Here is a 55,339-nt window from a genome sequence, read left to right as displayed (position 1 = left end):
TGGCCACCCGCCAAGCATTGGTGGCGAAGCGTTCGTCGGCGAACAAATCCTGCCTTTGCAGCACGACGGTGCAGAAGCGCTTCCATTCGTTGTTCTGCTGGATGGACACGACCACGCTGCCATCCCGACAGGCATAAGGTCGATATGGGTAGATCGAAGCGTGTGCCAGGCCATATCTCTGCGTCTCGCGGCCCGCATATTCGTAGTGCAGGAGGGGCACGGTCATCCAGTCGGCCATGGCGTCGAACATGGCAATTTCGACAATGCGACCGCGCCCGGTCTTCTCGCGCGCCAACAAGGCTTCGAGGATCCCTGCATGGGCATTCATTCCGGTGGCGATGTCGGCGGCGGAAACCCCGATTTTGCTCGGCGTGTCCGGCGTGCCAGTGACGGCGCAGATGCCGCTTTCCGCCTGCACCAGCATGTCGTAGGCGCGCATAGCTGCGTAAGGCGTGTCCTGTCCGTAGCCGACGATGTTGATGGCAATCAGCCGAGGGAATTTTTCCGCGATTGCATCGGCGGAGAGGCCGAGCCTGTCGATGGCGCCCGGCGCGAGATTCTGCACGAGAACATCCGCGCGCGCCACCATTCGGTGCAGGAGAGCGAGGTCGTGCTCGGCTTTCAGGTCGAGAACCGCGCTTTCCTTGCCGCGGTTGAGCCAGACGAAGTAAGCTGACATGCCTTCAACCGTGGAATCGTAATGACGCGCGGTTTCGCCTTCCGGGCGCTCGATCTTCACGACGCGCGCCCCGGCATCGGCGAGACGGACCGTGCAAAGCGGAGCGGCGACTGCCTGCTCGATCGAAACGACGAACAGACCCTCCAGCGGGCGGGCGCCGTCAGACATTGCGCTGTACCCCCGAGCGCGCCAGCACGCCTGGCTTTAGCCGCTCGTTCTTGCCGTAGTCCTCGGCGGCGTGGAAGAAAAGCCGCAGCGTGCCGTCGATGTCCTCGAGCCGCTTGCTATAGGCTTCCAGATAGGCCTTGCGGCCATCGTCGCCGACACGGCCCGGCATATAGGCGACGAAGGGCGGCAACACGTCGAAGCCTGAGTAGCGAAGCAGGCCATTGTGGATCGGCCACAGCACCGTGAGGATGTCGCCATCGATGCCATCGGGCGCATAGGTGTCGGCCGATGTGCCCGTGGTTGCGGCCACCATGGCAAGCTTTCCCTTGAACATGCCGGTGTCGTATTTGCGCCCCGGCAGATAGGCAAAACCGCGCGCGAACACGCGGTCGGCCCAGCCCTTGAGCATTGCGGGCATTCCGAACCACCAAACCGGGAACTGGAACAGCACGAAGTCCGCCCGTTTCAGCTTTTCGATCTCGGCCATGATGTCGGCCGAGAGCGCGTCGGCCTCGTACGCCGCGGTCTGCTCGCGCGGCAGGCTGAAAAAGTCCGGATCGCTGCGCTCGCCCGATATGTCGCCCGGCCCTGCGACAGGATTGAAACCCATCGCATAGAGGTCGCTGACGACCACATGGTGGCCCGCGCGGGTCAAAGTTTCCACGGCCATATCCTTCATGGCGCCGTTGAAGGATTTTGCTTCTGGGTGGGCGTAGACGATGAGGACGTTCACGGCGGCAACTCCTAGTAGGAACGCGGCAGTCCAAGCACGTGCTCGGAAAGGTATGACAGGATGAGGTTGGTCGAGATCGGCGCGACCTGATAGAGACGCGTCTCGCGGAATTTGCGCTCGACATCGTACTCTTCCGCGAAACCGAACCCGCCATGCGTCTGGATGCAGACATTGGCGGCTTCGTTAGAGGCGTCGGCCGCCAGCATCTTGGCCATGTTCGCTTCGGCACCGGGGTTCTTGCCGGCCTCGTAAAGGTTCAGCGCCTCGCGCACCATCAATTCGGCCGCGCGCATGTTAGCGTAGGCCCTTGCGATCGGGAACTGGACGCCCTGGTTCTGGCCGATCGCTCGGCCAAACACATGCCTTTCCTTCGCGTAGACGCTCGACTTTTCGATGAACCATTTCGCGTCGCCGACGCATTCGGCTGCAATCAGGATGCGCTCGGCGTTCATGCCCGAGAGGATGTAGCGGAATCCCTTTCCCTCTTCGCCGATCAGGTTTTCGGCCGGCACGCGCAGATCGTCGAAGAAGACTTCGGTGGTGGCATGGTTCATCATGGTGCGGATCGGCCGGATGGTGAGGCCGTTGCCAACGGCTTCGCGCATGTCGACGATGAGGACGGAGAGGCCGTCGGTCTTCTTCATGCCATCCTTGAGCGGTGTGGTCCGCGCCAGAAGCAGCATCAAATCCGAATGCTCGGCGCGGCTGGTCCAGATCTTCTGGCCCTTGACCACGAAATGATCGCCGTCGAGGCGAGCAGTGGTCTTGAGAGCGCCGGTGTCGGTGCCGCTGGTCGGTTCGGTGACGCCGAAGGCTTGCAGACGCAATTCTCCCGCGGCGACCTTCGGCAGGTATCGTTGCTTTTGGGCTTCCGAGCCGTGGCGAACAAGCGTGCCCATCGTGTACATCTGGGCATGGCAGGCGCCGCCATTGCAGCCGGCGCGCTGGATTTCCTCCAGCACGGCGGCGGCGGCCGAAAGCGGCAGGCCCGAGCCGCCATACGCCTCCGGGATCAGAATCGAGAGCCAACCAGCCTCCGTCAATGCTTCGACGAATTCGCGGGGATAGGCCATGTCCCTGTCGAGTGCGCGCCAGTATTCTCCGGGGAAGCGCGCGCACAACCTGGCGACGGCATCGCGAATGTCCTGATAATGTTCCATAAGGTTTGTCCGGCCTTCGTCTAACTGCGGGCCTCACTATCGCGCCTCCATGTCCTATCAGCAATGCAAGGCAGGCGTGACCAGATATAACGAAATTCAAATGCTTACGATGAAGGGCCAAGAAGCTGGCCAACCCAGACGGCGCGCCCGACAAGGTCCTTGGCGATGTCCTCTATCGCTTGTCCGGCAAACCGCGCCAACCGCGAGGCAGGACGGTCTGCCGGGTAGGCAAGGATGAGGCGACGGACGGGCACGGGATCGATAAGCGGCGCAGCCGTGAGCTGCCCCGCAACCACGTCGGCATGGATAGGGGCGAGCGGCAGGATCGTCCAGCCATGGCCGTTGCGCACCAGGTCCTTCAGCGCCGAGTACGAATCCGCTTCGATGCCGACGTCCAGCGTGATGCCGGCATCAGTGGCGCAGCGTTCGACGATGATGCGCAGCCCATGCTTGATGCTGGGCAGCAGCAGGCGCTTGCCGGCGAGCGAGGTGAACGACACGGCGCGCACGGTTGAAAATCCCGCGTCTGGCGGTCCAATCAAGAAGAGGTTCTCCAGAAGCAGCGGGCGCGAGCGCAACGAGCGAGCCATGCGAGGATCGTAGAGCACCGCGACGTCCACCTCGCCACGGTGCATCCAGTCCAGCAAATAGCCGGTGTAGGCGCTCACAAGTCTGAGTTTCGCATTGGGGTGGGCCTTGCCGAATGCGGCAGCCAGCGGCAGCGAAACAATGTCCGCCACGGTGGGTGGCAGGCCGATGGCCACTTCGCCGGTTAGCGGCGCGTCGGCGGGAGTGGCTGTGGCCCGGATCTCGTCGATCTCGGCCATGACGCGCATGGCGTGTGTCAGCACCTCCTTGCCCTGCTCGGATAGCACCATGCCGCGGCCGTGGCGCAGGAAAAGGGCAAAGCCCAATTCCTCCTCCAGCATGCGCACCTGCCGGCTGAGCGCTGGCTGCGCAATGTGTAGCCGGTCGGCAGCCTTGCTGAGGCTGCCGAGTTCGGCGACGTGGATCAGAGTCCGTAGCTGCGATAATTCCATGAGCTATCGAATATCATTATATCTGATCACAATAAAGGGACGAAGATTAGATCGGATAGCTGAGGTAATCTAATGCCAACTCAATTCTCGGAGGTCCAAGGTGACGGCGAGCGTACAAGCGAAACACCCCGAAACAGCTGCGGCTGCATCTGCCCCGGCGGCATCTGAAAGGCAGTGGCCAGACCAGGTCTATGATGTGCTCAAGGCTGCCGGCATCAGCCATATGTCCTATGTGCCCGATGCTGGCCATACCACATTGATCCGCCTCTTCGGTGCGGACCCTGAGGTCGTCACCAATGTCTTGACGACCGAAGAGGAGGGCATCGCCATTGCTGCAGGCGCTTGGCTCGGTGGCAAGCGGAGCGTCGTGCTCATGCAATCTTCCGGCGTTGGCAACTGTATCAATATGCTTTCGCTTCCCGTGCATGCGCGCTTTCCCCTGCTCGTTCTGGTGACGATGCGAGGCGAGTGGGCAGAGTTCAACCCGTGGCAGGTGCCGATGGGGCAGGCGACGGAGGCCTCGCTGAAGGCAATCGGCCTCAGGGTGCTGCGCGCCGAGACTGGTGACGACCTGGTGGAAACGGTCGCGCAAGCGGCCGCTATGGCTTTCGACGCCGACCAGCAGATCGCAGTGCTGATCGGGCAACGGCTGCTCGGCAAGAAGAAGTGGTGAACGACATGACGTTACCGACAATGGACCGCAGAGTCGCGGTGAAGAAGCTCCTTGACGCCCGCGACGGCGCACTGGTCGTGACCGGTCTCGGCTCGCCGAGCTACGACGTGCATGCCGCTGGCGACCGCAACGACAACTACTATCTCTGGGGCGCCATGGGCGGCGCGGCGCTGATCGGCCTCGGGCTTGCCCAAGCCCAGCCGCAGAAGCGGGTCATGGTGATTACCGGTGACGGCGAACAGCTCATGGCGTTCGGCTCTCTGGCGACGATCTCGGTGGCCCGGCCGAAAAATCTCGACTTGATCGTGCTCGACAACCAGCATTTCGGCGAGACGGGCATGCAGTCGAGCCATACCGGTCGAGGAATTGGTTTCGACAAGGTCGCGGCCGCTTGCGGTTTCTCGGAATCAGCCGAGTTGCGTTTGCTTGAGGAGGTCGACACACTCTGTGAAAAGCTGCGTCGACCGGCCGACGGCCCACGCCTTTTCGTCCTGAAAATCACCGCCGAGAACCTGCCGCGCTCGCTGCCACCGCGCGACGCGGTCGAGGTCAAGAACCGCTTTCGCGCCCATCTGGGCTTTGCCACTTGTTGAGGACCGATATGGCGCTGGTCAGATTCCAGAACACGGTCGGCGGTCGGCTGCAATCGACAGCCGATACATTTGAGAGCCATGATCCGTTCACCGGCAGGCCCTGGGCGCTGATCCCGCGCGGGGGAGTAGCCCAGGTGGACGCTGCCGTGGCGTCCGCCAAGGCGGCATTCCGGTCGAAGGAATGGGCCGGTATCACCGCCACTGCGCGTGGCAAGCTGCTCGTGCGGATGGCCGACCTGATCGCCGACAACGCGGAGCGCATTGCCGCGATCGAGACGCGCGACAATGGCAAGCTGCTAACCGAAATGACGGCGCAGTTGCGCTACATCCCCGAATGGTTCCGCTATTTCGGCGGTCTTGCGGACAAGATTGAAGGATCGGTGCTACCGATTGACAAGGCAGGCATGTTCGCCTTCACCCGCCACGAGCCGCTTGGTGTCATTGCAGCCATCGTGCCCTGGAATTCGCCGCTTTTGCTTCTGACCTGGAAGCTAGCGCCGCTGCTGGCGGCCGGCAACACGGTCGTCATCAAACCGTCGGAACACGCTTCGGCCTCGACGCTGGAGTTCGTGAAACTGTTTGCGCAGGCTGGGTTCCCGCCAGGCGTGGTCAACACAGTTACCGGCATGCCGCTCGATGTCGGCGTGCCGCTCGTTGCCCACCCCGACGTCGCCAAAATAGCCTTCACCGGCGGTGAGCCAGGCGGCATCGCAGTCTATCGAGCGGCTGCCGAACAGCTCAAGACCGTCACGCTGGAGCTTGGCGGCAAATCGGCCAACATCGTCTTTGACGACGCCGATATCGAGAGCGCGGTCAACGGCGCGATCTCAGGCATTTTCGCGGCCAGCGGCCAGACCTGCATCGCGGGTTCGCGCCTGCTGGTGCATCGCAAGATACACGACCGGTTCGTAGAAGGCGTCATAACGCTGGCGGCGAGTGCTCGATTGGGCAATCCGGCGCTGGCCGAGACGCAGGTGGGGCCGATCACCACGCAAGCCCAGCGCGAGAAGGTGCTTTCCTATCTCGGCATAGCACGCCGAGAGGGCGCGCTATGCGTGCTCGGTGGCGGCAAGCCGGCGTCCAGTGAACTGGCCGAGGGCTGGTTCGTTGAGCCGACCATCTTCACCGGCGTCAACAACACCATGCGGATCGCGCGTGAGGAGGTGTTCGGGCCGATCCTGTCCGTCATCCCCTTTGACGACGAGGACGAGGCCTTTGCCATTGCCAATGACAGCCCTTATGGGCTGGCGGCCGGGATATGGACCAGCGACATGGGTCGGGCGCTGCGCGGCGCGGCCGCAATGGAAGCGGGGATGGTCTGGATTAATTCATACCGTGCCGTCTCCTACATGGCGCCCTTCGGCGGCTACAAGAGGAGCGGTATCGGGCGTGAAAGTGGGCAGGAGGCCATCAATTGCTATCTGCAGACCAAGACGGTGTGGATAGACACCGGTGGCAAGACTGCTAATCCCTTCGTCATCCGCTAGGCTAGGCTTCGTTGGGAGAATTATCCCTTTTCGTAGCCAAGCTCGGCCCATTGCTCCCCAAGACGGTGGTCGACTTACAAATGATCGAAGGATTGGACATGAGACAGGCAGGAAAGGTGGCAGTTGTCACAGGCGCGGCGCGCGGCATCGGACGCGCTTGCGCGGAACGGTTTTTGGCCGAAGGCGCGAAGCTGGTACTCGGCGACATCGATGGGACGGAACTGAGAAAATGTGCCGCGGAAATCGGCACCTCCGACAGCGTCCTGGCGGTCGTCACGGATGTCAGCAAGAAGGAGCAGGTCGATGGGCTGGTTGCGGCGGCGTTGGCTAAGTTCGGCCGTGTCGACATCATGGTCAACAATGCCGGCATCGCTCCGGTCCAGGACTTTCTCGACATCACAGAGGCGGACTACGACAGGGTTCTCGCCGTCAATCTGAAGGGCGCGTTCATGGGCACCCAGGCCGCAGCCCGCCAGATGATCGCGCAGGGTGGAGGCGGTGTCATCATCAACATGTCGTCGATCAATTCTGGCCTCGCCAATCCACGCGTCGCCACCTACGCGATCTCCAAGGGCGGCATGAACCAGGTCACCAGTACCGCGGCTGTTGCCTTCGCTCCCCACGGCATCCGCGTGGTCGGTGTCGGCCCGGGCACCATCGCCACGGACATGGTCATGGACGGGACATTCATCGATTCGGAAGAAATGCGACGGGCGGTTCTTTCGCGCACACCGCTCGGTCGCCTCGGCACGGCAGCCGAGATCGCCTCGGTCGTGGCGTTCCTGGCTAGCGACGACGCTTCCTACATCACCGGCGAGACGATCTACCCCGACGGGGGGCGCCGCGTTCTCAACTATACGGTCCCTATCAAGGAGTGAGAGAATATGGGTAACTTCGACAAGCTGCATCATCTCTGCATCGTCGTGCACGATATCGACAAGGCCCAGGCCTATTACGACTCCATCGGCATTGGGCCATGGGAATCCTATCCGCCGCTGGCGGAGTACGAAGAGCTCGAGGTCCCAAGTCCGAAGGGTTTCCATGCCATGCAATACCGGATCTGCAACCTGCCGAACATTCAGCTGCAACTCTGCCAGCCGAGCCATGATCCCTCACTGCAGCGCATCCATCTCGACACCAAGGGGGAAGGCGTCTTCCATATCGGCTTTGAGGTCCGCGATGCGGATGCAGCCGAAGCCAAGGCGAAAACCGACGGGCTTTCCGTGCTGATGCGCGGGCGCCGGGAAAACCGCACCGGCTTCACCTACTACGACACAGCCGAAAAGGCGGGCGTGATCCTGCTGACGCGGGCGACCAACCTGCCCGGCAAATGATCGACCCATGCGAAGGATTGGGAAGGCAGATGAGGATCGAGCACGGGACGACTGGCCCGTTACGTCCCCCGCAATTCCTCGAGTCTGTCGACTAGGAATTTGCCGCTGGTGATGATGTGCATTTCAAGCATGCCGACGGCGCGCAGCGTATCCTTGGCTTCGCACAAATCGATGAGATGCCAGTGGTCGCGGTCGGACTGGGCCTGTATCTCCGTGAGGGTCACCATCATGCGCGTGTATCGTTCCAGTTGCTGATAAATGCGCCCCACCAACTCGATTGTCGCCTTGCGGCCTGACGGCGCGTACAGTGCGGCATGGAAGTTCCAGTTCAGCTGGTTCGAGTATTCACCAGTCTTGCCCTGTTCTTGGTGCTGCTCCGCTCGTTCGCGGGCCAGCGCGAGATCGGCGTCGGTCATCCTTGGAATGGCAAGGGCAAGCAGCCAGGTTTCGATCCGGGCCCGCAATTCGTATAGCTCGAGGATTTCGTCCAGGGAAATCGAGGTAACGACGGCGCCCTTGTGGGAAACCAGGGTGACGAACCCTTCCGAGTGAAGCTGATGCAGCGCCTCTCGTACCGGAATTCGGCTAACGCCGAACTCGGTGGCCAGATGCTCCTGCCGCAGCTGGAAGTTGGCCTCGTATTCGCCTACCAGGATCTTCTGTCTGATGGCATCGGCGACCTGGGTCGAGATAGTTTTCTTCTGTACGAGCATGGATCAGCCTGGGGCGGCCGCCTTGTTTGTCGACTGGCGCCGTTTTGATTGAAGAAGTGGACGCATAGCACCCTTGTCACTGCGATGCCATGTCGCCCGTTTCGCTTCAGTAGACATGTTCCTCGATGTGCTGATTGGCAGCGATCCGTTCGTAGCGGAACGCCGACAAGTCGATAGAGCGATACTCGCCATACGCAATGAGGTCGCTAACGCCTGACCCGGTCGCCGCCGCATGCATCATGCCGTGGCCGCTGAAACCTGTGGCCAGCACGAAGTTCGAAACCTCGGGATGTCGACCGATGATGCCGCTATGGTCAAACGTATTGTACTCGTAGAGTCCCGCCCAGGCGCGCAGCATCCGCAACTGTTCGAATCCGGGCACACGATGGGCCAGCGCTGGCCAGATCAAATCGTCGAACAGCTCGTAGTCCACATCCAGGCTGAAATCGTCCGGCTCGTTTTCGCGGACAGGCGGAACACCGCACAGGAAGAGCTGACCTTCCGGCCGCAGCCACAGGCCGCTTGTGTCAAAGATAAAGGGGCAGTTCTCGATCCTTGCCGGCGTTTCGAAGACGAAGACACATCGCTTGCTTGGGACGACCGGCAGGTCGGCGCCAACCATCTTGGCAATGCCTGCACTCCATGGACCGGCCGCGTTGATCACCGTTCCGGCGGCAAGCCGTTCGCCATTGTCCAGTACCACTTCCCCAACCTTGCCTGGAGACGCCATGGTCAGTCCGGTCACGGTCGCGGCAACATAGTCCACGCCCTGCGTGCGTGCCTTGCGGCGGAATGCCTGCATCAGGCCGGGGCCGTCGAACCAGCCTTCGCTGCCAAGCCCAAGCGAGCCAAGGGCGAGATCGTCCGTGTTGAGCCACGGGAAGCGTCGCGCAAGATCGACCTGCTCGATCAGTTCGACCTCGACGCCCATCCTGCGCTGAACGCGGTTCTTGGCACGTTGCGCTTCGGCCCGCTCGGGCGTCGCTAGCACCAGATAGCCGGGCTCATGCAGGCCGATGTCTGCCAACTCGTCGCCAATGGCAAGCCGCGTCTTTACCTGACGCAGGAAGTCGATGCTGAACTTCGACATGGTGATGTTCGGCGCCGTGCCAAACTGTTGTCGTATGGCGCTGGTCGACAACGAGGACGAGGAGGCGGTGTAATAGGGATCCCTCTCGATCACCGCTACCTTGCCGCCGAAATCCGGATTGGCCGACAGGAAGTAGGCGATCGAACTGCCAACAACGCCTCCGCCGACAATCACCACGTCATAGTTTGTGCCCATCCTGACCGAGTTTCCTATCTTGAATATCGTAAACGGTGTCGAAGATTGGATACATTTTGATTTCGGCACCGCCTCTTCATATGACATAACCCGGTCTTTGGCACAAAAAAAGGGGTTTGACGTAAAAATTAGAATACATTATCCAATCATTCGAAAATCGTCTGCCCCTGATCAAGTTGGGCAGCCATGCGAGGAACTTTCCGTGAGCCTCATTGCTCCCCGTCTCGACGTCATCAAGCCCAGCCCCAGCATGGCTGTCACTGCTAGGGCAATTGAAATGCGCCTGGCTGGCATCGACGTTGTCAGCCTGAGTGCGGGCGAGCCGGATTTTCCCACACCTCCACACATCATCGAGGCGGCCTATGAGGCCATGCGGAGGGGGGAGACACGATATACGCCGGTGGACGGCACGGCCGCCCTCAAAAAGGCGGTGGCCGAGAAATTCCGACGCGAGAACGGCCTCGACTATATGCCTTCTCAAATCAGTGTCGCGGGCGGCGCAAAGCAGATCATCTACAACGCCTTGCTGGCAACGCTGGCTCCCGGTGACGAGGTGGTTGTTCCGGCGCCCTATTGGGTTTCTTACACCGACATCGTCCTGCTCGGGGAAGGTAAGCCCGTGATCGTACCCTGTACGGAGGCCGAAGGCTTCAAGCTGAAGCCACAGGCCCTGCGGGATGCCATCACCGAGCGCACGAAATGGCTTCTGCTCAACACGCCTTCCAACCCTACAGGCGCCGTCTACAGCCGTGACGAACTTGCCGGACTGGCCGGGGTATTGCTCGATCACCCGCATGTCCACGTGCTGACCGACGACATCTACGAGCATATTTTGTTCGACGGACGCATCTTTCATACCATAGCCGCCGTCGAGCCGCGGCTTCAGGACCGGACGCTGACAGTGAACGGCGTGTCGAAGGCCTATGCCATGACTGGCTGGCGGATCGGCTATGCCGGCGGGCCGGAATCGCTGATCCGCGCCATGGCGACCGTGCAGAGCCAAAGCACGTCGAACCCGTCATCCATTTCGCAGGCCGGGGCCATAGCGGCACTTGAAGGCCCCCAGGATTTCCTTCGCCCGCGAGCGCTGGAATTCCAGGCGCGGCGCGACCGCGCGCTGGAGTTGCTGCGCGAGATTCCCGGCCTCACCTGCCAGACGCCCGAGGGCGCTTTCTATCTATACCCAAATTGCTCAGCCTTGATCGGTCGGTATTGCCCGGACGGGACTTCGATCGACAGTGACAATGATCTCTCGCTTTATCTGCTCGATCAGGCTCGGGTTGCGGTGGTACAGGGTTCGGCCTACGGTCTATCGCCGCATTTCCGAATTTCGATAGCCACCTCGATGGATCTGATCGAAAAAGCGATCGGGCGCATCGCCAACGCCGTCGAAGCCTTGAGGTAGTGTCAGCGATGGATCTGGACTTCGTCCACAAGCTGATCGAGATGGTGTCGCGCTCACCTATTGGTGAGCTGGAAATCGAGCGCGACGGAGTCCGCATCCGCATTTCCAAGGAAGGGAGGATTTCGCAACCCGCGACACTGGCTGGACCGTCCTCGCAGTCTGGGCAAGCTGTCCACTTGGCCGTTTCCGCGAAAGCCGCCCCGGCAGTTTCTGCGACCGCGCGGCATTCGATACGCGCGTCTTTGACTGGCGTGTTCTATCGTTCCACCGCCGAGGGCGAACCGCCGCTCGTTTCGATTGGCGATGTGATTGAAGAAGGGCAAAAGATCGCCGTCCTCGAAGCCATGAAGACTTTTAATGTCGTGGAATCCGATCGCGCCGGACGTATCATCCAGATTGCTTTCGAGGACCACGCCGCGGTTCAGTCCGGCGATGTGTTGTTTGTTCTGGAAGAGGTGGGGTAGGGGGTGATGTTCGATACCGTCCTTATCGCCAATCGTGGTGAAATAGCCCTTCGTATCCTGCGCGCCTGCCGCGACATTGGACTGAAAACGGTGGCGATTTATTCGGAGGCCGATGCAAGCCTTCGCCATCTGGCGCTGGCGGACAGGGCCATCTGCGTCGGGCCGGCGACCTCGGCGCAAAGCTATCTCAACGTTTCGGAAATCATCACTGCCGCGAAACTCACGGGCGCAGGCGCGATCCATCCGGGCTACGGCTTCCTTTCGGAGAACGCGGCCTTCGCCGAGGTCGTAGAGAAGGCCGGCCTTGTGTTCATCGGTCCGTCCTCGGCTGCAATTCGCACAATGGGTGACAAGGTCTCCGCCAAGCAAACGATGATCGCCGCCGGCGTTCCCTGCGTTCCCGGCTCGGAGGGCGCATTGCCGCAGGACGAGGAGGTGGTTCGGGCCATCGCCGAGACCATAGGCTATCCGGTGATCGTCAAGGCGTCGGGCGGCGGGGGCGGGCGCGGCATGCGCATCGTGCGCGAAGCGCGAGCGCTGATGGAGGCAGTGTCGCTGGCGCGGGAGGAAGCAGGCCGGGCCTTCGGCAACCCGCAAGTCTATCTAGAGAAATTCCTCGAGCACCCGCGCCATATCGAGATCCAGATTCTGGCAGATAAGCATGGTAAAGCGGTCTGGCTCGGCGAACGCGATTGCTCCATGCAGCGCCGCCATCAGAAGATCATAGAGGAGGCACCAGCGCCCGGCATCGCACGCGAGGCGATCGCCGAGATCGGTGACCTGTGCGCCCGCGCATGCCTGACCATCGGCTATACCGGCGCGGGCACCTTCGAATTCCTCTACGAGGATGAGCGCTTCTTTTTCATCGAGATGAACACACGCGTGCAGGTGGAGCACCCTGTCACCGAACTCGTCACCGGCATCGATATCGTGCGCGAGCAGATCCGCATCGCCCGGGGCGAGCCCCTGTCATTTAGCCAAGAAGACATCCGAATCCAGGGCCACGCTGTTGAATGCCGCATTAACGCTGAAGATCCTTACAGCTTTCGGCCGCATCCAGGCAGGGTCGAGCGCTGGACGCCGCCCGGGGGCCCTGGAATCCGGGTCGAGTCACATCTCTACTCCGGCTACACGGTGCCGCCGCACTACGATTCGCTGGTGGCCAAGCTGTTGGCGCACGGCGCTACCCGTGCCGAGGCGATCCGGCGCATGAGCGGGGCGCTGGGCGAGATGGAGGCCGTCGGCATCGCCACCAACGCGCCGCTGCAAAGTATCTTGATGGAAGAACCCGGTTTCGCCGCCGGCGGCTTCGATATCCATCATCTCGAACATCTCATCGAAGGCGGTCTGCTCGAGGAACGAGGCGGCAATGACGGTTGAAGAGATCGAAACGCTAGCCGCCTGGTGCGCAAGCGCTGGTATCGGCGAGATCGAAGTGTCGGAGGCGGAGTTTTCGCTACGGCTGTGTGTGCAATCCGTTCTTGCCCAACCACCCGTGATCGCGGCCGAAGCGCCGCTGGCCGAAGCAGTGTTCAAGGGTGCGCGTGCGCCCGGCGTCGGCGTGTTCCGTCTCAACCATCCGACCACCGGCCACCCGGTTGCCGAACCTGGGAAGACGGTCAGCAAGGGCGAAATGGTCGGCGTCCTGCAGGTCGGCCCATGCCTGAAGGCAGTGCTCGCGCCGGCAGACGGCGTCCTGGGTGCGGCGCTGGCCGAGGACGGAGCAGTGGTCGGCTACGGCACGCCGCTCTACGAGTTGGCGTAAAGGCGACGGGAATGGTTCGAACCACTGCGGAGAGCGTCATGGCGGCCAAAGGATTGCAGGTCGATATTAATTCCGACATGGGTGAGGGTTTCGGCGCCTACAGGCTCGGTGACGATGCGGCGATCCTCGACATCGTCAGCTCTGCCAACGTGGCTTGCGGCTTTCATGCCGGCGATCCCGATATCATGGCGGCCACCTTCTCGATGGCACGCGAGAAGGGTGTCGCGGTTGGCGCGCATCCAAGCTTCGCCGATCTGTGGGGGTTCGGACGCCGCGTCATCCCGCATTCCATGGATGAGATCGAAAGGCTGGTTGCCTACCAGATCGGCGCGGCGCAGGCGCTCTCGGCCTATGCCGGCCACCCGATCCGCTACGTCAAGGCGCATGGCGCGCTGGGCAATCTTACCCAGACCGACCGTGGGGTTGCCGAAGCCGTGACGCGCGCGGTCAAGGCCGTCGATCCCCGTCTGATATGCTTGGCTATTGCGCTGGGCTTCCAGGACAGAATCGCGCGTGACGCGGGCCTGACGGTTAGGTCTGAGATCTTCGCGGACCGTGCCTATACGGAGGAAGGCCTTCTCGTCTCGCGCAAGCTGGAAGGAGCGGTCATTCACGACGCGGATAAGGCGGCGGAACGAGTCGTGCGGATGGTCAAGCAAGGCGCTATCGAGACGATTTCCGGGCAAGCGCTCAAGACTCCAATCGATTCGATCTGCGTTCACAGCGACACGCCGGCGGCAGTCACAATTGCCGCCCGCGTCCGGGCCCGCCTGGAAGAAAACGAGATCAGTATTCGAGCATTCGCAGAAGTAGCGTGATAAATGCTATCTGCCGAGGGCTCTCAGGTGACGAGGTCGGGCTTGGTCCATTTAGAACCCACTCGAGGAGCAGCCGATATGTCCAAGGGATATCTTATCGCGCAAGTCACTGTCACCAACGCGGAAGCGTATTCCAATTACGCCAAGGTTGCCGGCGATCTGCTAAAACAGTATGGCGCCCGCGTCGTCGTTAAACCAGACACCGCCTTGATCAAGGAAGGGATGCCCAAAGCCCGCACGGTGATTTTCGAGTTTGGGAGCTTCGAGAGGGCAAAGGAATTCTGGGACAGCCCAGAATATGCCGAAGCCAAGGCGCTGCGGGCGGGCGCCGCCGATGGCGACTTCATTCTCATCGAGGGTACCGACTGATTGCAAGCCATCGCCGTTTCGCTGTATCAACGCCGCCCGACGGACTCACTTCTAGTCCAGTGACGCGACACGCTGGCGCAGTTTTTAGAACCAGACATCGCTGAGGCGATGGCCGCGTGGATAAGGGTCTGTCGGGTCGAGGCCATATTGGCCGATACTGGTGATCCAGGCCTGTCCAGCGATGGTGACCACGACCGCGTCGCGGTCGCCGACGTGCGCATTGGCGATCACGCGGGAATCGAAATGGGTCCCGATGATCGACCTGTTGCGGAACAGCTCGCCTTTGGCGATCTGGCCCTTTGCCGACATCACTGCCAGTCGCCCGGTGGTGCCGGTGCCTGTCGGCGAGCGGTCGAGCCTGCCATGCAGGCACACCGTGCCGTTGATGCTTTCCACGCGCCCGTCGACGCGCTCGATCGGACCTTCGAAAATCACGTTGGACACGTCGCGGATCTTCGGGTTTTCCGGATGCACGACAACGAGCTGCTCGTTGACGGCTTTCTTGACGCGTTGGCCGATCAGCGACATCTGGTGTGCCTCGTCGGGTTTGACAGCGAACCCTAGTGCGCGCGCATTGACATGGGCGAAGGTCATGCCGCCATAGGAGGTGTCGACGGTGATCGTGCCAAGCCCCTCGACTTCGACTGGCGTGTCGAGGTGGACTGCGAAAGCCGGCACATTGGTGAACTCCACCTGCTTCACCTTGCCGTTCTCGCAGAGGCAGCGCACCTCGATCATGCCTGCGGGTGCCTCCATGCGCAGCCGCGTCTCGGGTTCCTTCATAGGCACCATGCCCGTTTCCAGCGCCACGGTGGCGACGCAGATGGTGTTGGAGCCCGACATGGGCGGATATTCAGTGCTTTCGAGGATCACATAGCCGAGGTCGGCGGAGCGATCGCAGGGTGGCAGGATGATGTTGGCGTTGACGTAGGGCGCGCCGCGCGGTTCGAAGAGAACGAGCCCGCGTATGTCATCCATATGCTCTTGCAGGTACTCCTTCTTTTCGAACATGGTCTTGCCGGGCACGTCGATGACGCCGCCGGTGATCACATTGCCGACTTCGCCCTCGGCATGGCAGCCAACGACCGTGAACGTTCTTGACCAGCGCATTTTTCTCCATTCCCCTTTATGACCATAGCTTCACTTCATACACCGCCGAGTCCTCTCACGAGAAAACGGTCGAGCTGTTCGATCTCCTGGACCGAGAGGCTGATGCCGCCACTCTCCGATGCTGCTCGGGCAATGAACCGCCGCTGTGAGGGCAGCCGTGCACCCTGGCCAAGGATCGCCTCGAACAGGGCTTCGGCACGGTCCAACGGATTGCCGGAGCGGCTCGAGGAAAAAGCATGTGGCGAGAAAGCGATGATCAGTTCTCCGTGGGACGGATAAAGCGTCGTGGTGCCGAGCAGATGGAGCGCCTCGGGGCTGGTCAGGTCGCCGATCATGATCCCGGCGAGCAACTCGATCATCGTCGCGATGGCGGAACCCTTGTGCCCGCCGAAGGGAAGCATAGCGCCAGACAGGGCAGCTTCGGGGTCGGTCGTTGGCCTGCCGTCCGAATCCATGGCCCAGCCTTCCGGCAGCGACTTGCCTGTCCGGCGATGGAGCTCGATCTCACCTCGCGCGGCAACCGAGGTCGCGAAGTCGAAAACATAAGGCGGCTGTTCTTCGCGCGGCCAGCCAAAGGCAAAAGGATTGGTGCCCAGCAACGGTCCGTTGCCGCCGGTCGGGGCGACCGTGGCGTAGCTCGGACACATGGCAAGGCCGGCAAGGCCTGCCTGCGACAAGGCTTCGACTTCCACCCAAAGGGCGGAAAAATGGACGGCATCGTTGATCGCAAGCGCGGCAATGCCGCACGAACGTGCCCGCTCGACCAGCACCGGCAGACCCAGTTCGAAGGCCGGGTTGGCGAAGCCGCCCTTCGCATCCACTTTGATGATGGCGGGAGCATCTTGCGGCAACAATTCGGGCTCCGCGTTCGGGTTTACCTTACCCGCCTTGATCGTCCGCAGGGCGCCTTCGACGCGGTAGACACCATGTGACTTGCAGGCATCGCGTTCCGCCGCAACGATGACCCTTGTGATGGCGCTGGCCTGGATGGGGTTCAGTCCGGCCTTGCGGAAAATTGCATCGACGCGCTCATGCAGGGCATCGATGGTGAGAACGGTGTTGCTCATTTCTGGCCTTCGGGTTTTGGCTGCGCGCAAACGCTGCCTTTAAAAATCCAGACCGCCGGCAAAGGCTCTTAGATCCTGTGCAAGCAAAGCGGGCTGCTCGAGGGCTGCGAAATGACCACCGCGCGGCATCGCTGTCCACCGGCGGATGTCCTTGAAGACGCGTTCGACCCAGCTTCTTGGCGGCATCGGCAGCTCTTTGGGAAACAAAGCCACCGCAAGCGGAACGTTGATCGTAGTGCCGGGCGCGAATGCAAGCGGGCGAGCGCGCGTTTCCCAATAGAGCCGCATCGACGAAGCGACGGTCCGGGTGAACCAGTAAAGCGAGATGTTGGCGAGCATGTCGTCGCGCGAAAAAGCGGCGTTACCCAGATCGCCGTCGCAATCGCTCCAGTCGCGGAATTTTTCGATCATCCAGGCTGCCAGTCCGACCGGCGAATCCGTCAGCCCGTAGGCAAGCGTTTGCGGACGCGTCGCTTGAATATGAGCATAGGCGCCATGAAGATCCGCCCATCCGGCTTTCCGTTCCAGGAAGGCGCGTTCTTCCGATGTCAAGTCACCGTCCGGGCCTGCATCGTGAGTAGGGGAGAATGAGCCGGGGATGAAATTGAGATGCACCCCGGCGAGACTGTCTGGATGCGCATGCGCCAGACATGTCGACACGCTAGCGCCCAGATCGCCACCTTGCGCGAAATAGCGTTTGTAGCCGAGACGGCGCATCAACTCAGCCCAAAGGTCGGCGACGGTGAACAGGTTGAGACCAGGCTTGGTCGGCCGGCTCGAAAAGCCATAGCCGGGAATCGAAGGGACCACGACGTTGAAGGCATCCTCCTGCCTTCCGCCATGCGAAAGCGGGTCTGTCAGAAGCGGGATCAACTCATGAAATTCGAAGACGCTGCCTGGCCAGCCATGGGTGAGTATGATCGTTCTGCCGGTCGCAACAGCGGCGCGCGCATGGATGAAATGGATGGTTTGGCCGCCGATATCCGTCTGGTAGTGCGGATGGGCGTTCCAGGCGGCTTCATGCTTGCGCCAGTCGAAGCCGGTGCGCCAGTGCTGCATAAGCCGGCGCAGGTCCTCGTGCTCTGTTCCCTGCGCCCAGCCTATTGCCTGCAATTGGTCCGGCTCGCGCCAGTTCGAGATGCGCTTGTTTAAATCATCGATTTCAGACTGGGCGATCTCGATGGTGAAGGGGCAAATTTTCATGGGCTGCTCTGCTCGCCGACCATGAGGTTCCGGGCGGCCATAAAGTCGCGGCGTCGCTGCCAGTTCGTGCGAAGCGCTTCCGTCGACGCTTCGATCGAGACCGCTGAGAAACGCAGACGCGCGCCGACAGGCGCTTGTGCGAGCCGCCACAGGTCGGCTTCGATCACCGTAGCGATCTTCGGATAGCCGCCGCAAGTGTTGGCATCGGCAAGTTGGATGATCGGCTGGCCGGACGGTGGAACCTGGACAGTGCCGGGTACGATGCCGTGCGACAGCAATTCCATCGGTGACACGAGCGAGAGCGTCTCTCCGGAAAGGCGATATCCCATCCGGTTGGCGTCGTTGGTGATGCTCCATTCGCTTCCGGTGAAGGCTGCCTTGGCCTCAGGGGTGAAGGCGTCGAACTCCGCGGCCGGCAGAACTCGCAACTCGATTGCCGAGGCAAAGCCGTCCACCGCGCCGCGTCGCTCTTCCAGCGCTGCGCCGATGCCGCCTGCGGGAAGCCGGCATTGCGCCGGGTTGAGCGCAAGCCGGTCGCCGCGCGACAGGCCGCGTCCAGCGAACCCGCCGAAACCGCCTTTCACATCCGTCGCGCGCGACCCCATGACGGGCGGCAGATCGAGCCCGCCGGCGAAGGCGATATAGGAACGAGCACCGATGCGCGGGGCTTCGAGCACAAGGGTCTCGCCGGCGCGGATCGTCGTGGCCCACCAGGGAGGGCAGGGCCGATCGCCGACGCTGACGGCGCAATCCGCGCCGGTGACGGCGACGGCGGTGTCGACATGCGCGCGCAGCCGGAACGGATGAAGCGCGACCTCAATCCCGGCAGCCGAGGGATCATTGCCCAGCATGAGATTGGCGATTGCCAGCGCTTGCCTGTCCATGGCGCCGCCATGGCTGACCCCCAGCGCAAGATGGCCTGGCCGGCCGAGATCCTGGACCGTGTTCGGCAGGCCGGTGGTGAGGATCTCGATCATGCCTCAATCCCCGCGATCGTGAATCGGATCGTGTCTCCGGGCCGGAGCAGCACGGGCAATTCCGCTTCGGCGTTGAATAGCTTCACGTCGGTATGGCCGATCATGTGCCATCCGGACGGCGCAGTCATTGGCATGACGCCCGCCTGCGCACCGCCGATGATGACGGCGCCCTCATTGACCTTCAGGCGAGGCGTACTGCGCCTTGCCCAGGCAAGCCGTGGGTCGAGACCGGACAGATAGGGAAAGCCCGGCATGGCGCCGATGGCGGCGACGGTGTAGGCGGCTGCCGCGTGGCGCCTGACGGTTTCGTCGACAGACAGGCCGCAATGCGCGGCCCAGCCGGCGAGGTCCTCGCCGCGCGAGCCGCCATAGCTGACGGCCATGGTATGATGCGTGCCGGTCACCGCATGGGCATCGGTGCTGGCCCAGAGCGACTTCAGCTGATCGCCGACGCTGTGGGCGTCCGTGGAGAGCGGGTCAAACACCACTAGCAGGTTGTTCATGCCGGGAACGGTCTCGCGCACCCCTTCGAGGCTCAGCGCGGCATTCGCTACCGCCCAGACCAGCTCCTGGGTGGCATCATCGAAAGCCCCCTGCGCGCCATCGAGCAGCAGCGCGGCTGATCCTGCAAGGCTGATGTAGGGCGTACCGACAACCATTCGCGGTCAGTCCTTCACCGGCATCGTATAATTCAGGATCAGGCGGCCGCCATCCGGATAGATGGTCTGCCCGACAATGTAGGAGGCGTCGTCGCTGGCCAGGAAGGATGCGACGCTGGCGATCTCCGAAGGTTCGCCACAGCGGCCGCTCGGCGTGCGCGACAGGATGGTCTGGCGCTGCGCTTCGCTGGCCATGACCGAGCTCTTGACCATGTCGGTCAGGATGGTGCCGGGGCCGATGGCGTTGACGCGAATGTTATGCGGAATCAATCCGACGGCCATCACCGCCGTCAACTGCTTGATGCCACCCTTGGACACGGCATAGGCGACGGAATTGGGAATGGCCAGGATGGCGTTGATCGACGACATGTTGATGATCGAGCCGCCGCGTCCCTGCGCGATCATGGCCCTTGCCGCGGCCTGCCCGAGAAGGAAGGGCGCCTTGAGATTGACGCGCTGAACCAGGTCGAAGGCTTCCTCGGGGAAGTCGACAAAATCGTCCAGATGGATGATGCCGGCATTGTTGATGAGGACGTCGACACCGCCGAATCGCTCCGTGGCCTTGGCAACAACATCGGCTGCCATTTGCTGGGTGCATTCGGAGAGATCCGCCGATAGCCAGGCGGCACGCTCACCAAGACGTTCGGCATGCTCGCGTCCGCGATCGGCCTGCACGTCGACAAGCACCACCTTGGCGCCATCGGCATGAAAGCGCTCGGCGCAGGCAAGACCCAGGCCTTGTGCCGCCCCGGTGACGATCACGACTTTTCCTGCGTGCTTCACGGCGAAATCCTTTTTTTCACAGCCATATGGATATGTTATCCAATTTATCTTGAACTCCGGTCCTTTTGCAAGCCCGGATGATGTTGATTGAATTGGAGGAAAAGGCTGTGTTTACGCGTCCCTGCGCGGTTCCAGTTTTTTTTCGACATGCCACCGTAAGTCGGGTTGACACCGCTCATCTAATTATGATTGGATACTATATTCACAACGGGCAGTCCGCAGGGGAGAGTGGGACATGGCAGATGGGCCTCAGGAAAGCGAACTGATGGACGCGTTTCGCGCTCTTGCCACGCCTTTGATCAGCGACAATCTCGCTCGAGTCCCCGGAGCTGTCGGGTTACGGCCATTTCATCGGGTCAGTGGCGTCATGGTGGGGAGGGCGCTGACGGTCAGGACTCGCCCCGGCGACAACCAGTTCATCCATCGTGCGCTCGATCTGCTGCAGCCCGGAGACGTCATTGTCGTTGATGGCGGCGGCTACGAGGGGCGCGCGCTGGTCGGCGAGATCATGACAAGTGTCGCAGCGTCGCGTGGCGCGGCGGGCATTGTCATCGACGGCGCCATTCGCGATGCGGGGGCCATCGGCCGCAATCCGTTTCCATGCTTTGCACGGTCGGCGATCCATCTCGGACCTTACAAGGATGGACCAGGAGCCATCAATGTTCCCGTCAGCGTTGGGGGCATGGTCGTCGGTCCGGGCGACATCGTCGTGGGTGACGAAGATGGCGTCGTGGCATTTCCAGTCGACGGTGCGACGGCTTTGCTGGCCGCCGTCCGGGCGCAAGAGGCCCGCGAGGCCGAAATCATGCTGAGCATCCGGGAGAACCGATATCAGGGCGCGTATGCCCGGGCAGCCGGCGGCAGCCACTGATCTGCAGGTCAGGCCCATGCCGGTGACAAGTCGCAGGGCGGGTCGGCGACCCTGGTGAACAGCACCCGCTCCGCGCCAACGAGGGGGGTGAACCACCCGAACCTCCCGCAGGTGGTTCGGCAACATGGCAGCAGAACGCATTCCGGGCACGCTGTCCGGATGCTCCAACAGGGGAAAATGGAGAGAATAATGGTTGTTTCCTTCAAGAAGCTTGCTTGCGCCACCGCCCTTGCCGGGTTGGTCATGACAACGGTGGCCACGGCCGCCGACATCAAGATCGGCATCGTCGCCCCGATGACTGGCCAGTTGGCCAGTGAAGGGCAGGATATGGAAAATGCCGTCAAGATGGCGATCGACGCCGTCAACGCCAAAGGTGGCGTCAACGGCGACAAGATCATCACCACGACCGCTGACGACGCCTGCGATCCGCAGCAGGCGGTGACCGCGGGCAGCAAGCTTGTCTCGGAAGGCGTGACCGCCATCGTTGGCGGCTACTGTTCGGGTGCCGTCTTGCCGACATTGAAGATCTACGGCGACGCCGGCATTCCGTTCGTCATCATCGGAGCGAACTCGACCAAGCTGGTCGCCGCCAATCAGGGTAATGCCTTCCTCGCCAATTCGACCGGCGACATGCAGGCGACGACAGCTGTCGAGCTCTTCAAGAAGAACGGCTACAAGAAGATCGCGGTCGTGGACGAAGGCGATGCCTATTCATCCGACCTGGCCAAGCTGACCGCCGAAGCCTTCAAGGGCGCAGGCGGCGAAATTGCCACCAAGGAGACCACCACGGCCGGCGAGCAGGATTATTCGGCGGTCGTCACCAAGATCAAATCAAGCGGCGCCGACGCTGTCTTCTGGACCGCCTACCATGCCGGCGGCGCACTGCTCACCAAGCAGCTTCGGCAGGCCGGTTTCCAGGGCGGCATCGTGCTGGGCGACGGCAACAATTCGCCAGAGTATCTGCAAATCGCCGGGTCGGCCGGTGAGGGCGTGTATCTGTTGTCCCCGCCCACGGTCGACCTCTTGTCCGGTGCGGCCGACTTCAAGGCCAAGTACAAGGAAACCTATGGCCGCGATGCCGGCGCCTATGCGGCTCTTTCTCATGATGTAGGCGACCTGATCGTCGATGCGATCACGCGGGCCAAGTCGGCGGATCAAAAGGCCATCATCGAAGCGCTCAAGGCAAGCGACTTCAAGGGCCTTGCCGGTGAAATAAAGTTCACCGACAAGAACACACTGCAGACGTCAAACTTCCGCCCGGTGATCGCCAAGGGCGGCAAGTGGGTGGCTGTCGAATAAGGCGAAACGGGTTGAAGCCGAGGCGGGCCTTCTGGCCGCCTTGGCTTCATTGCCGATTGCATGGTGCGGTGACGCTGCGCCCAGCCAAGACTCTCTCAATTCTGTGCCCGGAGCATCAATGACGCTCGACCTGCTTATTCAGCAACTGGTGAACGGTCTTATCGTTGGTTCGTTCTATGCCCTGATCGCGCTTGGCTACAGCATGGTCTTCGGCGTCATCAAGCTCCTGAATTTCGCCCACGGCGACATCTACATGAACGGCGCCTTCGTCGGCCTCATCGTGTTTTCCTTCGTCGGCATATGGGTCGGCAATGGCTGGCTGGGCGTGGTCTGCGCCCTGCTGGTGTCGATGCTGGTCGTCGGCTTGCTCGGCGTCGTCATCGAGCGCTTCGCCTATCGGCCGATGCGCAATGCGCCGCGCCTCTCCATCCTCATCACGGCGCTTGGGGCCTCGATGGTGCTGAACGGCACAGCACTCGCCCTGACCGGCGGGCGGCATTACGCCTTCAACACGGATCTCGGTTTTGCCGGTGTCGACATTTCCACCGTTCACATCACCTACACGCAGATGGTGCTGGTGGCGGCCTCCATCGCTCTTATGGCCGGGATGCAGGCCTTTGTCTCACGCACCATGTATGGCAAGGCGATGCGCGCCGTGTCCATCGACATGGGGGCAAGCCGCCTGATGGGCATCGATGTCGACCGGGTGATCGCACTGACCTTCTTCATGGGTTCGGCCCTCGCCGCCGGCGGCGGGGTCATGGCCGGCGCCTATTATGGCAGTGTCCATTTCTTCATGGGTTTCATCATGGGGCTCAAGGCCTTCACCGCCGCTGTTATTGGCGGGATCGGCAGCGTGCCGGGCGCCATGCTTGGCGGATTGCTGCTCGGCCTGCTCGAGGCTTTCGGCTCGTCCTTGCCCTTCGTCGGCTCGGAGTGGCGTGATGTCTTCGTTTTTGGGACCCTGATTCTGTTCCTTGTGTTCAAGCCGACCGGCCTTCTTGGCCGCTCTGTCGTGGAGCGGGTGTGATGATCGACGAAGGGAGAACCATGCCGGCCGCCGGGCAACCGCAATTGATGCGCTGGTCCTTCGTGCTGCCCGGCCTGGCGGCACTCGCCGTCGCGCTGGTGTTGCCGCAGTTCGCCAACGCCTACGTGACGGAGGTGGCGACCACGGCGCTGCTCTATGTCGTGCTGTGCCTGGGCCTCAACATTGTCGTCGGCTATGCGGGCCTGCTCGATCTCGGCTACGCCGCCTTCTTCGCGGTTGGCGCCTACACATCAGGCATCCTGACCGCGGAATTCGGGTTCAATTTCTGGCTCACCATCCCGGTCGCCATGGCGGCAGCCTGCGTAGCAGGTATCATCATCGGTGCGCCGACATTGAGACTGCGCAGCGACTATTTGGCGATCGTGACGCTCGGCTTCGGCGAGATCGTGCGCATCATCGCCCGCAACCTCGATATCACCGGCGGCGCCAGCGGCCTCATCGGCATCGAACGGCCGGAGATCTTCGGCTTCAAGCTGATGCAAGTGCAGCACTTCTACTATGCGTTCCTGGTGCTTGCGGTGCTTACCGCATTCGTCTGCCTGAGCGTCGAGCGGTCGCGAATGGGGCGAGCGTGGTTCTACGTTCGCTATGATGAGGACGCCGCCGCCGGTATAGGCATCAACCGTGTCACGGCCAAGCTGCAGGCTTATATGATGGGCGCAGTGATCGCTTCCGTGGCCGGATGCCTCTACGCCGCCAAGATGACGGCCATCTCGCCGGAGAGTTTCACCTTCAATCAATCGCTTCTCATCTTGCTTGGCGTCGTCCTGGGTGGCATGGGCCGCATTCCCGGCGTCGTCCTGGGCGCTATTCTGGTGGCTCTGCTCCCGGAGGTGCTGCGCGGGGCGGGGACTTATCGTCCACTGGTGACCGCGGTTGCGCTGCTGGCGATCATGCTCTTCAGACCGAACGGGCTGTGGCCAGACAAGCGAGTTTGACCATGGCCTTGCTGGAAGTCCGCGATCTGCGCCTCAGTTTTGGGGGACTGAAAGTCCTTCACGATATTTCGTTCTCGGTTGAGAAAGGTGCCATCAACAGTCTCATCGGTCCGAACGGCGCCGGCAAGACGTCGCTCTTCAATTGCCTGACCGGCTTCTACAAGCCGAAGGGCGGCTCGATCAGCCTGGGCGGCCGACCAATTACCGGTTTGCCGCCGCATCGCATCACCGCGCTCGGGCTCGCCCGCACGTTTCAGAACATTCGGCTGTTCAAGGAGATGAGCGTTCTGGAAAACGCCATGTCCGGCCAGCATTGCCGCAGCCGCCACGGCATCGTGTCGGCCATCCTGCACTTGCCGTCGCAGCGGCGCGAGGAAGAGGCGATCCGCGCGGTCGGCATGCGCTGGCTCGATTTCGTCGGCATTGCAGAGCATGCGCATCGCCATGCCGGCGGCCTTTCCTACGGCGATCAACGGCGGCTCGAACTCGCGAGGGCGTTGGCGTCGACACCCGAGCTTATCCTGCTGGACGAGCCCGCAGCCGGCCTGAACGAGCGCGAGAAGCTGGACCTTGTACATCTGATCCGCCGCGTTCGCGATGAAACCGGCGTCACCGTCCTGCTGATCGAGCACGATATGGGGCTGGTCATGCAAGTGTCGGAAAAGATCGTCGTGTTCGACTACGGTCAGAAGATCGCCGATGGTGCGCCGGAGGCCGTCCGCGCGGACCCAAGGGTCATCGAAGCCTATCTCGGCACGGAGGATTGATGGACTCCGAGATTGTTCTCAGCGCGGACCGTATCGTTGCCCGCTATGGCGCCATCGAAGCGCTTCATGGCGTCAGCCTTTCGGTCAAACGCGGCCAGATCGTCGCCCTGCTTGGCGCGAACGGCGCCGGCAAAAGCACGGTGCTGCGCACGCTGTCCGGCCTCATTGCGGCGTCCTCTGGAAATGTCCGCTTCCTGGGCGAGGACGTAACCAAGGTCCCAGCCCATCGCCTGCCGCATCGCGGGCTCGTCCACGTCCCGGAGGGAAGGCGTATTTTCGGCGACATGACGATCAAGGAGAACCTTGACCTCGGCTCGTTTACGCTGGCCGACGACGTCGAGCGCCGCCGGCGGCTGGATCACGTTTTTGAACTCTTTCCCATCCTGGCGCGCAGAAAGAATGGCGATGCAAGGAACCTCTCTGGAGGAGAGCAGCAGATGCTCGCGATCGGCAGAGCCCTCATGGCCGCGCCCAAGGTGCTCCTGCTCGATGAGCCGTCAATGGGCCTGGCGCCGCAACTGATCAAGGAAGTCATGAACATCGTCCAGCGCCTCAATCGCGAAGGCGTGACCATCCTGCTTGTGGAGCAAAACAGCAAAGTCGCCTTGAAGTTCGCCGACTACGGCTATGTTCTCAAGGCCGGGCGTATTGTGCTTGAGGGACCAGGTAGCGAGCTCGCGAGCAATGAAGCGGTCATCAGCGCCTATTTGGGTGGTGTTGCGGCCTAATCGGCTCGCAAGTCCGGGTCGAAACAAGAGCAGTGCGCGTACGCGAAGGGCTAACGGATCATGAACTCTATACTGTAGTCCGGCTGTACAGCATCCCATCCCTGGGGGGATTGCCATCGCAGGGCACCAATTTGATTTCTTCGCCCGTCCGACTCGACATCGCTCCCGCAGATTAGTCGTGGATGGAGTTGGGCGATGGGTAAACGGAGGCTTCACAAGGTTTTTGCGGAGCGCGGCTGTCGCTGTCTAGAGTTGGAGACCTTGCATTGCCTTACACGAAGATCCTTGTCGCCAACCGGTCCGAAATTGCCATCCGCGTCTTTCGCGCGGCCAACGAGCTCGGCCTCAAGACCGTGGCGATCTGGGCGGAGGAGGACAAATATTCGCTGCACCGCTTCAAGGCCGACGAGAGCTATCAAGTCGGGCGCGGCCCGCACCTTGCCAAGGACATGAGTCCGATCGAGAGCTACCTGTCGATCGAAGAGGTGATCCGCGTCGCCAGGCTGTCCGGCGCCGACGCCATCCATCCCGGCTATGGCCTTCTGTCGGAAAGCCCTGAATTCGCAGATGCCTGCGCCGAGGCCGGCATCACCTTCATCGGACCGAAGCCCGACACGATGCGCCGGCTCGGCAACAAGGTCGCCGCGCGCAATCTGGCCATCCAGGTCGGCGTGCCGGTTGTGCCGGCAACGGACCCGCTGCCGGACGACATGGAAGCAGTCAAGCAGCTCGCCAGGACAGTCGGCTATCCGGTGATGCTCAAGGCATCATGGGGCGGCGGTGGGCGCGGCATGCGCGCCATCCGCGCGGAAGCCGACCTCGCCCGCGAGGTGATGGAAGGCAAGCGCGAGGCCAAGGCCGCCTTCGGCAAGGACGAGGTCTATCTCGAAAAGCTGATCGAGCGCGCCCGCCATGTCGAAGTCCAGGTGCTCGGCGACACGCATGGCAACGCGGTGCATCTGTTCGAGCGCGACTGTTCGATCCAGCGCCGCAACCAGAAGGTCGTCGAACGGGCGCCGGCGCCCTATCTCAGCGAGGCATTGCGCCAGGAGCTTTGCGGCTATGCGCTCAGGATCGCGCGCGAGACCAGCTATATCGGCGCCGGCACGGTGGAATTCCTGCAGGACGCCGACACCGGAAAGTTCTACTTCATCGAGGTCAATCCGCGCATCCAGGTCGAGCACACCGTCACCGAGCAGGTGACAGGCATCGACATCGTCAAGGCGCAGATCCACATATTGGACGGCTTTGCCATCGGCACGCCGGAATCGGGCGTGCCGGCGCAAAGCGACATCAGACTGAACGGTCACGCGCTGCAGTGCCGCATCACGACCGAGGATCCGGAGCATAATTTCATTCCGGATTACGGCCGCATCACCGCCTATCGCGAAGCCGCGGGTTTCGGCATCCGCCTCGACGGCGGCACCGCCTATTCGGGCGCGGTCATCACTCGCTTCTACGATCCGCTGCTGGAAAAGGTGACGGCGTGGGCACCGACGCCGGTCGAGACGATCGCCCGCATGAACCGGGCGCTGCGCGAGTTCCGCATCCGCGGTGTGGCCACCAACCTCACCTTCCTTGAAGCGATCATCAATCACCCGAGCTTCGCCGACAATTCCTACACGACCAAGTTCATCGACACGACGCCGGAATTGTTCCAGCAGGTCAAGCGCCAGGACCGCGCCACCAAGCTGCTCAATTACCTGGCCGATGTGTCGGTCAACGGCCATCCAGAAACGCGCGGCCGGCCCATGCCGAAGGCCGATGCGGCGGCACCTATCGTGCCCTATCTCAACGGCAATGTGCCCGGTGGCAGCAAGCAGAAGCTTGACGTGCTCGGCCCACAGAAATTTGCCGCCTGGATGCGCGAGCAGAAAGAGGTGCTGGTCACCGACACGACGATGCGCGACGGCCACCAGTCGCTGCTCGCCACCCGCATGCGCACGCATGACATTGCCGGCATTGCCGGCACTTATGCGCGGGCGCTGCCGCGGCTGCTGTCGCTGGAATGCTGGGGCGGCGCCACCTTCGATGTCGCCATGCGCTTCCTCACCGAGGATCCATGGGAGCGGTTGTCGCTGGTGCGGGAGGCTGCCCCCAACCTGTTGCTGCAGATGTTGCTGCGCGGCGCCAACGGCGTCGGCTACACCAATTATCCCGACAATGTCGTACAGCATTTCGTCAAGCAGGCGGCGTCGGGCGGCGTCGACTTGTTCCGCGTCTTCGACTGCCTGAACTGGGTCGAGAACATGCGCGTCGCCATGGACGCGGTCGGCGCCGAGGGCAAGCTGATCGAAGCGGCGATCTGCTATACCGGCGACATCCTCGATCCGGCGCGCGCCAAATACGACCTCAAATACTATGTCGGGCTGGCGAAGGAATTGCAGGCCGCCGGCGCCGATATCATCGCCGTCAAGGACATGGCCGGGCTTTTGAAGCCTGCCGCCGCGCGCGTGCTATTCAAGGCGCTGCGCGAGGCGACCGATCTGCCGATCCATTTCCACACCCACGACACATCGGGCCTGTCGGCGGCAACGGTGCTCGCGGCGGTGGACAGCGGCGTCGACGCCATCGACGCGGCCATGGATTCCCTCTCGGGCAACACATCGCAGCCTTGCCTAGGCTCGATCGTCGAGGCGCTGAAGGGAACCGAGCGCGATCCCGGCCTCGACCCGCAATGGATCCGCAACATCTCCTTCTACTGGGAAGCGGTGCGCAACCAGTACGCCGCCTTCGAAAGCGACCTCAAGGGGCCGGCCTCGGAAGTCTACCTGCACGAGATGCCGGGCGGTCAGTTCACCAACCTCAAGGAGCAGGCGCGTTCGCTGGGGCTGGAAACGCGTTGGCACGAGGTGGCCCAAGCCTATCACGACGTCAATCTGATGTTCGGTGACATCGTCAAGGTGACGCCGTCTTCCAAGGTGGTCGGCGACATGGCGCTGATGATGGTGAGCCAGGATCTGACCGTTGCCGACGTCGAAAACCCGGCCAAGGACATTGCCTTCCCGGACTCGGTCGTCTCGATGCTGCGCGGCGATCTCGGCCAGTCGCCTGGTGGCTGGCCTGCGAAGCTGCAGAAGAAGGCGCTGAAGGAAAGCAAGCCGATCACCGTGCGGCCGGGCTCGCTGCTCAAGCCAGCCGACCTCAAGGCCATCCGCAAGGAGATCGAGCAGAAGCTGGAGCGCAAGCTCTCGGAGTACGAATTCGCCTCCTGGCTGATGTATCCGAAGGTGTTCACCGACTTCGCCGCCGCGCAGGAAACCTACGGGCCGGTCAGTGTGCTGCCGACGCCGACCTATTTCTACGGCATGAAGTCCGAAGACGAGATCTTCCTGGACATCGAAAAAGGCAAGACACTTGTGGTGCGCTGCCTGGCGATCGGCGATGTCGATGAGAAGGGCATGGTCACCGTGTTCTTCGAGCTCAACGGCCAGCCGCGCCGCATCCGGGTGCCGGACAGGGCGCATGGCGCCTCGGCGGCCAAGGCTCGGCGCAAGGCCGAGCCCGGCAACGAGGCGCATGTCGGCGCGCCGATGCCGGGCGTGGTCTCCGCACTTGCGGTTGCCGCCGGCCAGGCGGTCAAGGCCGGCGACGTGCTGTTGTCGATCGAAGCCATGAAGATGGAGACGGCGCTGCATGCCGAGCGCGACGGCACGGTCGCCGAAGTGCTGGTCAAGGCGGGCGACCAGATCGATGCCAAGGATTTGCTTCTTGCTTACAGTTGACGGTTTGGACAGGAATAGCTTCGCAGCCTCGGCTTCAGCTGAAGAAAGACAAGCGATAGCACTCGACTACAAATCCTTCCTCATCTTCAATACTTCGATCGCTGCCGCCCTGAGCGGCCATCTGAGATCATCTGCCGGCCGGGCCCGTTCGCGATCTCGACATTCCGATCGAGATTGTCGCTTGTCCGACGGTGCGCGAAGGCGATCGCGTCGCGCAACGCGCGGCTGTCCGCCGCTGAACGGTGCGGCGCGCCGCGCCTTGTCGAAATCTTGTTCGAAGGAACCCGACGGCTGAACTCCGAAGACGACATCGATCGGGTGCTCGACGAAGCGCGGCAGTTTCACGCTTTTCGCATGTCGAGTATCTTGAGTTTCTGGCAGACGAGGACCTAGGCACGGTCGCCCCCCGAACAGACCGGCGCGACTGCTCGTCGCTGCCTAGCTGTGGGCTTTCGGGAGGTTGTCCATTCGGACCGGACCGGGGAGACTGGAGTTACCAGGCTTCAGCACTCACCGGAGGGTCCGAATGAACATCCACAAGAAATGCCCGTCTCACGCCGCTGCGTCGAGAGGAGATGGCGCTGTCGGTGATAGAGGGCGCTTTTTCCAAAGCCCATGCGGCGCGCGTCTATGGCGTGTCGCCAAGATCGTGGCGCGCTGGGTGGAGCGCTATAAGGTCGAAGGGCGGGCCGGCACGGTCGACCGTTCCTCGCGGCCCGCCCATACGCCGCAGGCCCCGCTGCGTCGATCGCCGAACGCATCGTGGCGCTGCGGCGGCTACGTTGGACCGGCAAGCACGTCGCCCATGAGGTCGGCGGCTCGCCCGCTACCGGCAGTCGGGGTACTCAAGCGTGCCGACTGCCGCGGTTGAGGGATATCGAACCGGCCGAGCCGATCCGACGCTACGAGCGCGAGCATCCTGGCGAGATGATCCATATCGACATCAAGAAGCTCGGTCGTTTCGAGCGCATCGGTCATCGCATCACCGGCAAGCGCACCGGCAATGCCAGCTCGCGCGGTAGCAGTTGGGAGTTCGTCCATGTCTGCATCGACGACGCCTCCCGCATCGCCTTCTCGCAGATCCTGCCCGACGAGAAAAAAGAAAGCGCCATCGCCTTCCTCAAGGCGGCGGTGGCCTATACGCCAGCCTCGGCGTCACAATAGCCCGCGTCATGACCGACAACGGCTCCTGCTACAGATCAAAGGCGTTCGCCAAGGCCTGCCGCGATGTCGGCCTCAAGCATGTCACGACAAGCCCTATACGCTCAAAACACCTATCAGTCGCCTCGCTCTAACCGAGAATAACCTGTTGAGGCTCCGCACCTAGCTCGGCGAGACGCGGCTGATCGACAATGTGAAAGTGTAGTCACCACGCGCTCGGTAAGGCTTAATGCAGGCCGCCGCCACGCCAGAAAGCTCAAATCCGGGATTCCCGCCGCCCCCGCTGCTGAACCGGTCGGATCTGTCGCCGCCTTACCAAGATCAGCGGTGAAAATCTGATGGTTCCATAAGATAGATTACGCGACTTTCAGCAGTAGATGTTAGTATTTCTTGATTATATGACTGCAATAATGGCTCATTTTGCAAATCTTTTTTGGTCATTATAGAATAACACTCTCATTGTTGCAACAGCATGGCTTACCGGCGTCTCAGGTGAGACGGGCCTTCGCTCGCCTCCCCTCCCGGCGCACTCACTTGTGCGGCATGCAATAGACGCCCTCGGATTCCATAAGTACCGCGGCACCCCTTCAACTCGCTCAATGCGCGACCCACGCTTGCGAATAAGTGCTGCAGGCACCCACGGCCGTCAGCCACAGAAGAGGAAGAGCGTAGCACGCCGTCTGATTGCCAGGTTCTGGCTTCACTGTGCCGGTAGCGGCCGGCCCAATGCGGCTTGCTGGTGCCACCGAGTTCGGGGCGCGGCATGGAAGACGAGCTTGCGCGAGGACCGCGACTACCATTCCGTCAAGCTCGATGATTCCAGCTGTCCCGTTCCGACTTATGCGAGTCTGGTCGAGACCGACACAGAGGGAGACTTCTCGCTCATCTGGTCCCGCCGCACCGCAGAATGATCCATCTCGACACGAAGCCCCACCGCAAGGCGGGGCTTCGCCATGTTCAGGTCAGGCGCAGCCTAGGCCTCTGTCAGATGCAGCAGGTTACGCTTTGGCCCGCGCCTTGCGCGCCTTCTTCACCGGCGACTTGATTGCAGCCGCAGTTGTTTTTGCTGCCGCCGCTCGCACGACCGGCTTGCGTTTTTCTACCGCAGCAGGAGTGGGCGCTGGCGCTTTGCGCCCGAGTCCAATTGATTTCGCCAGGGCCGACCGGGTCGCCGCATAGTTCGGCGCCACCATCGGATAGTCGGACGGCAGGTTCCATTTCTGCCGGTATTCGTCGGGGGTCAGGTTGAAGTGCTGAAGGTGCCGCTTGAGCGATTTGAATTTCTTTCCGTCTTCCAGACAGATGATGAAGTCAGGTGTCACCGATTTCTTGATCGAAACTGCCGGGTCCTGTTTTACCACAGGTTCTACCGCCGGCGTGCCGATGCCATTCAGGGCGGCATGGATGTCGCCGATTAGTTTCGGCAACTCGCCAACCGGTACTGGATTGTTCGATACATAGGCGGCGACAATGTCAGCCGTTATCGACACGGTATCCAGTTTGTTGCCTTGCTCGAGAGCAGTGGTCATATGATTTCCTTTTTTTATCGGATGAATTGAGCGACGTTTGATTTTTCTGCCCTGCCCACGACGCAAATAGTACATTTCTTTGTTAAATCCACCTCTCTTGCGCAACATGACAAGAGTAAGTTTCGCTTCTGTCGTCCCATCGGCTGGGATGCTTTTGCCTATCTCATCTAAAGCGAGGAGCTCCCTTCACTTTTCCGCCCGTTCCAGCTGTGCAGAGCAATGCCGCTGGCTCACGCCCTGTCTACAGAGTTTCTATCAACGCGCAGTGTGCACGATCGCATCTTTGTAGCGTGGGAGGTTTCGAGGGGAACACGATCTGGCATTTGAAGTTTGCTCATAAGGGAGCGCCTGCTTTGACGAGCTTCGCCCACTCAAGCCTTGCGCCCTTCATCATCTGGATCAAGGCTCGCGAGATACGATTTTCGCCGGTAGCGACGAAGATCGCGAAAGCTTCCCGCGCAAGCGCTTGACTGCGGCGTCGGCGCTGGCGCACCGGCGGAAGTCCGCTGTTCGGACTTCGTGCCGGCCGCTGCTCGCGCCAACTGTGGCTAAGTTCGCCTTCCTATCCGCTCTTCACGCCGTTCAGCATCGAACGCCTGCTTTCCCTTCGCGGCCCAAAGGCTTCGTGCATGCTCGCCTTCTAGGCTCTGGAGCTTCGCGGTGATCCAGAGCATCGCGCCGTATATGGTCGCGCGATCGTCGTTGGTCAGATCAACGATGCCTGCCTTGACGACGAGACCGCCGAGTTCGATCAGATGTCGGGTGCGCTTGCGACGCTCGACCTGCCAAGCGCGCATGTCATTGCGAGCCCGTGCCGCCTGCCGGCGATTGTGGGCTGCCCGGTTGTGCTTGAGCGCGGCGAAGGTTACGTTGAGATGCCGGAGCAGCTCGCCGGGACCGGCTCTCGAAAAACATCACTCCACGCTTGGCCCATGCCTCACGCTTCGCGGTGTCTTTCGTCTCGGCAATTGCGACCAGTGCGCCAGCCAGTTCGTCGCTGCTGAGTTGATCGGCGCCGGTGGCGATCACCAGCTCGCCAAGCTGCTGCACCTTTCGCGTTTTGAGTTCTCGCGCCTTGTCTTCCAGCGCCTTCAGTTCTGCGTCGAAGTCGCGTGGTTTGCGCATGGCTGTCTCCATTGATTGTCGATCTCTGGATGATAGTTGAGCGCCCGCTGGAAGGCTTCAGGGTTGCCGAGACAGCCCGGGACGGGCTGGTCCATCCCGAGATTTTTTCGAGGGAGGGCGCGCTTATACGTCGTGCCGACGTACGCTTTGACGTGCAAATGATCTGGTCGCGATGGCGATCTATCATCTTCATGTCAAGGTCATTGGCCGCAAGGCAGGCTCAAGCGCTGTCGCGTCAGCCGCCTACCGTTCAGCCTCGCGGCTGCGCGACGAGCGCATCGAACGCACGCATGATTTCTCGGCCAAACGTGGCGTCGTTCATTCCGAGGTGATGCTGCCGGAGAACGCACCCGAAGCCTGGCGCGACCGCGAGAGGCTGTGGAACGATGTTGAGGCCTTGGAGGTACGCAAGGATGCCCAGCTTGCCCGCGAGGTCGAGTTTGCGCTGCCGCGCGAACTCAGCCAGGCGCAAGGCATCGAGCTGGCGCGCGACTTTGTACAAGTCGAGTTTGTCAGCAAGGGCATGGTCGCCGATCTCAATGTGCACTGGGACAGGGCAGAGGATGGCAGCCCCAAGCCGCATGCTCATGTCATGCTCACCATGCGGTCGGTGGACGAGAATGGTTTTGGTGCCAAGGTTCGAGACTGGAATGCTACCCAGCTGGTGGAGCGCTGGCGCGAGCGATGGGCGGAGCTTGCCAATGAACGCCTGGCCGAACTCGACATCGACGCGCGCATCGATCACCGCAGTCTGGAAGCGCAGGGCATTGCCCTGGAGCCGCAAACCCAGATTGGTGCACCGGCTCAACGCATCGAGGGCAGTGGCCTAGCTGCTGGCGATATCGAAGCCGATCGCGCCGAACTGCATCGCGAGATCGCGCGCAACAATGGTGCGCGCATCATTGCCGATCCACCCATGGCGCTCGATGCCATCACGCATCAGCAGTCGACCTTCACCCGAAAGGACATTGCGAAGTTCTCGCATCGCCACAGCGACGGAATGGAACAGTTCAACGAGGTGGTGGCCGCCATCAGCAACGCGCCTGATCTGGTCGAACTCGGCAAGGACGGACGCGGCGAAGATCGCTTCACCACCCGGCAGATGATCGACACTGAACAGCGCCTTCACCGCGCTGCGCAGCGTATCGATTTGGACGAGCGTCATGCGGTGAGCAACGCACATCGCGAGGCAGCACTGGCGCGGGCTGCGCAACGCGGGCTTGTCCTGTCAGGCGAGCAGACCGATGCACTTGCGCACATCACCGACGGTCGTGGTCTTGGTGTCGTTGTCGGCTTTGCCGGAACGGGCAAGAGCGCCATGCTGGGCGTTGCGCGCCAGGCATGGGCAGCGGCGGGCTACGAGGTTCGAGGCGCGGCACTGTCCGGCATTGCCGCCGAGAATCTTGAAGGCGGATCAGGCGTCCCGTCACGCACCATCGCCAGTATGGAGCATAGCTGGGGACAGGGCAGGGATATGCTCACCACGCGCGATGTCCTGGTGATCGACGAGGCCGGCATGGTCGGCACGCGCCAGTTGGAGCGCGTGCTCTCCCATGCGGCCGACGTTGGCGCAAAAGTCGTCCTCATCGGCGATCCGCAGCAGTTGCAGGCAATCGAGGCCGGCGCTGCATTCCGCTCCATTCACGAGCGTCATGGCGGCGTCGAAATCGGCCAGGTGCGTCGGCAGCGCCAGAACTGGCAACGCGATGCCACGCGCGATCTGGCAACCGGCAGGATCGCCGCTGCGATCAGCGCCTACGAGGCCGAAGGCATGGTGCATCACGCCGCAACGCGCGACGAAGCGCGAGGTGAACTCGTCGAGCGCTGGGATCGCGACAGGCAGGCGCATCCAGAGGCAAGCCGGATCATCCTCACCCACACAAACGACGAAGTGAGCGTACTCAACCAGGCGGCGCGCGAGCGCATGCGCATTGCCGGCGATCTCGGCGACGAGGTTCATGTGAACGTCGAACGCGGTGCAAGGGCCTTCGCCAGCGGCGACCGGGTCATGTTCCTGCGCAACGAGCGCGGGCTTGGCGTCAAGAACGGCACGCTCGGCATCGTGGAGGAAGTCAGCACACAAAGCATGATGGTTCGCGTCGACGATGGGAGGTCGGTTCGCTTCGACCTGAAAGACTTCGCGCACATCGACCACGGCTATGCCGCGACCATCCACAAGGCGCAGGGCATGACCGTCGACCGGACCCATGTGCTCGCCACGCCGGGCATGGATGCGCATGGCAGTTACGTCGCACTGTCGCGGCATCGAGACGGGGTGGATCTGCATTATGGCGGCGACGACTTCAGTACGCGGGAGCGGCTGGTCCGTACGCTGTCACGGGAGCGCGCCAAGGACATGGCGTCGGATTACGAGCGGATCGACCCGGCGCGGAGCTATGCCGAGCGGCGCGGCATCACCTTCCGCGAGCGTGTCGCAGAGATCGTGCGCAAGGTCGTGCCTGAAAGGCTACGCAACATGTTCGACGGCCGGCGCCCTTCGGCAGATGGCGCGCCCGACTTCGACGCCATGCGCAGGCCGGAAAGAGAGGAAGTGCGCCTCGAACCCGCAGCGCCCGCCAGAGTGATCGCCGAGGACGGGCAAGCGGCGTTGCGGAAAGCCCGAACCGATGCGCTCGTGCGTCATGCCCGCGCCATGGACGCGATATTCAGCGACGAGGGCGCAGGAAACAAGGCCAGCCCGATGCGGTTGCGCGAATTGGCTGACGCCCGAAAAGCCTTCGACGAGGTGCGGCCCCATGGCTGGCGCGATGCCGAGGCGGCTTATGTCAAGAGCCCGGAACTTGTCGCCGAGGCCGCCGGCGGACGGATCAACCGCGCCATCCGCGCCCTCCAGCTTGAAACTGAAATCCGCACCGGACTGGACAACGATCCGGGCCGCCGCGCAGACCATTTCGTGGAGCGTTGGCACAAACTCGACCGGACCAGCCAGCACCAGTATCAGGCGGGTGACATGTCCGGCTACAAGGCCACGCGATCGGCGATGGGTGACATGGCCAAAAGCCTCGAGCGCGATCCGCAGCTTGAATCCATCCTCGCGAACCGCAAGCACGACCTTGGCATCAGCGTCGACTCTGGTCGGCGCCTTGGTGCGGAACTCGCATTCACCCACGGCATCGACCTCGGGCGGGGCCGGGGCATTGGACTCTAGACAGTCCTATCTGCCGCCGTCTCTATGCCGGGGTACGATGACGCGGAAAACCCTCTTGCGCGCTCGCAAATGTCTGCCCTCTCTTGATCAGGAGCAGTCAAAAACAACCAGCAGGAGGCAGTGCGTCCATGCGCGAACCAGACCGTATCATCCGCTTGAAAACCGTCGTCTCCCGGACAGGTCTGTCCCGGTCCACCATCTATCGCAAGATCGCCGACGGCACCTTCCCACGCCAGATCCAGATCAGTATCCACGGTGCAGGCTGGCATGAATCCGACATCAGTCGCTGGATCACCAATCCTGTTTCGTGGCGTCCGCAAGACGAGGATGACAAGTTTTGATGAGGGTGATGCACACTGCGCGGAAAGCTGGCCCTCATCGAGACGCAGCGGTCACGGCGGCAGGGTTACTGCCATGTCCGTCAGGAGCGCCGCCGAGGCGAGCGAAAACGGCAAACCAGAAACGATGGTCGGCCTCGCGCTCATCAAGATGGCTTGCTCAAGCAGGGCAACTTTGGAGCGAAGCGGCCGTGACGGGCTGCCTCCGATCCGGCTTTCTTCGAAGCAGGCTGCATCCTCACCGCCTATAAGGTCCGTCGGCTAACGATTGCCGATCGATCGAGATCATCGCCGGATCGATATTTATGGTGGCGGGCGAGGTCATCCAGCACAGATCGGATATGCGGCCAGGGGAAATCGTCTGGATGTTCCCAGTGCTCACCGTCACGCAGGATGACCTTGAGCTTGGCCAAAATGCCTTCTATGGACGTGGCCGCTGTCCGCGGTAGATCATCCAGAAGCGCGCTTTCGGCTGTTTCCGATTGCCGGATAAGTTCGTCTGCTCTCGTATAGCCGATCTCAGCATCAGCAGCGTCCCAGCGCGCCTGGTGTGCCGCGAAATCCGCAAGCGCCCTGCCCCATTCGACTTCGTTTTCAGGAGAGTAGGCAACGTTCAGGCTCTCGATGGAATGGAGCGTCACGTCCCTACCATCGGCAAGCCGCACCCTTGCGCAGGGAAAGCCGACCGTCCTGGCGAGGTGTGTCTCCAACCGCTGCTGTTCGCGGCACAACGACAGTGTCTCATCGTGGATCTTTTGCCAGTTCCCACACAGACGAAGAGCAGGATCGGCCGCGCTGCTACCGTCCGTCAGTTCGGCGGCCCGAGACTTTCCATGGAAGGGCCATGCCGCCGCGGCCGTGGCCGTGCCCGCCAGCAAGCGCCGCCGGGTGACGAAAAACGCACTCATGCTATTGTCGGAATCAGCCATGATCCGAGCTCCTAACAGCTGGGTTGTGGTGAGGCCGCGTCGAGTGTTCGCGCATTCGATGCGGCCGCTTTCTAAAAACGAAAGGATTATTAGTTTTTAGAAAGAAGATGTCAACGTTTTCCGAAAAGGCTTGCGATTTTCGGGAGTTATCACCAGTTTGCGGAATGGATTCTTCTCAATGTCGCGCCGCACGAGCGCTGTTGAAATGGACGCAAGAGGATCTCGCCGCCCGCTCCGGCGCGAGTGCTGTTACCATTCGCAATTTCGAGAACGACCGTTCTGTTCCTCAAACTGGAACGCGATACCTCCTCCAAAAAACGCTTGAGAATGCCGGCATCGAGTTCATCCCTGAAAATGGCGGTGGTGTCGGTGTGCGCTTGTCACGGCGTTCCGAAAGTACGTAGGAGCACGTTCTTGACCTGTGGACGTGATGCGAGTTCTTCAACTAGATCGCCTAACAGCGCACGTTTGCTATCCGAATGCAGCAAATCAACCAATTCGGCTGCGTCGCCGATTACGGCTTTGCGAACCGCGTTGCCAAAGCTCACGTCATAGAGCTTGGCGTTTTCCCGCCCTGCAAAAATGCGGTCCAATCGCTCATCATGGCGCGGCGCTTCTCAATCATGGTTTCACGCCGATATGCGGCCTCAACATCGCTGTTGATGGCATGGGCGAGCGCAAATTCCCGCATGTCTCTTGGATAATCTGACAACTCGCCTGCCCAATCCGAAAACGTTGACCGCAGCCCATGGGGCACGGCTGGACGCTTCGAGTTTTTGTCGAGCCAGCCCGTGCGGCCCGCCTCGATCTCGTTTTCGTGCATCCGTCTCATGGTCGCACTCAACGTCATGTCGGAGAGCATGCCGCCGCGGATCGCCGGAAACACATATTTTGTGTCGGCGGTCGCGGCCTCTTTCATCGCAGTTAGGATTGTCATTGCCGCATCGGATAGCGCCACAACGTGCGGGCGCTTCATTTTCATTCGCGACGCCGGCACCGTCCACAACTTGTCGTTCCAATCGATTTCCGACCATTCCAAACCGCGCACTTCACCTGATCGCGCAGCGGTCAGGGTCGCGAATTCCAATGCCCGTGCACCCGTGCCTTCGCGTTTGCGCAATGCTGCGAACCACGTGGGCGCGTCTTTCAACTGAACGGCGGGCTGATTATCGACTGTCGCAACCTTGCTTGGCTTGGACAACATGGCATTGAGATTGCCCTTCCACTGTGCCGGATTGTCGCCCTCGCGGTGTCCGTGTGCCTTTGCCCAATCAAGCACGCGTTCGCAACGTTGCCGCAAACGCGTGGCCGTCTCCGTCTTGGTCGTCCAGATCGGCTTAAGGATTTCGACCATGTGATGTTTGGTGACTTCGGAAACGGCAAGATTGCCGATGACGGGCATTGCATACTTGTCCAGCGTGGATTGCCATTGCTTCCGATGCTTTTCGTTCCTGAATTCCGCCAGCGTGTCGACAAGGAATTTGTCAACGGCATCGCGGAATGTGAGATGGCGCTTTGCGGCCTCGATCGCGGCTTTGCGACGCTCGCGCTTCTCTTGAAGCGGATTGATGCCGTTGCGGATTTTGTCTTTGGTCGCCCTCGCCCGCTCGCGGGCTTCGCCCAATGATACGTCATGCCCGCCAAGACCCATTTCGCAACGCCGGCCATTGACGTTTGTTGTGCGCAATAGCCATGACCGGCCGCTGCCCGGCGTGATTTGGAGCATGAGCCCGGCAACACCGCCGACAGCAAACACAGCGTTGCCCGGTGTGGTCGATCCGGGGTGTTTCAAGTTCTTGACGGCTAGTGCTGAAAGTTCCTTCGCGATCTTCGGCATTTCTCTATCCCATCATCTTACCCGCCAAAAATAATGGCATTGGATGATGCGGAGTGCAACGGCGCGAGACAGCCATTTTAGGTTAAAGCATTGATATTACCTTATGATTTTCATTGATTGAGACGACATGAGACAGCAATATGGCTGCCGCTCTCTCCGCCATATCATCAAAAAAATCAACAGCTTATAGTGAATTTCATAACTTACCCGCCAAAGAGCCCATCATGCAGGATGCTATTGATTTAGGCAGCATGCGACGGCATGAGACATCCGGCCGGGGCGCCATTCCCATCATAAGACGATATCTTAGACCCATCGAGATCACAATTCTGGCAAAGGCGATGAGCGACTACTAGGCTGGGGTGAATCTGGCCTTTCTGTGTAGCGCTGTTCTGTAAATCCTTTGCGGCCGCCTCGATCGACACCGCGCGCGCGTCTTCGATGAATTGCTTAATCGCCTCTTCGCTCATGCGGGTACCACGCCTTGCGACATGTTATGCTGCCGCACTTTCCGAAGGGGGACACGATGCTGATGCGCGTCTGCTGGTTGTTGATTGGGGTCGCAGTTGGAGTTGCTGTGACTTTGGCGATCACAAGCCAAACTTGGCTGATCGCAAGCCTTGAATACAATCTGACCTGGGACCGGGGCCGAGATTGGGTTGGAGCTTTGTCCGGCTGGGCAGCATTCGTCGCAGCAGCGGCAAGCTTGCCCTATTTGATAGGACAGTGGCGCGAGGCCAAAAAGCAAACGAGATTCGTGATCGGCGACGAAGATCCAACCCTCGACGTCATCGAACATTTGAAAGACAAAAACACGCTTGTTATCAGAATAGTGAACTGGAATAGACGGGCGATCTTCGTGAAGGACATTGCGGTCGCGTCCAAAACCAAACCCTCGAACATGACGGACCAGGCTGTCGTTTGGGACGCCAAGAACGAAGATGGTGATGTCGACGCGAAACTCCCCGTTCAGATCAAGGGCTGGGAAGATCGAGCGGCAAGGCCCGGCTTTGCGAGCCTCGATATCCTCCTGATTAGACAAGCAGCCGGTAGCGAGGAGAACTGGACGGCAGACAGCGTAGTGCCTTTCCCGCAGGATGCGAGCATAGATCGCTACATCGCAACACCCACTATCGACGAGGCGTTCTTTTGCTATCTACGGAGCGCGGCTTAAATAGTCGAAATTCCATTTTGAGGAAGAGTCTGGCCGATGTCCTCCGAAGGCAGAGGGTCACGACTGCCTTTGCGGCTGACTACCCTCCTGCTGGTGTTTCTAGGAGCAGTCCATTCCTGCTGCGCATGGCAGGGTACCTTGTTCGAACCGCGTTTGCGAGCTGTCCGTCATGTTCCCCCCATTCCTCAGCCAAACGGCGTTTGCGTATCTACGTCGGCCCGTAACGCCCGATTCAGCATTCCAGCACTTCCGACTCACTATTGGTAACGGTACAGGGTTGCTCAGGTTAATAAAAGAAAGATTTGCCGTGAAACGCGACAGGCGCATGGAATTTGCCGCGTAGCCAGTAAGATGAATTCGGTTGTACGAGTGTACAACGAATTCTCTTCAGTATTTCTTGGGGCGAACGATAATGCAACATTATCATTCGTTATGCGTCAGCGACAGGCTGTGCGTTTTGGCGTGAAATTTATGGCAAAAAGCGCACGGCCGCTTTACCCTCCAAATGATGATTCGCCTAGATCCCGCGACTGCCAGCCCCGCCGCGCCGCCGGCCGTTCCGGCTTGGGCGATCACAAGCGCCGGCGCGCCGAGCGACGGCGACGCCGCCTTCCGGGCCGGCGCCGCTCTGGGTGCCCTCGACACGCTCGCTCGCGCGCAACCCAGCTGGGCCGGGGCCTGTCGGCAGCGGCTGGCGCTTCGCTGCGCCGCCGCCAGCATGCGGCTCGCCGGCCGCTCAGAGGACGAGGCCGCCCTGCGCGATGCCTGGTACCTGCGCCCGGCCGGCGCCGATCCCGGTCCGGCCGGCGCCATCCTTGGCGCCTGGCGGCAACTGGCGCTGCACCCGCCCGCTGCCAGCACCGAACGTCTGGCGAAAGTGGCCGAGATGCTCGGGCTCAGTTGGGACGATGAGGCTCTCGCCGACCTGTGCGCGGCAATCGACGAAAAGGTCAGCGGCGGCCGGCCGGCGCCATTCGTCGCCGCGGCGATCGCCGCTCACGTCGTCGCCATGCGCCCCGACTCCGAGCTTTTGGCCTGGTGGCTGACCGACCTGGTGCTGGCAAAAAGCCTGCGCTGGCCGCGGCCGCTACCGCTGCTTATGGCTCAGGCCTTTGGACCGGCTTTTCGCGCCGGCGGCGGCAAGCGCATCCGACCCGGGGAAGACGGATTCGAACGGGCAGTCTGCGTTGCACTGGTTCAAGCGGCGGCGGAGTCCTGCCGGCTGGCCGCCGATGTGTCGCGTCATGTGGAGCGGCTCATCGCCGTCGCACCGAAGCTCAGGGCAAAGGGCGCCGGCGATGTGATTTTTTTGCTCCTCAATGAAGACGCCGTTTCGGGCTCGCTGACGACCAAACACCTGTCGCGCTTTGCGGCGCGGCGCCTGTTCGAGCGGCTGCAACAACTCGATGCGGTGCGCGAGCTCTCCGGCCGCACCACCTTTCGGCTGTTCGGGCTCTAGCGGTGAACGAAGCGTCTGCTCGCCGCAAGCCAAACGATCAGCCGGCGCTGCTCGACACCGAACTGGAACATCTGCCGGCAGAACTGCGCTGGCGCGAATGGATGGGCCGCGTCGAAGCGGTGATCTTTGCGGCAAATGAACCGGTGACACGCAGTGTCCTCGCGCGGGTGGTGGGGAAGAACTGCAATCTCGAGCTGATCATCGACGACATTCGCGCCGAGCTCGGCGGCCGCCCCTATGAGCTGGTCGCGGTCGCCGGCGGCTGGCAGCACCGGACCAAGAAAATTTTTGGCGACGCCATCCGCGCCGCCTTCGGCACGGCAGCGGGCGAGGGGGCAAAAGAGCTGTCGCAATCGGAGGCGCTTGTCCTCATGTGCATCGCCTATTTCCAGCCGATCACCCGTGGCGAGCTGTCGAGCTTTTTCGGCAAGGAGGTGTCGCGCGACCTGATCGGCGTGCTGCGCGCACAGGATCTGATCGCCTCGGGGCCGCGCAGGCCGCAGCCGGGCGCGCCCTATACCTATGTGACGACCAAAACTTTTCTGTCGCAGTTCGGTCTCGACACGCTGCGCCAGCTGCCGGATTTCGAGGCGCTCGAGGATGCTGGCCTGCTGTCGAAGGAGAAGCTGCTGGCGGGAGATATTCCGGTGGGGCTTGTTGGGGAGAGGGGCGCCGAAGAGGAAGAAGGCTAGGGGCCATAATCTTGAGGACCAGGTATTTTGATCGGGCGTTGCCCGAGTCATGCCCTCAGCCGAACGATTGGCCGGAAAGACCACTAGGTTGGTGCCGCCTGCGTGGCGCAGCGAGGAAAACAGGATGCCCCGAAGTTCGGCCGTGATAGCCAAATCCGCAAGCTTCCACGATGGGGAACGCCCGGGAACCATCCCGATACATCCGAGAGCTCTCCGAGGTCGCTGGTGACAACCTCCGCTTCGAGACTGTCGCCGGCGACCTTCTGCGCCAGTGTCCGGGGTGTCGGGCCGGTTACTTGGTCGAGCGGACCGGAACCGCCAATCGCCGTTTTCTGGGCTGCAGCCAACTCCCCAACTACGAGGATACGGCACGCCTGAAATAGCAGAGCGCCGCGCCCATCTCATTCGAGTTCACGCTCGAAGGTCTCGAGCAACCACGTCGCCAACTTGGGTCCCTCAAGATAGAGGCCGATTTCATCGAGCGGGTTGTCCTCGAGTCCTGACTGGGACCCCCAATTCAGACTGCTGACGACGACGTGGTCGGAGTCCCAGGCCAGAAACTTCGCATGCAACTGCGGTTCGGGCACACCTGTGAGGTCCACGATGCCGTGGAGCCGTTCGCGATGCTTTGTGACGTGGCTGCGCTTCACTGGTCCGGTCCGGCGCGAATAATAGATGCGCACGTCGCTGAGCCGCCGGCCGGCGACCTCGGCGGGATCGAACAGCGCCGGGACCATGTTCGCGCCGACCTTGTTGGTACAGCAGACGAAGCGCTGCAGCGCATCGTGGGCCGCAGCGCGCAGCAGGCGCTCAGCACGACCTTGCCCGAGGCTGCGGGATCCAGCAGAAGCCGATACGCGCGAACCCGATCGGCGATGTTCTTGAGGCGCTGTTCGCCAAGACTGGCTCGAATGCAGTTCCGGAGATGCAGACTCCGCCTGGCTCGGCCATAGCCTCTATCCGCTGGCGGCGGCTGCAGATGTCTCGGTTGCGCGGATGACCTCAACGGCCTTTTGTGCAAACGGGTGATCTGCAGTTACACGCCGCAGCCTGCCAAGATCGCTGCGGTCGCCGTGTTTCGCAATCACGCCAAAGGCGAAATGCAGGTCCCGATCACGAAAGCCTACCCGGTGGTACGATGTCGGGGGCACGCCCTCGTCAACCAACTTCCGGCTGACCGCGAGCAGGTCGACCGGAAACACGCAGTGGTGCTCCTGCCAGCCAAAACTGCGGCCGCATTTGGGTTGTCGCCCGCTGAAATGGCTCTGTTAACTCTCCAAATTCAGGTTTGTTCCCTGTCAGGCGACGCGACAGGCATTCTGCTCTTCGCCGACGAAATGCCTTTGAATTTTTGGGGGAGACCGTGAATCAACTCCGACGTCGAAAGAGAAGAACCCCGCAAGCCAAGCCTACAGCAATCAGTGCTGTCGGGGTCTGGGTTGCACGATTCTGGTATCGACTCTATCGGGCAGAGGGGGATGCGTCGGCGCGCTGATGGAAGCCGTCGCGATTGCGTCCGGTGGCAGCACTATGACCATCTTGGCCTCGCGAATTGGCCATAGCGGCTTACCGGCCACGAGGAATATGACTGCGATCACGCATATCAACAGAACGGCGGCCAATAGGTTTGCGATAATTTCGCCGATCTGCATCGCTCGCTCCGTGGCAAATGAACACCCGCCGCCGATGCGGCGGGTGTTCGTGACCAAACTGACGACGAAGGGACTCATGGTCGCCAGTCCGTATGGCAAATGCGCTCGGCGGGTGTTTTGTTGCGCGCTGGGACCAATGGCTACGGCGACATCGGACTTCGGTCCCAATTGCTAAGGATGTTGCAGGTCGGACATTCTTCAGACGGCTGAAGAGCCGAATCCCAAGCCGCCATCGAGGCAAGCCGGGCATCATCCCTTCGGGTTCTGCGACGGTGAACCCGGAGCGGCCCCGCTTTGAACAGCTTCGGACTTCGCTCAGGTGGCATCACGGCCAGTGGCAAGCCTGCCTCTCTGTCATTCCTGACAAACAAGGGTCAGGATGCAATCATCTAAAATGCTCGAAGACAGAGGCGTAACGGCTGAGTCGGGTTCCTGGAGCGACGCACGTTATGAAGCCAGCGGAGTGGTTCAAAGCATGCTCTCCTGACGAAGGTTACTTGCAGATGGCGCGCAGAGAATATTAGCGATTGGGAACATACGGCCCCTGCGGAGGTTTACTGGGTGATCGGCTCTCTGGGAGGTTGCCATGAGAAACCTGTTACTTGCTTCGGTGATTGCCGTCGCCTCGGCCGCAGTCACAGTCATGCCTGCGGATGCACAGTTCTTCGGCCCCGGCATGGGCTTTTTTGGTCCGTTCGGCGGCATCGGCCCATTCGGCGGTGGCCCCTTCTACGGCGGCGGCCCGTTTTACGACTATGGCGGCCGCTATTACGGCCCCCGCTATCGCGATTACTATCCCGGCTACGTTGCCCGCTACCCGCATCGCTACTACTACCGGCATCGGCACTATGGCCGTTGCCACGTGAGGTGGGTGAGGCATTGGCGTCATCACCACCGGGTGCAGGAACGCGTTCGGGTTTGCCCGTACTGACCAGGTCGGACATTGGACCTGACGCGCTAGAATTCTGCGCAGCAACGGCTCGGCTAAGCTCGCCGAGCGGCGTTGCGCGCCAGATCGGCGTAAATTTCAGTCCGGTCGCCGTCGTATTTTTCGATCAACGCCAACGTTTCCTCGCGGGTCATTTTGCCAAGCTTCATCAGAAATTCGAATTCATGCTTTGGGACGGACGAGGCGAGCCGATCCAGCTTCGTCCTCCTGCTTTCACTGCCACCGACCATGGAAATCTCCGTCAGCGGCCAACCGGTCGCGGCTGAGCGACTTTGACATCAACACTGTGTGGCAAATCAGATGCATGGTCTTGACGGCACCGGTTTGCAATGCATCCGCAGGCAGGACAATCACCAAGAGGCCCATCCGTTCCGGCCAAATCGGTTTCCCGAACAGTAGGAACACGATTGCCGCAATCAGTAGGAAAACGGTGGCGGACAAATTCGCGACGATCTCACCAAACGCGAGAGGCGGCGGGCACCTACTCTCAACCAACTGACAACTCCGGTCCAGTAGATGGAGCCTTCGCTGGCAAACGCCTGTGGTGGCAAGGCCAGCGACGCTGATGGCCTCGACTCCAAGGTCTTCAAGGGACCCGTCCCTTTCGCTCATGGTGGCGACACAAGAGACGCTACCCCTCATTTGAGGAGTACGAGTCACGCGGCGTCCCTTATGTCCGCGTAGTTGGCAGGAATTTCCTGTCGCGACAGGTCAGGCCGCCTAGCCCAGTTCCTCTCAGCGTCGAGCAGTTCGCTCTCCGCGGTCATGCCATTCATAAAAAGCCGGAGGACGTGTGCAGCTATGCGCTCTCCGTCCTGCGAAGCAAGCGCTACGCCGCGCTCATTGCAGACTGTCTCACACACGTGGGCAAGCTTCACGATATCGCTCGGCCCCAAAAATCGACCCGGATACAACATTCGGTCCTCTCTCGGAAGCTACTGTGAGCTGTCCATTACTCGGCGTCACCCGCAGGCACAATCACCTATGATAGTCACGCACCTCGAGTCTGCCTAAAATAAAGAGTGGGCACGGCACGTTTGCGCTCGGTCCCCATTCCCGGATGCATAGGTTCTGAACCGGAATATCTACTGGCAGCCGGAACTGACCCGCGCCGACAACAAGGACCTGTCGGTGTCTGCCATCAGGCGACTCTCCCTTGCGACAAACGACGCTTGAGGTCTTCTGAATTCAGGAGGGCTGCCAAATCCTCGGCGTAGCCCTGATTAAGGCATTCTGCCGGTGCCCCCCACGCATCCGCTGGCTGCCCGGTAAACACGTCGAACACCGTCCAGCTCCCGTTAGGGTCGTAATGCCGACCTCTGGCTGTCCTCTCTTCGGGCTGGGCAGCGGGGGAACATTAGTGCCCACTGTAAGTTGGGCACCAACCCAATCAGGTTCTTGATGACAAAAATTCCCTCCTCAAACATTTTGATCCGCAAGCTCCAGACGATCTCTGACCTCGGACCATCAGACACTGCGATCTTGGGAAACGTGGCAATTCAGGAGAAGGAATATCAGGCCAACGCAGACATTCTGCGCGAGGGCGACCGTCCGACGCTTTCGTTTGTTGTTCTGGACGGCTTGATAGGGTCGACAAAAATGACAGGCGACGGCAAACGCCAAATCACCTCCTTTTTTGTTCCCGGCGACATTCCCGACCTTCATGGACTGCACCTGTCCGTTATGGATTGCAGTTTTACGCCTCTGATGGCCTCTCAGGTGGGCTTCATGAGGCATGACGCTCTTCGCGCTATTTGCGACCAGCATCCTTCGATAACGACCGTCCTTTGGCGCTCGACAGTAGTTGACGCGGCGATCTATCGAGAGTGGGTCACCAACGTCGGAAGACGCGACGGCTATGCTCGCATGGCTCACATTTTGTGCGAACTCATTGTCCGCCTCCGCGCCGTCGGCCGCATCGAAGATCATGTGGCCCGCCTTCCGATAACGCAGGCTGCGCTTGGCGATGCGCTTGGCCTTTCCACCGTGCACGTCAACCGAATCCTTCAGGATCTTAGACGCGACGGTCTGATATCCACCGTGGGCTCGCGTTTTCATGCAACCGACTGGGCTGGGCTCGTTCGCGCCGGGGATTTTGATGGCACCTATCTGCACCAAAGGGCCGCTGAAGCGTTGTGGCAGTAGAGGTGTTCCATGGCGAGATATTTCTTTGACAGCAGTGTCCGCGACGAGATCATGAAAGATGATGAGGGGATCGAATGTGATGGGATAGAGGCAGCATGCCGAGAGGGCATGGAGGGGCTCAGAGATTTGGCGCGAGAATTCCTTAAGGACCTCGATGGCCAGCAATTAGCGATCTATGTCAGGGACGAGACTGGTGAAAGGCTGCTGAGCTTGAGCATCACCCTTCAGAAGAAGCTGAGCGGGCTTTGAGCTACCCGGTTTTCCTTCTAGGTCGTGCGAGCGCGTGAAGACGCCATAGGCAGGGGCCTGCCGACAGGCCGCCACCTGCGCTCCTGCTGGGCGGTTGTGATTGCGAGTCATGCACCTCCTAGCCTGCCACAAAAATCCGGCGCACCTTCTTCGTAGCTTTTGAGTTGCGCCTCATCGGCGAGGGCACGGTTGGTTCCTGTGCCAGACGGGCTTCTTTCAACCGCGCAGTTTTGGCAACGCGTTCGGCCCTTTCTTTTTCTACGATAAGTGTCGCAGCCGCTGTAGCTCGCTCGTTACGGCCGTCATCGCTCGACCACGGCATCTCAGTGTTTCCCCTTAAGTTTCATCGCCCGCCGTGCCATTTTGTATCTAAGCCGCGCTCTGGCCTCTTCTATTTGATTTTTAAGCGTGGCTTCGGTCGCCTTGACCGGCCTCTTGCTCGCAAGACGATTGTCGTTGGCAGCTGTATTGATGGGCATCTCGGTTCTCCTGTGCGAGCCCGAACTTCGAGATGCTGGAAGAGTTCCCTCTTCGCGCTCAGGAATCCTGGGCATCGTATGGAGTGATGGAACGTCTATGCTGGGCAATGGTCGACCTCGCGGCAGCGGACAGCACACTCCATTGGCGGGACTGGTAGCGGCCAAAAGGGCGCAAATCTGGTAGCCTCTCATCGCCGTTACAGTCGCACGATCTTGTCGAGATGCAGGCGTATTCGCTGGCCTTCAGCAAAGGCGACTGCGAAGGCCTTAAGGTCGAATGAAAGGGATTTTTCCTGCCCGTCTTCGACTACATGGACCTGCCATTCTCCGCAGGCTTCGACCAATCCAACGCTAGGGTGAGCATTGCCATTTGGCTTCACGCAATCCATCGCAGCCTCCCCTGAAAGTAATGGTCAAGCCGAATTTGTAAGCCCGCTGAAGGCCATCTTTCAATAATAAATGCTTGTACGGAATCAGACTGATCGGGCAGGTAGAGACCCGTTGCGCATTAGCTCGAACGTGACCTTTACAACAAAAACTAGGGCGCTCGTACCGTCATGAACATGCAATACGACTTGGCGGTACGCGCCATCGGGCATGTTGTCTCGAGCTATTTCGAGCAGCGCCCTTGCCGCCTCGTCTTCGGCAGCTTCTAGGCTTGGAAGGTCGGTGCCTTCCGTGTCCGGGAATGAGGTTCCGTTGTCGGTTAGATCGAAGAAGAAGCGGGCCATGCGCTCCTAATCACAAACCCGGAGAAATGTTTCCTGGCGGCCTACCTCATACCTAGCCTGCCAAATGCATACGGCGGCTTAGAACAAGGAACAAAAGCAGATCAAACGCGTTCTGTCGTTCCGAATGAGGAGAACGAAATGCAAGCCTCAGACCGTGCAAAAAGCGACGACATCAAGAAGGATCCTGACGAATGGACGACTGGTGACGAGCCAATGACTCCGTCGCAGGCTTCCTACCTCAAAACATTGTGCGAACAGGCGGACGACGACAAAAGTTACGCCGAAGATCTCAGCAAAGCAGAGGCCTCCAAGCGAATTGATGCGCTAAGGGCGAAGCTGAAGCTTTGATGGCGCCGCTCTGGAGTTGAAATGTGTGGTCAAGGACGGTCACAAATGCCCGTCGCGGCCGCACCAGATGGCTTTCCGAAGTATGGCCTCCCGCCTGCAGCCTGCGAATGGCCGGCTCGATTTAGCAGGGCTGGGATTAAGCGATTGTCCGCTTTGCGCCTCATTCCGGCAGCTCAGGCAGCCGCGACAAGTTCCCAAAAGCTGCCGTTCGAATTGGCTATGCCGGACGGCCAAAACGGAGGTGTTCGGGGATGGGCAGCTTTCGACAAGCAACACGGCTTAGCAGATGCCCACCGCGTTCATGTCGGCGCTGCGTTTGGCCATCGGCTGATCAGTGTGGCCATTGGCCCAGACTGCAACGCGGTCGATCAGACCTACTTCGGTTTGCCTTTGAGGTTGAAGTTGATCGCCGTACAGTCGCAACGCAAGGCATCCGGTGCGGTTCTCGGCGTCACGTAGAGCCACATCCCGCAGTCCGAACATCGCAGGGTTCCGAGCAGGTCTTTGAACGCCGAAACGACGGGGAGGAAGTCCTTCTTCCCGAAGTTCGCCCACGCATTGAAATGCACGGCAGGGTTCACCGCCCATTGCTCGACGTTGCTTGCCTGACTCGCCTGAGCAAGAGCTGCCTTTCGTTCTCCGACAGAAGCTTTGGCGGCCTCGTTCGCCCATGACTGGGCAGCATCGGCAGCCTTGCCATACAGCTCCTTGCTGCGCGTCAGCACGGCTGGCATCAGTTCGCCCAACTCAAACTTTCCGTCCGCGTGGAACACGGTACGTGCACCCAGGTCGTCGGCCAGCACCCATGCCACATATTCCAGGTAACGTCTCAACGCTGCCGCAGCAACGTCCGCCCTGCCTTTCGCGAGTGCGGCCTCGATTTCCTCCCAGACATCCGTGCTGCTCTCGGCGAGCGGTCCCGTGTCGACGCTCCAGCCATACAGGACGAGCGAAGTCTTGGCGCTGACCAAGCCATCCGATCGCATCTGCTGCGCCCACAGCCGGTCGTGCGTCGTGATGACGAACTGGGTGTCGGGGAAGTGGGTCTTAAGCAATTTGCAGAACTGGCGACGGTGATCCGAGTCGACGGACATGACCACGTCGTCCAACAAGGCGACGGTGAAGTCCTTACCGAACAGCCGCTTCATCAACGCGAGGTACATGCACACGCCCATGCCGTCTTGGTGGCCCTCACTGTGGTAGGCGCCCGGCGGATAGAGCCCGCGATCGTAGAAATTTACGTTCAGATCGACGCGGCTCTCGCTTGGCTTAAGCTCGGCGGTAAAATTAGCCTCATCGCCTTCGTTCAGCATTCGGTAGAAGCTGCTGAAGTCGGCCTGGATGTCGGCGTACAGCGCGTTTAGCTCGTCCTCCATCGCGGTGCAGTATTCTTCGTAGGCGATCTTGGCCATCACACTGGCACGCTTGGCGGCGGCCTCAGCGCGCATGCTCGCCCGGTAGTCCTCCAGACGCAATTGGGCAGTCGTCAGGAAGGTCTGAGCCTCGACTGCAGCGCTCTGGTCAGGCTTGGCCTCGATCGTCCGGCGCAGTGACGCGAGACGATCGACGACATTGGATGGAACACTATGCCACTCTTCGGTCAAACTAGCCTTCAGCCCGATCAAGCCGTCAAAGTTACCTAGGTCGGATTTCAGGCTGCCGAGCTCCTTGCCCCAGTTGTTGATCGCTTCCAGGGCTGCAATGTCGTCCTCGCCCTTGGCAAGGCGATGGGCCTGTCGCAGAAGTGCCAAGAGTGCCTCTACTTGGCTCCCAACGGCAGCGCCGTGGCGCAAAAGGGTGTGCTGCAGCGCGCCAGCATCGTCCGACTTCGTGAGCTTGGCCCGCAGATGCCCTAGGAGGTGTTCTTCATCGGGCCACTGATGGTCGCAGAGCGGGCACTCAGGGCCATCAACCAACGACAGGCCCTTCTCAATGAGGACTCGCCGCTGGAGCGACGACAATAGAGCTGGATCTCGCTCGAGGCGCTCGATACCCGAGAGAATGGCGGTGCTATCGCCAACTACCAGATCCGAGACGCCGATGCTTGCCTCCTGCAGGGCGTCTAGGTCGCGCAATGCGGAGGACTTGTTGAAGGCCATGACCTTGTCGGGGTCGGCGATGCCATCGTCCACCTTGGTCTCGGGCGTGAGGTCGACAATAGAAGGGAGCCCCAGCACGGTACGGCGTTGGTTCACCGACTGGAGCAGTTCCGCGATAGCATTGTTCTCGCTGCCGAGGTGACGCTGCAGGGTCGACCGACTGGACGCGACCTGACCACTTGCCGACTTGAGAGCATTCGCAAGCTTGTTCTGAGCGCTGTTGAGCGCGGCCCGCGTCTGCCCGATTTCCTCGAGCTTCAAGATCGTCTGGATCTCCTCTGAGCGCTTGCTCGGCTCGACGAGGATGAAGCGAAGGATGTCGCGCCTGGCCAACGTGATCTCAGGGTGTTCGGCGAGCTCGTCGAACACGGCCCTGATCTCGGGCTCGTCGGGAACGATCTTGGGTTTGTGTGGAGCGGACACCTTCCTGATGACAGTGGCGCGCTTGTTCAACGAGGGGATAAAGACCTTGAGCTCGACGAAGGCTGCGTCCGGGAAGCGCACCATGTCGACGTGGGGTCCATGCTCGGAAATGCTCAAGCCCCTCGTTCCCCTTCCCGCCAGTCGCCCTATCTCGCCAGTTAGTCCGAACTCTATTGCATCGATAACCCCGCTCTTCCCGGACCCGTTCGGGCCGGAGATCGCATAGGTGGATCGGTCCAGATTCACGTCAAGGCGACGGATGCCTCGAACTTCTTCGATATGAGCGGCCTCGTGCGTGGCGCCTTGGGTCAGCGGCCGGCAAGTCGAAATCCGCACTGCCCAGTGCTAGTCTTACCGGCGTTGGACAGCGAGTCGTGAGGAGCCGGAATGAAGCTGAAGCGACTAGAGAAGATGCGAGTCGGTGGAACGCGCACCACGATGCAACTGAGCTTACCCATGCCCAAGACGCCGGACGGGCGCTTCTATCGCTATTCCCCCAACGCCGACGCCCATCCCAGACATTTCGTGATGGGAGATCCTGTGCCTGAATTCGTTCCTGACCCGTCCAGGCAGGCGCGAATGAAATATGTCCCTGGCACGCCCGGGACTGTGTGTCCCTATAGCGGGATACGCGCCGACGATGCGGAGTTCATGCACCCCGATGACCGCAAAGCCGCCCTCAAGGTGGTCGAGCACGCCGCGCTCCAAGACATGCAAGACGCGTTTTCCGACATGCTGGCCGGCGTCGCGAAGGGCAGCAAGTCGCTCACCTACAAGCCGGGGCCCAGGCGAAATCGCCCACGCCCCAGGTTCGGGCGACGCGATCTTATGCGCCTGCTCGTCTGCGATTGCTGCGGGCGCGACTACGGCGTCTTCGCCATCGCGCTCTTCTGCCCGGACTGCGGTGCACCGAACCTGGCGCTGCATTTTTCCCGAGAGGTGGAACTCGTCGATCAGCAGGTCGAGCTTGCAGAGGCTTCGGGACAGGATCGACAGGAACTAGCGTACCGACTTCTCGGGAACGCTCATGAGGACGTACTCACGGCATTCGAGGCCACGATGAAGGTCGCCTATGCCTACATGATCCAGAGCCGACCCGCAGGCTCCGCGGCGGTTAAAGCGGTAGGCAACGACTTCCAGAACATTGAGCGAGGTCGAAAGCGCTTCGAGGAATTCTCGTTCGATCCGTTCGCGGAACTCGATGCCGCCGAGTTGTCCACGCTATCGCTCAACATCCAGAAGCGCCACCTCATCGGGCACAATCTGGGGGTGGTGGATGCGAAGTTCGCCGAGCAGGCGCAGGAGGCGAAGCTGGGCGAGACGGTAGGCCTGGTGGCGACGGACATCCGGACCTTCGCCGCAACATGCCGTCGTGTCGTCGGCCGCCTCGACGACTTTTTGGCCGGCCAGGCGCTCTCGCCTGCGTCCGAGCAGACGCAGATCGTCCCGGCAACCGCTCCCGCAATCGCGATTGGTGATCTCACTCTCGAAGGCAGCGCCGTCGGAAAATGGATCTGTGCCAGTTCCAAGACGGGCCTGCCGGAGCTTGTGGACGAGCAGGCGTTGATCAAGGCATTCTCATCCATGTCGGAGGATCAATTGGCAGAGGCCGTGGCCGACCTCGCCGAGGATGGCTATGTCACGCTGACACACCTGATCTCGGCACGGCTTCCGCGGGTGTATGTCGCGGAAGATCTGTTCCTCACATTCGATCCACATTGCCTTGGGCACGACCCTGCCGCCGATGCGCTCGCATTGATCCCGTTGGTCCTGTCGAAGCAGAGCGTGTCCTTACCCGAACTTCACTCGGAGAGCGGGCTCGCCCTTCGGAGGTTCAATCCAGCGATCGGACTACTAATCTCCGAAGTAGGTGAAGGGCGAGTGTCAGGCTCTTGGCTCGAAGGGTACCAGACACCATCGTTCCTCCTCGCCGACGAGGATCGTGTTGCAATCAAGCGGCTGAGACGCCGCTTGGCGGATAAAAGACGGCATTTTCTGGCAGATGCAGCCAGGGCTACTACTACCTTTCGAGCTTGAGCCCCGGATACCCGACTGGACATTCTCCGGCTACTCTCTGTCTCTAGCTCCACACGATGCCGCTACGAAAAGGCCGTTGAGCGGCTGTCTTTTCTTTGGTTCCTACCATAAGTTGTCAGTCCGCGGCAGGCCGCTACGAGTGGCCCATGCACTCGCACTTCAATGTCTGCTTGCAATAGATCGGCGCCAAAAGCCGCCATTCCGCATACGGCCCCATAACCGTCTACCGGCGTTTCTCCGGTGGCCAATCATGGCCGAAGGAGAAACGAAATGGGACACTCATGCTACGACCTTGCCGCCTCCGATCGCCGCGCATGGAATGCAGGCAAGAAGGTTGGAACGAAACGCCCTCTGAAACCTCGACAGATATGGGCTATACGCTTCTTTCTCGATCGAGAACGGCGTCTGCGAGACAGAGCGCTCTTCGATTTGGCGATCGACAGCAAGTTGCGCGGCTGCGATCTCGTCAAGATCAAAATCGGCCACCTTGTTGTAGGACCGGAAATCCGAACTCGCGCGATGGTCATCCAACAGAAGACCGGCCGACCTGTTCAGTTCGAGTTGATGAGCGACACACGCTCCAGCCTACTCGCATGGTTGGAACGACGCGGCGGGACAGTGGATGATTACGCATTTCCGAGCAGGATCCATCCAACGGCTCACATGAGCACAAGGCAGTATGCCCGCCTCGTCGATCCGGTGAGCGGCAGCCCCTGCCGACTCCCGATCGTGCGGATACGGGACGGAACGCCAAAGAGAGTCGATCGCCGAAATGTTATGGCGGCGTCTGATACGGGCCGCAGTTCCGATTGTGGGGCATTAGGCGCGGTCGGAGCCAGGTGTGGAAATGTGAGCGGCAATTAGAACCAATGCCGTCCTACAGCTAAGAGAGGAACCGGGATCCAACCTTGTTCGGTACCGGGGAGGACGCGTTTTGACAACAATGTCTT

General features: G+C 61.1%; 57 protein-coding genes and 3 pseudogenes (1 of these 60 cut by a window edge). 33 read left to right on the top strand and 27 right to left on the bottom strand.

Annotated elements, in window-relative coordinates:
- The 4 genes from LB577_RS25365 to LB577_RS25350 form a co-directional block, all read right to left on the bottom strand.
- Nucleotides 1-847: the 5' portion of a CaiB/BaiF CoA transferase family protein gene (locus LB577_RS25365; protein WP_224689401.1), read on the bottom strand. It extends 284 nt beyond the left edge of the window; only the first 847 of its 1,131 coding nucleotides appear in the window; it begins with the start codon at nucleotides 845-847; its stop codon lies beyond the left edge, outside the window.
- Entirely contained in the window at nucleotides 840-1,580 is a 741-nt protein-coding gene (locus tag LB577_RS25360) for an NAD(P)H-dependent oxidoreductase (RefSeq protein ID WP_224689400.1), read from the bottom strand. The genes LB577_RS25365 and LB577_RS25360 overlap by 8 nt, the downstream gene beginning before the upstream one ends.
- A gap of 11 nt (nucleotides 1,581-1,591) precedes the next feature.
- Nucleotides 1,592-2,740: an acyl-CoA dehydrogenase family protein gene (locus LB577_RS25355; protein ID WP_224689399.1), complete on the bottom strand. Its 1,149-nt coding sequence runs from the start codon at nucleotides 2,738-2,740 to the stop codon at nucleotides 1,592-1,594.
- A gap of 104 nt (nucleotides 2,741-2,844) precedes the next feature.
- Complete coding sequence (locus LB577_RS25350; RefSeq protein ID WP_224689398.1) at nucleotides 2,845-3,780, bottom strand: LysR substrate-binding domain-containing protein; 936 nt, start codon at nucleotides 3,778-3,780, stop codon at nucleotides 2,845-2,847.
- A 100-nt stretch (nucleotides 3,781-3,880) separates the two neighbouring features.
- On the opposite strand from LB577_RS25350, the gene LB577_RS25345 reads away from it, so the two are divergent.
- The 5 genes from LB577_RS25345 (at nucleotide 3,881) to LB577_RS25325 (ending at nucleotide 7,867) form a co-directional block, all read left to right on the top strand.
- Nucleotides 3,881-4,453 (top strand): thiamine pyrophosphate-binding protein, encoded by a 573-nt coding sequence (locus tag LB577_RS25345; RefSeq protein WP_224689397.1) that lies wholly within the window; start codon nucleotides 3,881-3,883, stop codon nucleotides 4,451-4,453.
- 5 nt (nucleotides 4,454-4,458) lie between these two features.
- Nucleotides 4,459-5,046 carry a thiamine pyrophosphate-dependent enzyme gene (locus LB577_RS25340; protein ID WP_224689411.1) on the top strand — a complete coding sequence of 196 codons (588 nt, stop codon included), beginning with the start codon at nucleotides 4,459-4,461 and terminating at the stop codon, nucleotides 5,044-5,046.
- Nucleotides 5,047-5,054: 8 nt separating this feature from the next.
- Nucleotides 5,055-6,533 carry an aldehyde dehydrogenase gene (locus tag LB577_RS25335; RefSeq protein ID WP_224689396.1) on the top strand — a complete coding sequence of 493 codons (1,479 nt, stop codon included), beginning with the start codon at nucleotides 5,055-5,057 and terminating at the stop codon, nucleotides 6,531-6,533.
- Between the two features lie 98 nt (nucleotides 6,534-6,631).
- Nucleotides 6,632-7,411 (top strand): SDR family NAD(P)-dependent oxidoreductase, encoded by a 780-nt coding sequence (locus LB577_RS25330; protein ID WP_224689395.1) that lies wholly within the window; start codon nucleotides 6,632-6,634, stop codon nucleotides 7,409-7,411.
- Between the two features lie 6 nt (nucleotides 7,412-7,417).
- A complete protein-coding gene (locus tag LB577_RS25325) occupies nucleotides 7,418-7,867 on the top strand; it encodes a VOC family protein (protein WP_224689394.1) in 450 nt (149 codons plus the stop codon).
- 59 nt (nucleotides 7,868-7,926) lie between these two features.
- Here the strand turns inward: LB577_RS25325 and LB577_RS25320 are convergent, their stop codons facing one another.
- A complete protein-coding gene (locus LB577_RS25320; RefSeq protein ID WP_224689393.1) occupies nucleotides 7,927-8,580 on the bottom strand; it encodes a GntR family transcriptional regulator in 654 nt (217 codons plus the stop codon).
- 106 nt (nucleotides 8,581-8,686) lie between these two features.
- Nucleotides 8,687-9,952 carry an NAD(P)/FAD-dependent oxidoreductase gene (locus LB577_RS25315; protein WP_224689392.1) on the bottom strand — a complete coding sequence of 422 codons (1,266 nt, stop codon included), beginning with the start codon at nucleotides 9,950-9,952 and terminating at the stop codon, nucleotides 8,687-8,689.
- 115 nt (nucleotides 9,953-10,067) lie between these two features.
- On the opposite strand from LB577_RS25315, the gene LB577_RS25310 reads away from it, so the two are divergent.
- The 6 genes from LB577_RS25310 to LB577_RS25285 all read left to right on the top strand — a co-directional run bounded on the left by LB577_RS25310 (nucleotide 10,068) and on the right by LB577_RS25285 (nucleotide 14,686).
- A complete protein-coding gene (locus tag LB577_RS25310; RefSeq protein WP_224689391.1) occupies nucleotides 10,068-11,270 on the top strand; it encodes a pyridoxal phosphate-dependent aminotransferase in 1,203 nt (400 codons plus the stop codon).
- Nucleotides 11,271-11,278: 8 nt separating this feature from the next.
- On the top strand, nucleotides 11,279-11,734 hold the full coding sequence (locus tag LB577_RS25305; protein WP_224689390.1) for an acetyl-CoA carboxylase biotin carboxyl carrier protein: 456 nt from the start codon (nucleotides 11,279-11,281) through the stop codon (nucleotides 11,732-11,734).
- A 6-nt stretch (nucleotides 11,735-11,740) separates the two neighbouring features.
- Nucleotides 11,741-13,114, top strand: a complete 1,374-nt coding sequence (gene accC / locus LB577_RS25300; protein WP_224689410.1) for an acetyl-CoA carboxylase biotin carboxylase subunit — start codon at nucleotides 11,741-11,743, stop codon at nucleotides 13,112-13,114.
- Entirely contained in the window at nucleotides 13,104-13,499 is a 396-nt protein-coding gene (locus tag LB577_RS25295) for a biotin attachment protein (protein ID WP_224689389.1), read from the top strand. Before accC ends, LB577_RS25295 begins: the two co-directional genes overlap by 11 nt.
- Nucleotides 13,500-13,537: 38 nt before the next feature.
- Nucleotides 13,538-14,317 (top strand): LamB/YcsF family protein, encoded by a 780-nt coding sequence (locus tag LB577_RS25290; protein ID WP_224689388.1) that lies wholly within the window; start codon nucleotides 13,538-13,540, stop codon nucleotides 14,315-14,317.
- A 78-nt stretch (nucleotides 14,318-14,395) separates the two neighbouring features.
- Nucleotides 14,396-14,686 carry a DUF1330 domain-containing protein gene (locus tag LB577_RS25285; protein ID WP_224689387.1) on the top strand — a complete coding sequence of 97 codons (291 nt, stop codon included), beginning with the start codon at nucleotides 14,396-14,398 and terminating at the stop codon, nucleotides 14,684-14,686.
- Nucleotides 14,687-14,770: 84 nt separating this feature from the next.
- On the opposite strand, the gene LB577_RS25280 is transcribed toward LB577_RS25285, so the two are convergent.
- From LB577_RS25280 to LB577_RS25255, 6 genes are read right to left on the bottom strand one after another with little or no spacing between them, the layout of a single operon-like run.
- Nucleotides 14,771-15,796, bottom strand: a complete 1,026-nt coding sequence (locus LB577_RS25280; protein ID WP_224689386.1) for a proline racemase family protein — start codon at nucleotides 15,794-15,796, stop codon at nucleotides 14,771-14,773.
- Nucleotides 15,797-15,831: 35 nt separating this feature from the next.
- On the bottom strand, nucleotides 15,832-16,863 hold the full coding sequence (locus LB577_RS25275; protein ID WP_224689385.1) for an Ldh family oxidoreductase: 1,032 nt from the start codon (nucleotides 16,861-16,863) through the stop codon (nucleotides 15,832-15,834).
- Nucleotides 16,864-16,902: 39 nt separating this feature from the next.
- Complete coding sequence (locus LB577_RS25270) at nucleotides 16,903-18,066, bottom strand: epoxide hydrolase family protein (RefSeq protein ID WP_224689384.1); 1,164 nt, start codon at nucleotides 18,064-18,066, stop codon at nucleotides 16,903-16,905.
- On the bottom strand, nucleotides 18,063-19,043 hold the full coding sequence (locus LB577_RS25265; RefSeq protein WP_224689383.1) for a biotin-dependent carboxyltransferase family protein: 981 nt from the start codon (nucleotides 19,041-19,043) through the stop codon (nucleotides 18,063-18,065). The genes LB577_RS25270 and LB577_RS25265 overlap by 4 nt, the downstream gene beginning before the upstream one ends.
- Complete coding sequence (gene pxpB, locus LB577_RS25260) at nucleotides 19,040-19,702, bottom strand: 5-oxoprolinase subunit PxpB (RefSeq protein ID WP_224689382.1); 663 nt, start codon at nucleotides 19,700-19,702, stop codon at nucleotides 19,040-19,042. The genes LB577_RS25265 and pxpB overlap by 4 nt, the downstream gene beginning before the upstream one ends.
- Before the next feature lie 6 nt (nucleotides 19,703-19,708).
- Nucleotides 19,709-20,485 (bottom strand): SDR family NAD(P)-dependent oxidoreductase, encoded by a 777-nt coding sequence (locus LB577_RS25255; protein WP_224689381.1) that lies wholly within the window; start codon nucleotides 20,483-20,485, stop codon nucleotides 19,709-19,711.
- A gap of 235 nt (nucleotides 20,486-20,720) precedes the next feature.
- On the opposite strand from LB577_RS25255, the gene LB577_RS25250 reads away from it, so the two are divergent.
- The 7 genes from LB577_RS25250 to pyc all read left to right on the top strand — a co-directional run bounded on the left by LB577_RS25250 (nucleotide 20,721) and on the right by pyc (nucleotide 29,864).
- Nucleotides 20,721-21,356 carry an RraA family protein gene (locus tag LB577_RS25250; protein WP_224689380.1) on the top strand — a complete coding sequence of 212 codons (636 nt, stop codon included), beginning with the start codon at nucleotides 20,721-20,723 and terminating at the stop codon, nucleotides 21,354-21,356.
- A 189-nt stretch (nucleotides 21,357-21,545) separates the two neighbouring features.
- Entirely contained in the window at nucleotides 21,546-22,655 is a 1,110-nt protein-coding gene (locus tag LB577_RS25245) for a branched-chain amino acid ABC transporter substrate-binding protein (protein WP_224689379.1), read from the top strand.
- A gap of 118 nt (nucleotides 22,656-22,773) precedes the next feature.
- A complete protein-coding gene (locus tag LB577_RS25240; protein ID WP_109660147.1) occupies nucleotides 22,774-23,685 on the top strand; it encodes a branched-chain amino acid ABC transporter permease in 912 nt (303 codons plus the stop codon).
- Complete coding sequence (locus LB577_RS25235; protein ID WP_224689378.1) at nucleotides 23,685-24,644, top strand: branched-chain amino acid ABC transporter permease; 960 nt, start codon at nucleotides 23,685-23,687, stop codon at nucleotides 24,642-24,644. Before LB577_RS25240 ends, LB577_RS25235 begins: the two co-directional genes overlap by 1 nt.
- A gap of 2 nt (nucleotides 24,645-24,646) precedes the next feature.
- Nucleotides 24,647-25,411, top strand: coding sequence for an ABC transporter ATP-binding protein (locus tag LB577_RS25230; RefSeq protein WP_224689377.1), 765 nt, complete (start codon nucleotides 24,647-24,649; stop codon nucleotides 25,409-25,411).
- Entirely contained in the window at nucleotides 25,411-26,139 is a 729-nt protein-coding gene (locus tag LB577_RS25225) for an ABC transporter ATP-binding protein (RefSeq protein WP_224689376.1), read from the top strand. Before LB577_RS25230 ends, LB577_RS25225 begins: the two co-directional genes overlap by 1 nt.
- A 266-nt stretch (nucleotides 26,140-26,405) precedes the next feature.
- A complete protein-coding gene (gene pyc, locus LB577_RS25220; RefSeq protein ID WP_224689375.1) occupies nucleotides 26,406-29,864 on the top strand; it encodes a pyruvate carboxylase in 3,459 nt (1,152 codons plus the stop codon).
- A 66-nt stretch (nucleotides 29,865-29,930) separates the two neighbouring features.
- Here pyc and LB577_RS25215 read toward each other — a convergent pair whose 3' ends face one another.
- Nucleotides 29,931-30,209 carry a hypothetical protein gene (locus tag LB577_RS25215; RefSeq protein ID WP_224689374.1) on the bottom strand — a complete coding sequence of 93 codons (279 nt, stop codon included), beginning with the start codon at nucleotides 30,207-30,209 and terminating at the stop codon, nucleotides 29,931-29,933.
- 181 nt (nucleotides 30,210-30,390) lie between these two features.
- Between LB577_RS25215 and LB577_RS25210 the strand changes: the two are divergent.
- Both LB577_RS25210 and LB577_RS25205 read left to right on the top strand, forming a co-directional pair.
- Nucleotides 30,391-31,135: pseudogene (locus LB577_RS25210) on the top strand (DDE-type integrase/transposase/recombinase); the annotation flags it as partial.
- A gap of 489 nt (nucleotides 31,136-31,624) precedes the next feature.
- The gene (locus tag LB577_RS25205) at nucleotides 31,625-31,936 is read left to right on the top strand and encodes a DUF736 family protein (RefSeq protein ID WP_109659107.1); all 312 of its coding nucleotides are present in this window, start codon (nucleotides 31,625-31,627) and stop codon (nucleotides 31,934-31,936) included.
- 87 nt (nucleotides 31,937-32,023) lie between these two features.
- Here the strand turns inward: LB577_RS25205 and LB577_RS25200 are convergent, their stop codons facing one another.
- The 3 genes from LB577_RS25200 to LB577_RS25185 form a co-directional block, all read right to left on the bottom strand.
- Complete coding sequence (locus LB577_RS25200) at nucleotides 32,024-32,554, bottom strand: MucR family transcriptional regulator (protein ID WP_224689409.1); 531 nt, start codon at nucleotides 32,552-32,554, stop codon at nucleotides 32,024-32,026.
- A gap of 548 nt (nucleotides 32,555-33,102) precedes the next feature.
- The gene (locus tag LB577_RS25190) at nucleotides 33,103-33,351 is read right to left on the bottom strand and encodes a conjugal transfer protein TraD (protein WP_224689373.1); all 249 of its coding nucleotides are present in this window, start codon (nucleotides 33,349-33,351) and stop codon (nucleotides 33,103-33,105) included.
- 1 nt (nucleotide 33,352) lies between these two features.
- Nucleotides 33,353-33,679: a conjugal transfer protein TraD gene (locus LB577_RS25185; protein ID WP_224689372.1), complete on the bottom strand. Its 327-nt coding sequence runs from the start codon at nucleotides 33,677-33,679 to the stop codon at nucleotides 33,353-33,355.
- Nucleotides 33,680-33,851: 172 nt separating this feature from the next.
- On the opposite strand from LB577_RS25185, the gene traA reads away from it, so the two are divergent.
- Together traA and LB577_RS25175 are read left to right on the top strand one after the other, a co-directional pair.
- Complete coding sequence (traA, locus tag LB577_RS25180; protein ID WP_224689371.1) at nucleotides 33,852-36,848, top strand: Ti-type conjugative transfer relaxase TraA; 2,997 nt, start codon at nucleotides 33,852-33,854, stop codon at nucleotides 36,846-36,848.
- A 128-nt stretch (nucleotides 36,849-36,976) separates the two neighbouring features.
- Nucleotides 36,977-37,189, top strand: a complete 213-nt coding sequence (locus LB577_RS25175; protein ID WP_027030983.1) for a helix-turn-helix transcriptional regulator — start codon at nucleotides 36,977-36,979, stop codon at nucleotides 37,187-37,189.
- A gap of 242 nt (nucleotides 37,190-37,431) precedes the next feature.
- Here LB577_RS25175 and LB577_RS25170 read toward each other — a convergent pair whose 3' ends face one another.
- Nucleotides 37,432-38,115 (bottom strand): hypothetical protein, encoded by a 684-nt coding sequence (locus tag LB577_RS25170; RefSeq protein ID WP_224689370.1) that lies wholly within the window; start codon nucleotides 38,113-38,115, stop codon nucleotides 37,432-37,434.
- A gap of 107 nt (nucleotides 38,116-38,222) precedes the next feature.
- On the opposite strand from LB577_RS25170, the gene LB577_RS25165 reads away from it, so the two are divergent.
- The gene (locus LB577_RS25165) at nucleotides 38,223-38,519 is read left to right on the top strand and encodes a multiprotein-bridging factor 1 family protein (RefSeq protein ID WP_224689369.1); all 297 of its coding nucleotides are present in this window, start codon (nucleotides 38,223-38,225) and stop codon (nucleotides 38,517-38,519) included.
- Nucleotides 38,520-38,659: 140 nt separating this feature from the next.
- Here the strand turns inward: LB577_RS25165 and LB577_RS25160 are convergent, their stop codons facing one another.
- Nucleotides 38,660-39,952, bottom strand: coding sequence for a tyrosine-type recombinase/integrase (locus tag LB577_RS25160; RefSeq protein WP_126070410.1), 1,293 nt, complete (start codon nucleotides 39,950-39,952; stop codon nucleotides 38,660-38,662).
- A gap of 140 nt (nucleotides 39,953-40,092) precedes the next feature.
- On the opposite strand from LB577_RS25160, the gene LB577_RS25155 reads away from it, so the two are divergent.
- From LB577_RS25155 to scpB, 4 genes are all read left to right on the top strand, one after another.
- The gene (locus LB577_RS25155) at nucleotides 40,093-40,308 is read left to right on the top strand and encodes a hypothetical protein (RefSeq protein ID WP_224689368.1); all 216 of its coding nucleotides are present in this window, start codon (nucleotides 40,093-40,095) and stop codon (nucleotides 40,306-40,308) included.
- A gap of 170 nt (nucleotides 40,309-40,478) precedes the next feature.
- A complete protein-coding gene (locus LB577_RS25150) occupies nucleotides 40,479-41,126 on the top strand; it encodes a hypothetical protein (protein WP_146211757.1) in 648 nt (215 codons plus the stop codon).
- Nucleotides 41,127-41,634: 508 nt separating this feature from the next.
- On the top strand, nucleotides 41,635-42,585 hold the full coding sequence (locus LB577_RS25145; protein ID WP_224689367.1) for a DUF1403 family protein: 951 nt from the start codon (nucleotides 41,635-41,637) through the stop codon (nucleotides 42,583-42,585).
- Nucleotides 42,586-42,587: 2 nt separating this feature from the next.
- On the top strand, nucleotides 42,588-43,277 hold the full coding sequence (gene scpB / locus LB577_RS25140) for an SMC-Scp complex subunit ScpB (RefSeq protein ID WP_224689366.1): 690 nt from the start codon (nucleotides 42,588-42,590) through the stop codon (nucleotides 43,275-43,277).
- A gap of 401 nt (nucleotides 43,278-43,678) precedes the next feature.
- Here the strand turns inward: scpB and LB577_RS25135 are convergent.
- From LB577_RS25135 to LB577_RS25125, 3 genes and pseudogenes are all read right to left on the bottom strand, one after another.
- A pseudogene (locus LB577_RS25135) lies at nucleotides 43,679-44,089 on the bottom strand (hypothetical protein); the annotation flags it as partial.
- Nucleotides 44,090-44,233: 144 nt separating this feature from the next.
- Nucleotides 44,234-44,479, bottom strand: coding sequence for a hypothetical protein (locus LB577_RS25130; RefSeq protein ID WP_224689364.1), 246 nt, complete (start codon nucleotides 44,477-44,479; stop codon nucleotides 44,234-44,236).
- 216 nt (nucleotides 44,480-44,695) lie between these two features.
- A complete protein-coding gene (locus LB577_RS25125) occupies nucleotides 44,696-45,007 on the bottom strand; it encodes a polymerase (protein WP_224689363.1) in 312 nt (103 codons plus the stop codon).
- A 508-nt stretch (nucleotides 45,008-45,515) separates the two neighbouring features.
- On the opposite strand from LB577_RS25125, the gene LB577_RS25120 reads away from it, so the two are divergent.
- On the top strand, nucleotides 45,516-45,860 hold the full coding sequence (locus LB577_RS25120; protein ID WP_023769203.1) for a hypothetical protein: 345 nt from the start codon (nucleotides 45,516-45,518) through the stop codon (nucleotides 45,858-45,860).
- A gap of 53 nt (nucleotides 45,861-45,913) precedes the next feature.
- Here the strand turns inward: LB577_RS25120 and LB577_RS25115 are convergent, their stop codons facing one another.
- The gene (locus LB577_RS25115) at nucleotides 45,914-46,108 is read right to left on the bottom strand and encodes a hypothetical protein (RefSeq protein WP_224689362.1); all 195 of its coding nucleotides are present in this window, start codon (nucleotides 46,106-46,108) and stop codon (nucleotides 45,914-45,916) included.
- A gap of 1,171 nt (nucleotides 46,109-47,279) precedes the next feature.
- On the opposite strand from LB577_RS25115, the gene LB577_RS25110 reads away from it, so the two are divergent.
- Together LB577_RS25110 and LB577_RS25105 are read left to right on the top strand one after the other, a co-directional pair.
- Complete coding sequence (locus LB577_RS25110) at nucleotides 47,280-48,023, top strand: Crp/Fnr family transcriptional regulator (RefSeq protein ID WP_224689361.1); 744 nt, start codon at nucleotides 47,280-47,282, stop codon at nucleotides 48,021-48,023.
- A gap of 9 nt (nucleotides 48,024-48,032) precedes the next feature.
- Complete coding sequence (locus LB577_RS25105) at nucleotides 48,033-48,272, top strand: DUF6894 family protein (protein WP_224689360.1); 240 nt, start codon at nucleotides 48,033-48,035, stop codon at nucleotides 48,270-48,272.
- A 323-nt stretch (nucleotides 48,273-48,595) separates the two neighbouring features.
- On the opposite strand, the gene LB577_RS25100 is transcribed toward LB577_RS25105, so the two are convergent.
- From LB577_RS25100 to LB577_RS25090, 3 genes are all read right to left on the bottom strand, one after another.
- Nucleotides 48,596-48,751: a hypothetical protein gene (locus LB577_RS25100; RefSeq protein ID WP_224689359.1), complete on the bottom strand. Its 156-nt coding sequence runs from the start codon at nucleotides 48,749-48,751 to the stop codon at nucleotides 48,596-48,598.
- 197 nt (nucleotides 48,752-48,948) lie between these two features.
- Nucleotides 48,949-49,140 carry a hypothetical protein gene (locus LB577_RS25095; RefSeq protein ID WP_224689358.1) on the bottom strand — a complete coding sequence of 64 codons (192 nt, stop codon included), beginning with the start codon at nucleotides 49,138-49,140 and terminating at the stop codon, nucleotides 48,949-48,951.
- Nucleotides 49,141-49,224: 84 nt separating this feature from the next.
- Nucleotides 49,225-49,482: a DUF6894 family protein gene (locus LB577_RS25090; protein ID WP_224689357.1), complete on the bottom strand. Its 258-nt coding sequence runs from the start codon at nucleotides 49,480-49,482 to the stop codon at nucleotides 49,225-49,227.
- A gap of 138 nt (nucleotides 49,483-49,620) precedes the next feature.
- Here LB577_RS25090 and LB577_RS25085 point away from each other — a divergent pair, with 138 nt between their 5' ends.
- Nucleotides 49,621-49,830 (top strand): DUF3072 domain-containing protein, encoded by a 210-nt coding sequence (locus tag LB577_RS25085; RefSeq protein ID WP_224689356.1) that lies wholly within the window; start codon nucleotides 49,621-49,623, stop codon nucleotides 49,828-49,830.
- Between the two features lie 374 nt (nucleotides 49,831-50,204).
- On the opposite strand, the gene LB577_RS25080 is transcribed toward LB577_RS25085, so the two are convergent.
- On the bottom strand, nucleotides 50,205-52,688 hold the full coding sequence (locus tag LB577_RS25080; protein ID WP_224689355.1) for an AAA family ATPase: 2,484 nt from the start codon (nucleotides 52,686-52,688) through the stop codon (nucleotides 50,205-50,207).
- Between the two features lie 51 nt (nucleotides 52,689-52,739).
- On the opposite strand from LB577_RS25080, the gene LB577_RS25075 reads away from it, so the two are divergent.
- Nucleotides 52,740-54,389 (top strand): hypothetical protein, encoded by a 1,650-nt coding sequence (locus LB577_RS25075; RefSeq protein ID WP_224689354.1) that lies wholly within the window; start codon nucleotides 52,740-52,742, stop codon nucleotides 54,387-54,389.
- Between the two features lie 279 nt (nucleotides 54,390-54,668).
- On the opposite strand, the gene LB577_RS25070 is transcribed toward LB577_RS25075, so the two are convergent.
- A complete protein-coding gene (locus tag LB577_RS25070; RefSeq protein WP_224689414.1) occupies nucleotides 54,669-54,920 on the bottom strand; it encodes a hypothetical protein in 252 nt (83 codons plus the stop codon).
- Between LB577_RS25070 and LB577_RS25065 the strand changes: the two are divergent.
- A pseudogene (locus LB577_RS25065) lies at nucleotides 54,819-55,085 on the top strand (integrase); the annotation flags it as partial. The gene LB577_RS25070 and the pseudogene LB577_RS25065 sit on opposite strands and share 102 nt — an antisense overlap.
- Between the last annotated feature and the right edge of the window lie 254 nt (nucleotides 55,086-55,339).

The sequence above is a fragment of the Mesorhizobium sp. B283B1A genome, assembly GCF_020165735.1.
Lineage (GTDB): Bacteria > Pseudomonadota > Alphaproteobacteria > Rhizobiales > Rhizobiaceae > Mesorhizobium > Mesorhizobium opportunistum.
Note: the sequence above shows the minus strand (reverse complement) of the source record. Positions and strands in the feature narration are given on the sequence as shown.

Bases quoted from the DNA above. Each gene is read 5' to 3' on its own strand.
- LB577_RS25170 (WP_224689370.1), bottom strand. From the start codon at position 38,115: ATGGCTGATTCCGACAATAGCATGAGTGCGTTTTTCGTCACCCGGCGG.
- LB577_RS25200 (WP_224689409.1), bottom strand. From the start codon at position 32,554: ATGACCACTGCTCTCGAGCAAGGCAACAAACTGGATACCGTGTCGATA.
- LB577_RS25165 (WP_224689369.1), top strand. From the start codon at position 38,223: ATGTCAACGTTTTCCGAAAAGGCTTGCGATTTTCGGGAGTTATCACCA.
- LB577_RS25145 (WP_224689367.1), top strand. From the start codon at position 41,635: ATGATTCGCCTAGATCCCGCGACTGCCAGCCCCGCCGCGCCGCCGGCC.
- LB577_RS25325 (WP_224689394.1), top strand. From the start codon at position 7,418: ATGGGTAACTTCGACAAGCTGCATCATCTCTGCATCGTCGTGCACGAT.
- LB577_RS25205 (WP_109659107.1), top strand. From the start codon at position 31,625: ATGCGCGACCCACGCTTGCGAATAAGTGCTGCAGGCACCCACGGCCGT.
- LB577_RS25275 (WP_224689385.1), bottom strand. From the start codon at position 16,863: ATGAGCAACACCGTTCTCACCATCGATGCCCTGCATGAGCGCGTCGAT.
- LB577_RS25340 (WP_224689411.1), top strand. From the start codon at position 4,459: ATGACGTTACCGACAATGGACCGCAGAGTCGCGGTGAAGAAGCTCCTT.
- LB577_RS25155 (WP_224689368.1), top strand. From the start codon at position 40,093: ATGGCTGCCGCTCTCTCCGCCATATCATCAAAAAAATCAACAGCTTAT.
- LB577_RS25095 (WP_224689358.1), bottom strand. From the start codon at position 49,140: ATGGATTGCGTGAAGCCAAATGGCAATGCTCACCCTAGCGTTGGATTG.
- LB577_RS25240 (WP_109660147.1), top strand. From the start codon at position 22,774: ATGACGCTCGACCTGCTTATTCAGCAACTGGTGAACGGTCTTATCGTT.
- LB577_RS25235 (WP_224689378.1), top strand. From the start codon at position 23,685: ATGATCGACGAAGGGAGAACCATGCCGGCCGCCGGGCAACCGCAATTG.
- LB577_RS25295 (WP_224689389.1), top strand. From the start codon at position 13,104: ATGACGGTTGAAGAGATCGAAACGCTAGCCGCCTGGTGCGCAAGCGCT.
- LB577_RS25100 (WP_224689359.1), bottom strand. From the start codon at position 48,751: ATGCCCATCAATACAGCTGCCAACGACAATCGTCTTGCGAGCAAGAGG.
- LB577_RS25190 (WP_224689373.1), bottom strand. From the start codon at position 33,351: ATGCGCGCTTGGCAGGTCGAGCGTCGCAAGCGCACCCGACATCTGATC.
- LB577_RS25085 (WP_224689356.1), top strand. From the start codon at position 49,621: ATGCAAGCCTCAGACCGTGCAAAAAGCGACGACATCAAGAAGGATCCT.
- accC (WP_224689410.1), top strand. From the start codon at position 11,741: ATGTTCGATACCGTCCTTATCGCCAATCGTGGTGAAATAGCCCTTCGT.
- LB577_RS25150 (WP_146211757.1), top strand. From the start codon at position 40,479: ATGCTGATGCGCGTCTGCTGGTTGTTGATTGGGGTCGCAGTTGGAGTT.
- LB577_RS25250 (WP_224689380.1), top strand. From the start codon at position 20,721: ATGGCAGATGGGCCTCAGGAAAGCGAACTGATGGACGCGTTTCGCGCT.
- LB577_RS25330 (WP_224689395.1), top strand. From the start codon at position 6,632: ATGAGACAGGCAGGAAAGGTGGCAGTTGTCACAGGCGCGGCGCGCGGC.
- traA (WP_224689371.1), top strand. From the start codon at position 33,852: ATGGCGATCTATCATCTTCATGTCAAGGTCATTGGCCGCAAGGCAGGC.
- LB577_RS25335 (WP_224689396.1), top strand. From the start codon at position 5,055: ATGGCGCTGGTCAGATTCCAGAACACGGTCGGCGGTCGGCTGCAATCG.
- LB577_RS25185 (WP_224689372.1), bottom strand. From the start codon at position 33,679: ATGCGCAAACCACGCGACTTCGACGCAGAACTGAAGGCGCTGGAAGAC.
- LB577_RS25280 (WP_224689386.1), bottom strand. From the start codon at position 15,796: ATGCGCTGGTCAAGAACGTTCACGGTCGTTGGCTGCCATGCCGAGGGC.
- LB577_RS25120 (WP_023769203.1), top strand. From the start codon at position 45,516: ATGAGAAACCTGTTACTTGCTTCGGTGATTGCCGTCGCCTCGGCCGCA.
- LB577_RS25105 (WP_224689360.1), top strand. From the start codon at position 48,033: ATGGCGAGATATTTCTTTGACAGCAGTGTCCGCGACGAGATCATGAAA.
- LB577_RS25115 (WP_224689362.1), bottom strand. From the start codon at position 46,108: ATGGTCGGTGGCAGTGAAAGCAGGAGGACGAAGCTGGATCGGCTCGCC.
- LB577_RS25270 (WP_224689384.1), bottom strand. From the start codon at position 18,066: ATGAAAATTTGCCCCTTCACCATCGAGATCGCCCAGTCTGAAATCGAT.
- LB577_RS25265 (WP_224689383.1), bottom strand. From the start codon at position 19,043: ATGATCGAGATCCTCACCACCGGCCTGCCGAACACGGTCCAGGATCTC.
- LB577_RS25125 (WP_224689363.1), bottom strand. From the start codon at position 45,007: ATGAGTCCCTTCGTCGTCAGTTTGGTCACGAACACCCGCCGCATCGGC.
- LB577_RS25160 (WP_126070410.1), bottom strand. From the start codon at position 39,952: ATGCCGAAGATCGCGAAGGAACTTTCAGCACTAGCCGTCAAGAACTTG.
- LB577_RS25245 (WP_224689379.1), top strand. From the start codon at position 21,546: ATGGTTGTTTCCTTCAAGAAGCTTGCTTGCGCCACCGCCCTTGCCGGG.
- LB577_RS25350 (WP_224689398.1), bottom strand. From the start codon at position 3,780: ATGGAATTATCGCAGCTACGGACTCTGATCCACGTCGCCGAACTCGGC.
- LB577_RS25285 (WP_224689387.1), top strand. From the start codon at position 14,396: ATGTCCAAGGGATATCTTATCGCGCAAGTCACTGTCACCAACGCGGAA.
- LB577_RS25230 (WP_224689377.1), top strand. From the start codon at position 24,647: ATGGCCTTGCTGGAAGTCCGCGATCTGCGCCTCAGTTTTGGGGGACTG.
- LB577_RS25225 (WP_224689376.1), top strand. From the start codon at position 25,411: ATGGACTCCGAGATTGTTCTCAGCGCGGACCGTATCGTTGCCCGCTAT.
- LB577_RS25355 (WP_224689399.1), bottom strand. From the start codon at position 2,740: ATGGAACATTATCAGGACATTCGCGATGCCGTCGCCAGGTTGTGCGCG.
- LB577_RS25110 (WP_224689361.1), top strand. From the start codon at position 47,280: ATGACAAAAATTCCCTCCTCAAACATTTTGATCCGCAAGCTCCAGACG.
- LB577_RS25320 (WP_224689393.1), bottom strand. From the start codon at position 8,580: ATGCTCGTACAGAAGAAAACTATCTCGACCCAGGTCGCCGATGCCATC.
- LB577_RS25315 (WP_224689392.1), bottom strand. From the start codon at position 9,952: ATGTCATATGAAGAGGCGGTGCCGAAATCAAAATGTATCCAATCTTCG.
- LB577_RS25305 (WP_224689390.1), top strand. From the start codon at position 11,279: ATGGATCTGGACTTCGTCCACAAGCTGATCGAGATGGTGTCGCGCTCA.
- LB577_RS25090 (WP_224689357.1), bottom strand. From the start codon at position 49,482: ATGGCCCGCTTCTTCTTCGATCTAACCGACAACGGAACCTCATTCCCG.
- LB577_RS25290 (WP_224689388.1), top strand. From the start codon at position 13,538: ATGGCGGCCAAAGGATTGCAGGTCGATATTAATTCCGACATGGGTGAG.
- LB577_RS25175 (WP_027030983.1), top strand. From the start codon at position 36,977: ATGCGCGAACCAGACCGTATCATCCGCTTGAAAACCGTCGTCTCCCGG.
- LB577_RS25075 (WP_224689354.1), top strand. From the start codon at position 52,740: ATGAAGCTGAAGCGACTAGAGAAGATGCGAGTCGGTGGAACGCGCACC.
- pxpB (WP_224689382.1), bottom strand. From the start codon at position 19,702: ATGGTTGTCGGTACGCCCTACATCAGCCTTGCAGGATCAGCCGCGCTG.